Origin of the sequence: Paenibacillus glycanilyticus, from assembly GCF_030161375.1 — a bacterium.
Lineage (GTDB): Bacteria > Bacillota > Bacilli > Paenibacillales > Paenibacillaceae > Pristimantibacillus > Pristimantibacillus glycanilyticus_B.
The window spans coordinates 1-55919 of sequence record NZ_BSSQ01000026.1 but is presented as its reverse complement, the minus strand read 5'-3'; the positions used below and the strand labels follow the sequence as shown (position 1 = coordinate 55919).

Below are 55919 nucleotides of genomic sequence, written 5' to 3'. Positions count from 1 at the left end.
GTTCACGTAATTTACATTTGTAATATCAGGTCTTGCTCGCCAAGTTTGTGACAATCTTAGTCGGGGCTGTGGGAGAGCCACTAAGAAAGCACAAGTTATATTCTACTATAGATAATGGCCTAAATCAAGAAGTTATTAAATGTAAATTACGATTCCTGCGGATATTCTACCTTCATCAGCATTAGACCATGTGGCATTGCTGTAGGCCCTGCCAATGAACGTTTGCAGCCTTCCAATATGCGCGCCATATCTTCCGGCTTCCGCTTCCCTTGGCCAACCTGAAGCATTGTACCCATCACAATTCTAATCATGTTGTAGAGAAATCCGTTACCGGTCATGTACATATGGAGCATTTGTCCTTCGCGCTCGAAATAAGCCTCGTAGATAGTCCGAACATGATGCGGCTTAGTCGAGTGAATAGACGTAAATGAAGTGAAGTCATGCTCTCCCACAAGGTAATTAAGTCCCTGCTGCATAGCTTCTACATTAAGCGGTGTAGGATGATGGAACGAATAACGACGATAGAACACATCCGGGAACTTCCCCATATCGATTGTATAGCGATACGTCTTACGCTTCGCTGATCGCCTCGAATGGAACGCTTCCTCAACCTCATGCGCCTCCAGGATAACAATATCCTTCGGCAACCGAGTATTGAGCGCAATCGCCCAACGTTCTGCGGGAATTGTAGATTCCGTCAAGAAGTTGAACACTTGCCCATAAGCATGAACGCCGGCATCCGTTCTGCCAGACCCGAGAATAATAATATCCTCGCCGGTCAGTTTCTTGATCGCCAGTTCGATTTCCTGCTGGATGGTCCGTCCGTACGGCTGAGACTGAAACCCGTTAAAGTCCGTCCCGTCGTAGCTTACCGTCGCTGCTATGTTCCTCATCCTTCACCACCTCCCCATCTGCAATAACCAATGCTGTTAACCTTTAATCCCCTTAATTCAAAAGGGTGGAACCTTTTCGGCCTCTCTTTTTCTTTGCTTCTTTTCTTTTGGTAGTACTCTGGCTGTGTGAGCGGAGTAAAAGGTTTGAGCCGGAGAAGCGTAGCGCTCGCCTTTGTTTCAGAATTTCAACCGCTTAAGCGAGTTGTTAGAAGAAATTCTGAAACAACAGCGATCGGAGGTCCAAACCTTTTACGCAGCACACATATCGCCAGAGTCACTCCCAACGAAAGAGGCAATAAAAAAAGGTGGCCTCAAGGGTCCACCCTTTCTCACCGCGAAACGTAGCTCAACCGCTTAAAGCGGCGAGCTGATTACGCTTGTGTTACCCACGGTCAACCAGTTCCAGGTACACCATAGGCGCAGCGTCGCCACGGCGAGGTCCCAGTTTCAAAATCCGTGTGTATCCGCCCGCACGTTCCGAGTAACGGGTGGCCAGCTCGGAGAACAGCTTTTGGATTGCGTCTTGCTCTCCATCAACAGTTTCACGACGAACGTATGCAGCTACTTGACGACGAGCGTGCAAGTCACCTTTTTTCGCTTTCGTGATAAGTTTTTCAGCGATCGAACGAACCTCTTTCGCTTTAGCTTCTGTTGTTTGAATGCGCTCATACAGGAAAAGGTCAGTAACGAGGTCACGGAAAAGTGCTTTCCGCGCGCTAGCGTCACGGCCCAGTTTTTGATATGCCATCTTGTTTTCCCCTCCCTTGCCTATAGTCTGTTCTAGATGTTCAAGCTTCTACTCTTCCATGCGCAGGCCAAGACCCAGCTCTTCAAGCTTCTCTTGAACTTCCTCGAGGGATTTACGGCCCAAGTTACGAACCTTCATCATGTCCTCTTCGGATTTCGTAATCAGCTCTTGAACCGTGTTAATACCTGCACGTTTCAAGCAGTTGTAGGAACGAACAGACAGATCCAGTTCTTCGATAGTCATCTCCAGAACTTTCTCTTTCTTGTCCTCTTCCTTCTCGACCATGATTTCCGCGTCTTTGGCTTCATCGGTCAATCCGACGAACAGATCCAAATGCTCTGTCAAAATTTTAGCGCCAAGGCTTACAGCCTCTTCCGGTCGAATACTGCCATCGGTCCATACTTCAAGGGTGAGCTTGTCGTAGTTAGTTACTTGACCAACGCGAGTATTCTCAACGCTGTAATTGACACGGGTAATTGGTGTGTAAATCGAATCAACGGGAATAACCCCAATCGGTTGATCGTCCCGTTTGTTACGGTCCGCCTGGACGTAACCACGTCCGCGATTGGCAAAAATTCGCAAATGGAGCCGCGCGCCGGAGGCCAAGGTTGCGATGTGAAGATCAGGGTTCAAAATCTCGACATCGCTGTCAGCTCGAATGTCCCCTGCCGTAACGATTCCTTCGCCTTCAGCGTCGATTTCCAGCACCTTTTCTTCATCGGAGTGGATTTTCAACGAGAGGCCTTTCAAGTTCAGAATAATCTCGGTTACGTCCTCGATTACTCCTGGAACCGTAGAGAACTCGTGAAGCACTCCGTCGATCTGAACAGATGTTACTGCCGCGCCTGGCAGCGAAGAAAGCAAAATTCGGCGAAGCGAATTTCCAAGCGTCGTGCCATATCCACGCTCGAGCGGTTCTACTACGAAACGCCCGTATGTTCCATCCTCATTCAAATCTACGGTCTCGATTTTCGGCTTTTCGATCTCAATCACTAATAGTACCCTCCTTCAAACGTCGCTCCGTTACCATTCGTTTTGTGTAGTCAAATCTCGTAGTATGCCAAACCTTCACAACCATTATTCACAAGTTGTTGTTATTTGATACCACAGCGGATCCAACTATACGCGACGACGTTTCGGCGGACGGCATCCGTTGTGAGGAACTGGCGTTACGTCTTTAATCAGGTTAACTTCCAGACCAGCTGCTTGAAGCGAACGAATCGCTGCTTCGCGGCCTGCGCCTGGACCTTTAACCATAACCTCAACAGCTTTCATGCCATGCTCCATCGCTGCTTTAGCTGCAGCTTCAGCTGCCATTTGTGCTGCGAAAGGCGTGGATTTACGCGAACCTTTGAAGCCCAGGTTACCGGAGCTTGCCCAAGAGATCGCGTTGCCATGAGGGTCAGTGATCGTTACGATCGTGTTATTGAATGTCGAACGGATGTGTGCTACGCCCGACTCAATATTTTTCCGGTCACGACGTTTTGTACGAACGACTTTTTTAGGTTTAGCCATTGCCCTATTTCACCCCTTTATTATTTCTTCTTGTTAGCTACAGTCCGACGAGGACCTTTACGCGTACGCGCATTTGTTTTCGTACGTTGACCGCGAACAGGCAAGCCACGACGATGACGAACGCCACGGTAGCAGCCGATCTCAATCAGACGTTTAATGTTAAGCGAAATCTCACGACGAAGGTCGCCTTCCACTTTAACGGATTTGTCAATTGCTTCGCGCAATTTAGCAAGCTCGTCTTCTGTCAGATCGCGAACGCGAGTATCAGGGTTCACGCCAGTAGAAGCGATGATTTTTTGCGAAGTTGTTTTGCCAATACCGAAAATGTACGTCAGGGCGATTTCAACGCGTTTATCACGCGGAATATCTACACCAGCAATACGTGCCATAAGCCATTGTCCCTCCTTTTATCCTTGTTTTTGTTTGTGTTTCGGATTTTCACAAATTACCATAACGTTGCCTTTACGACGAATGACTTTGCATTTTTCGCAAATCGGCTTTACCGAAGGTCTAACCTTCATTGTGAATTACCTCCCGAATCCTTCGAGAGCAAACCGCGACGCGGCCTACTTCCGATAGGTGATGCGCCCTCTTGATAAATCATAAGGCGATAACTGTATAACCACTTTGTCCCCAGTCAGAATACGAATGAAATGCATTCTGAGTTTACCAGAAACATGTGCGAGAATTTGATGACCGTTCTCCAGCTCCACCTTGAACATGGCATTCGGCAGCGGTTCGATTACCGTACCTTCGACCTCAATGACGTCTTCCTTAGCCACCGTCATTCTCCTTTCGCATGTGCGTACTTCTGAATCACATAACGTAACTTGGCATTGGTCACCCTGCCCGTTTCAAGCAAGCTGCTTGTAACTTCGCTGCTTATAGCGGGTTGTAACTCGAGATGCAGAACGTTCTTTTTCTTCGGTTGATCAAACCTGCGTTTATCGCCATCGACGATCAGAACGAAGCGTTCGTCAACAATTTCAATAATAACAGCATAGCTGTTCTCATCTTTGCCCCGAAGTACCTTAACGATTTGACCGACTTGCGGATGCTTATCCATATAAGATTACACCGACTGCGGCAGTTTCGTCAAAATTTCGAATCCGTCCTCCGTAACGGCAACCGTGTGCTCAAAGTGAGCGCACCAGGAGCCGTCCTCCGTTACGACCGTCCAATTGTCTTCAAGCGTGCGAACATAACGTTCGCCGATGTTGACCATAGGCTCGATGCAAAGCACCATTCCTGGCTTAAGACGCGGCCCACGATCCGGAATGCCGTAATTCGGAATTTGCGGTTCCTCATGGAGGTCCTTGCCTATACCGTGTCCGACAAATTCCCGTACAATCGAAAAGCCCGCCGCTTCGGCAACCTGTTGAACCGCATGCGATATTGTAAATAAACGAACATCTGGGCGGATCAGATTAATCCCTGCGTACAGCGATTCTTCTGTCACCTCAAGCAACCGCTTGACTTCATCCGATACGTTGCCGACCGGATATGTCCAGGCTGAGTCGCCATGATAGCCTTTATACTGCGCTCCAATGTCGATGCTTATAATATCGCCTTCGTTCAACTTACGAGGTCCGGGAAAACCGTGTACCAGCTCGTCATTTACAGAAGCGCAAATGCTGGCAGGAAAACCATTGTAACCTTTGAAGGATGGCTCAGCGTCTTGGCTGCGGATGTACGCTTCGGCCAGCTGATCGAGCTCCAGGGTTGTAACCCCGGGCTTTACCGCATCAGCCATAATCCGATGTGTTTCCGCTACAATGCGACCGGCTTCCCTCATATATCGCAGCTCCGAATCGGATTTGCAAATGATCATTACAATGAACCTCGCAAGCAGGAAACAATCTCGGTCGTAACCGTATCGATTTCCTTCTCACCGTCGACTTCGCGAAGTAGACCTTTACCATTGTAGTAGTCAAGAAGCGGTGCGGTTTTCGAGATATACTCGTCAAGTCGCGTTCCGACTTTCTCTTCCGTGTCATCCGACCGTTGGTACAATTCGCCGCCGCACTTGTCGCAGACGCCTTCTTGTTTCGGTGGGTTGAACATTACATGGTATGTCGATCCGCAAGCTTTACAGATGCGTCTGCCAGTCAAGCGGGCAAGCAGCAAGCCGCGGTCAACTTTCAAATTTACTACATGGTCAATGCCGCGGTTCAATTCAGTCAGCATAACATCAAGCGCTTCGGCTTGCTGCAGCGTACGTGGAAAACCATCGAGCAAGAAACCTTTATTGCAATCGTCTTGAGCAAGACGTTCTTTCACAATACCGTTCGTAATCTCATCGGGAACGAGCAGCCCTTGATCGACATACTCTTTCGCTTTAAGACCGAGCGGAGTCCCCTGTTTCATTGCAAGACGGAATGCATCGCCTGTCGAGATATGCGGAATACCGAACTCGTCAACGATACGTTCTGCCTGCGTCCCTTTACCGGCCCCCGGAGGACCCATGAATAAAATGTTCATTCCGTCTTCCTCGCTTTAAGCACAATAGGCTCGTGCGGGTTCCGTCCATCGCATGCAGAGCGACGTTACGGAATCCCGGTCAGAACCTATTGTTATTTATTGATAAACCCTTTGTAATGGCGTTTTATCAACTGGCTCTCGATTTGCTTCATCGTATCAAGTGCAACACCGATGACGATAAGAAGCGAGGTACCGCCAAGTCTTACCGAAGCTGGCAGTCCGGCGATCTCGCCGAATACCACTGGCAACAAGGAGATAACGGCCAGGAAAATCGCACCCGTCAGCGTAATCCGCGACAATACGCGAGTCAAATAAGAGGACGTTGGTTTGCCAGGTCGAATGCCTGGGATGTAACCACCGTTCTTCTTCATCTGATCCGCCATTTGAACCGGATTAATCTGTACGAATGTATAGAAGAACGTGAACCCGATAATCAGCAAAACGTAAAGCAACATGCCAAGCGGCTCTGTATACGTAAGGTTATGCATGATCCAATCTGCCCAAGCGGCACCAGACCAGAATTGAGCGATTGTTGCCGGGAACATCAATAACGAGATGGCGAAAATGACCGGAATAACACCTGCACCGTTCACTTTCATAGGTATGTGAGTCGATTGACCACCATACATTTTCCGTCCAACTACGCGTTTAGCGTATTGTACCGGAATCTTGCGGATACCTTGTTGTACGAAGATAACCCCTACAATAATCAGAACAATCGCCACTGCGATCAGCACAACTTTGCCGATGCTCCAGAACAGGTTGCCGTCTTGTGCAGCAAACTCTGTTTGGTAGATCGTGCGAATATGTTGCGGAATGCTTGCTGCGATAGCGGCAAAGATCAGAACTGAGATACCGTTACCGATACCGCGTTCTGTAATTTGCTCGCCAAGCCACATCAGGAAAGATACGCCCGCTGTCAGTACGATAGCGATGAGCAAGTAATCGACAAAATTCGCATTTGGAACCATCTCATAGTTGTATTGACGATTGAAGCCGATTGCTGTTGCAAAACCTTGCAATAAACCAAGGATTACCGTGCCGTAACGTGTAATCTGCGCGAGCTTCTTTTTACCGTTCTCGCCTTCCTTCGCCCATTCCGCGAATTTAGGAATAACGTCCATCGATAACAGCTGAACGATAATCGACGCTGTAATGTAAGGAGCGATACCAATCGCGAAAATGGAGAAGTGGTACAACGCACCGCCGGAGAACGTGTTAAGTAAACCGAACAGATTTACACCGGATTGGTCAACCTGTTTGAATACATCTTTGTCAACGCCTGGCGCCGGAATAAATGCTCCGATGCGATAAACAAGCAGAATGAAAAGGGTGAAAAGGATCCGCCTGCGCAAATCCGCCACTTTCCAAATGTTGGACACGGTGTTAAACAATTAGATCACCTCGGTTTTACCGCCGGCAGCCTGGATTTTCTCTACCGCAGATTGAGAGAACTTGTTTGCTTTTACAGTCAATTGAACCTTAACTTCGCCGTTACCCAAGATCTTAATACCAGCCAAAGGATTTTTGATGATCCCTTGCTCGATAAGAACTTCTGGAGTAACTTCGGTACCTGCTGCAAATTTATTAAGCTCTTCAATGTTCACGATAGCGTACTCAGTGCGGAAACGGTTATTGAAACCGCGTTTCGGCAAACGACGGTACAATGGGTTTTGGCCACCCTCGAAACCAGGGCGTACACCGCCGCCGGAACGAGCGTTTTGACCTTTATGACCCTTACCAGAAGTTTTGCCGTTACCGGAGCCAATACCGCGACCTTTGCGCTTAGCCACTTGCGTGGAGCCTGGTGCTGGTGCGAGTTCATGCAATTTCATCGTTCTTGCACCTCCTTATTTATTTCTTATAGCAAGCAAGTTGCTTAAACTTCTTCAACTTTAATCAAGTGGCTTACAGCGTTGATCATGCCACGAACAGCTGGGCTGTCGTTCAAAACAACGGATTGGTGAATTTTCTTCAGTCCGAAGGATTCAACAGTAGCACGTTGTTTCTCGTTGCGGCCGATCACACTGCGAACGAGGGTGATTTGCAATTTTGCCATCCTATTCCCCTCCTTAACCTAACAGCTCTTCGACAGTTTTACCACGAAGCTTAGCAACATCTTCTGCACGTTTCAGGCGGGAAAGGCCTTCAAGCGTAGCGTTTACCATGTTCATGGAGTTCGAAGAACCAAGCGATTTCGTCAAGATATCGCCTACACCAGCCAGTTCGAGTACTGCACGAACCGGGCCGCCGGCGATAACACCAGTACCTTTGGAAGCCGGTTTCAGGAGAACTTCACCTGCACCGAAGTGTCCAACTACAAGGTGTGGAATTGTTGTTCCAACGAGTGGAACGTGGATCAGGTTTTTCTTAGCGTCTTCAATACCTTTGCGAATCGCATCTGGTACTTCGCCCGCTTTACCGATCCCTGCGCCTACATAGCCATTGCCGTCGCCGACAACTACGAGCGCACTAAAGCTGAAACGACGTCCGCCCTTAACAACTTTAGCAACGCGGTTGATATGGACAACTTTTTCAGTCAGTTCTAACGTATTTGGATCTACACGCAAGTCGATTAACCTCCTTATAAGTAAATTCGACTAGAATTCCAGACCAGCTTCGCGTGCTGCTTCAGCAAGCGCCTGAATTCTGCCATGATACAAGTAACCACCGCGATCGAATACGATTTGGGAAACCCCTTTTGCTTGAGCGCGTTGTGCAATCAGTTGACCAACTTGACGAGCAGCTTCAACGCTACCGCCGTTGCCGATCGCTTCTGTCAATTCTTTATCCACTGTGGATGCCGATGCAATTGTTACGCCTTGTACGTCATCGATCAATTGAGCATAGATATGCTTCGCCGAACGGAATACCGAGAGACGTGGACGAGCAACAGTTCCATTGATTTTTTTACGAACACGCAAGTGTCTTTTCAGACGAGCCTTGTTTTTATCGCCTTTCGTAATCATTCAAGGTTCACTCCTTTCCTTATGCCTTATACCGCTATTTTAAGCAGCCCAATCAGACTGCTTATTTCTTCTTACCAGCTTTACCTTCTTTGCGGATGATGCGTTCGCCTTCGTACTTGATACCTTTACCTTTGTAAGGTTCTGGTTCACGTACGGAACGGATTTGAGCAGCAACAGCGCCTACGCGCTCTTTGTCGATACCGCGAACAGTAATTTTCGTGTTCGCTGGAACTTCGAACTCAATACCGGCTTCAGGAGCGATCTCCACTGGGTGGGAATAACCAACGTTAAGAACGATCTTATCGCCAGTTTTATTTGCACGGTAACCAACGCCTACCAGCTCCAGGTTTTTCGAGAAGCCTTCAGTAACACCACTAACCATGTTAGCGATGACGCTGCGCGTTGTGCCGTGCAAAGAACGATGCAATTTATTGTCGGAAGGACGTTCGATTACGATCTCGTTCTCAGCAACGTTCACTTTCATATCCTTGTGAATTTCGCGAGTAAGGGATCCTTTAGGTCCTTTTACAGTAATAACCGTGTTATCCAAGCTAACGCTAACGCCTGCTGGCACTTGGATCGGTTTGCGACCAATACGGGACATTGTTACACCTCCAATCTTGTGACTATTTAATTACCAAACGTAGCAAACGACTTCGCCGCCTGCTTTGCCTTGGCGAGCTTCTTTATCGGTCATAACCCCTTTGGATGTGGAAATGATAGCAATTCCCAGACCACCCAAAACGCGTGGGATTTCAGTCGATTTAGTGTAAACGCGCAGACCTGGTTTAGAGATACGTTTCAGACCAGTGATGACGCGCTCTTGGTTAGGGCCGTATTTCAAGAAAATACGGATAATCCCTTGTTTGTTGTCTTCGATATATTCAGCATCGCGGATAAAGCCCTCGCGTTTAAGAATTTCTGCGATTTGCTTCTTTACTTTCGAAGCGGGCAATTCCACGGTTTCGTGACGAACGACATTCGCGTTGCGAATACGTGTCAGCATATCTGCAATCGGATCAGACATAACCATTTGTGTTAACCTCCTTCCCGAACTAAGGCTGATTACCAGCTTGCTTTTTTAACGCCAGGAATCTGGCCTTTGTATGCTAATTCGCGGAAACAAATCCGGCAAATTTTAAACTTTTGCAAAACAGAGTGCGGACGGCCGCAACGTTCACAGCGCGTATAGGCACGCACTTTAAATTTCGGTGTACGTTGTTGCTTCACTTTCATCGAAGTTTTTGCCACTTGGTATTACACCTCCTAGAAGTGGATTACTTCGCAAACGGCATGCCCATTTGGGTAAGCAGTTCACGAGATTCTTCGTCCGTATTAGCCGTCGTGACGATGACGATGTCCATACCACGAACTTTATCAACTTTATCATACTCAATCTCTGGGAAGATGAGTTGCTCTTTCAGGCCAAGCGTGTAGTTACCGCGACCGTCGAATGCTTTCGTCGATACACCGCGGAAGTCACGTACACGTGGAAGCGAGATGTTGAACAGCTTGTCAAGGAAGTAGTACATGCGCTCGCCGCGCAGTGTTACTTTAACCCCGATTGGCATGTTCTCACGAAGTTTAAAGCCCGCGATGGACTTCTTCGCACGAGTTACAACCGGTTTTTGACCGGAGATTTGACGAAGTTCGTCGACAGCGACATCAAGCACTTTGGAGTTAGCAACCGCTTCGCCAACACCCATGTTGATGACAACTTTCTCGATCTTCGGCACTTGCATTACAGTCGTATAGTTAAACTTCTGCATCAATGCAGGCGTAATTTCGTTAAGAAATTTATCTTTCAATCTTGCTGCCATTATTTATGGACCTCCTTTCCTACAGTAACGATTAGTCGATCACTTCGCCGGAACGTTTTGCGTACCGGACTTTTTTGCCGTTGTCCAGCACTTTGTATCCGATACGAGTAACTTTACCGCTCTTCGGATCAATGTGCATCACGTTGGAAACGTGAACTGGAGCTTCTTGCTCGATGATTCCGCCTTGTGGGTTCACTTGGGACGGACGAGTATGCTTTTTAACAAAGTTCACGCCTTCTACGAGTACGCGGTTTTCACGCGGATACGCAGCGATTACACGGCCTTTTTTACCTTTGTCCTTACCGGAGATAACGATAACCGTGTCGTCTTTTTTGACGTGCAACTTGTTGTTGTGCGATTCAAGAATCTTTTTCAGTCTTGGCATTGATTACACCTCCTGCTCACTTAAGCTTTCAGGCTATATCGTGTTCCCCTCAACAGGGGTACTTGTCTTAGATAACCTCTGGTGCAAGCGATACGATTTTCATGAAATCTTTATCGCGAAGCTCACGGGCAACAGGTCCAAAAATACGAGTACCGCGCGGGCTCTTGTCTTCCTTAACGATTACAGCTGCGTTCTCATCGAATGCGATGTAAGAACCGTCTTTACGACGAACTGCACGCTTCGTACGAACGATAACCGCTTTAACAACGTCACCTTTTTTGACAACGCCGCCTGGTGTTGCTTGTTTTACAGAGCATACGATCAGGTCACCGATAGCGCCTACGCGACGACCAGTACCGCCAAGAACACGGATACACATCAATTCTTTAGCGCCGGAGTTGTCGGCAACACGCAAACGAGTAAATGGTTGAATCATTTCAACGTCCTCCTTCCGGGAAAATGCTCATTCACTGATTATAACATCTTAAAGGACAACTGCCACTTCTACAACTTCTACCAGTCTGAAGCGTTTGTCTTTCGAAAGTGGACGAGTCTCCATGATTTTCACGATATCGCCAATTTTCGCTTGATTGTTCTCATCATGCGCTTTGAACTTTTTCGTGTATTTGATGCGTTTATGGTACAAATCGTGTTTTTTGTATGTTTCAACAGCAACAACGATTGTTTTATCCATTTTATCGCTAACGACTTTACCGATTTGAACTTTGCGGGCATTACGTTCGCTCATGTTCTTCCTCCTTCCTTAAACCTTGGTAACCCTTAGTCAAGGACAGCTAGATTAGCTGCTGATACCGAGTTGTCTTTCATGCAAAATGGTTTTAGCGCGAGCGATATTCTTACGCACGTCACGAATACGTGTCGGGCTTTCCAGTTGGCCAGTAGCCAGTTGGAAACGAAGGTTGAAAAGCTCTTCTTTAAAACCAGCGATTTTTACTTCAATCTCAGCAGAGGTAAGGTTGCGAAATTCACTAGCTTTCATTTGCTTCACCACCTACTTCTTCGCGTTTCACGAACTTCGTTTTGATCGGCAGTTTGTGGGACGCGAGGCGCATCGCTTCACGAGCGACTTCTTCGGAAACACCAGCCAGTTCAAACATGATCTTGCCTGGTTTCACGACTGCAACCCATTTCTCAACGTTACCTTTACCGCTACCCATCCGAACTTCGAGAGGCTTTTGAGTGATCGGTTTATGTGGGAAAATTTTGATCCACACTTTACCGCCACGCTTGATATAACGAGTCATTGCGATACGAGCCGCTTCAATTTGACGGTTCGTAATCCAAGTTGGTTCAAGAGCTTGTAAGCCGTATTCGCCGAAAGCTACTTCAGTGCCGCCTTTAGCGCGACCTCTCATATTTCCGCGTTGTTGCTTACGGTGTTTGACACGTTTAGGTACCAACATGATTAGTTGCCTCCTTCCTGGGGAGCTTTCTTCTTAGCTGGAAGGACTTCACCGCGGTAGATCCATACTTTTACGCCGATACGGCCGTAAGTAGTATGTGCTTCAGCTGTGCCGTAGTCGATGTCTGCGCGCAGTGTATGAAGCGGAACTGTACCTTCGCTGTAGCCTTCCGAACGAGCAATTTCAGCACCGCCGAGACGACCGCTGACAGCAGTCTTAATCCCTTTAGCGCCTGCGCGCATCGAACGTTGGATCGCTTGTTTCAAAGCACGACGGAAAGAAACACGACGCTCCAGTTGTTGCGCGATGCTTTCAGCTACAAGAATAGCATCCAGATCTGCTTGTTTGATTTCGGAAATGTTAATGTGAACTTTTTTGCCTTTAGTGATCTTGCCAAGCTCGGTACGAAGGCTTTCTACTTCAGAACCGCCTTTACCGATAACCATGCCTGGCTTAGCAGTGTTGATCGTCACGTTAACGCGGTTAGCCGCGCGCTCGATTTCGATGTGGGATACTGCTGCATCCTTCAGTTTGTTCTTCAGGTATTCACGAATTTTCACGTCTTCCAACAGAAGATCGCCGAAGTCTTTGCCAGCGTACCATTTGGATTCCCAATCACGGATAATCCCGATACGAAGACCGACCGGATTTACCTTTTGACCCACACGTTATCCCTCCTTATTTTTCAGATACAACCAATGTGATGTGGCTGGTTCTTTTGTTGATCCGGCTTGCGCGTCCCATTGCACGAGGGCGGAAACGTTTCATTGTCGGACCTTGGTTCACGAATGCTTGCGTGATAACCAGTTTGTTCACGTCCAATTGGTAGTTATGCTCAGCGTTAGCAATAGCAGAGTTCAGCAACTTCTCCAGGATTGGGGAAGCAGATTTCGGTGTGTGACGCAAAATCGCGATCGCTTCACCTACTTGCTTGCCACGGATCAAGTCCGCAACCAGCTGTGCTTTACGAGGAGCAATGCGTACGAAATTAGCGTGCGCTTTAGCTTCTGGCATGGATGAACCTCCTCTCATACATTAAAAAATATTCTAGGCAAATTAACGTTTGCCTGTTTTCTTATCATCGTCATGACCTTTGTAGGTACGAGTCGGTGCAAATTCACCGAACTTGTGTCCAACCATATCTTCCGTTACATAAACCGGTACATGCTTGCGGCCGTCATAGACTGCAATAGTGTGACCGATGAATTGTGGGAAAATAGTCGAGCGACGGGACCAAGTCTTGATAACGACTTTCTTGTTCGTTTCATTCAAATCCTCGACCTTTTTGAGCAGGTGGCCGTCAATAAACGGACCTTTTTTCAAACTGCGACCCATTTGGAGTCCTCCCTTCGCGGAAACGTAGCGTAACCGTCAGTCACGCTGCTTGCAAACAAGCGACTATTACTTCGTACGACGACGAATAATATATTGGCTCGATGCTTTTTTCTTCTTGCGTGTTTTGTAACCAAGAGTCGGTTTGCCCCAAGGAGACATAGGGGATTTACGACCGATTGGAGCACGGCCTTCACCACCACCGTGTGGGTGATCGTTCGGGTTCATTACTACGCCGCGAACTTCAGGACGTTTGCCCATCCAACGGGAACGGCCGGCTTTACCGATTTTCACGAGTTCGTGATCTTCGTTGCCAACAGAACCGATTGTTGCACGGCAAGTGCTCAGAATACGACGAACTTCACCGGAAGTCAAACGGATCGATACATAGTCGCCTTCTTTACCAAGAAGTTGAGCTTCTGTACCAGCCGCGCGAACCAATTGTCCGCCTTTGCCTGGTTTCAGTTCGATGTTGTGGATAACTGTACCAACAGGAATGTTGATAAGTGGCAAAGCGTTACCGATTTTGATGTCAGCATCAGGACCGGAAACAACTTGATCGCCGACTTTCAGACCTTTAGGTGCGATGATGTAAGCTTTCTCACCATCGATGTAGTGGATCAGAGCGATGTTCGAAGTACGGTTTGGATCGTATTCGACCGAAGCAACTTTACCTACAACACCATCTTTAGTACGTTTGAAGTCGATGATACGGTATTTACGTTTGTGTCCGCCGCCATGGTGACGAACTGTAATTTTACCTTGGTTATTACGACCAGCTTTTTTGAAAAGCGGAGCAAGCAAGGATTTCTCCGGTGTGCTTGTTGTGATCTCTTCAAAAGTCGAAACGGACATGTTACGACGGGCCGGGGATGTCGGTTTGTACTTTTTAATTGGCACTTTGTTTCCCTCCTTTTCTATACAGACGTTTCAAAGAATTCGAGTTCTTTGCTTTCAGCGCTCAGCTGAACAATTGCTTTTTTCCAATCAGGACGATAGCCGTTGTATTTACCATAGCGCTTAGGCTTACCAGCTACGCGCATTGTGTTAACGCTAGTTACTTTCACTTTAAAGATTTGCTCAATCGCATCTTTAATTTCGGTTTTGTTCGCACGAAGGTCAACTTCGAATACGTAACGCTTAACCGCCATGAAATCGCTAGTACGCTCAGTAATTACAGGGCGTTTGATAATATCGCGAGGATTTTTCATTACGCAAACACCTCCTGTACTTTCTCTACCGCTTCTTTTGTGATGATGAGCTTGTCATGTACCAATACATCCAGAACATTAATGCCGTCAGCAGCGACGAATTTTACGCCTGGGATATTGCGAGCAGACAATGCTACATTATCATCGTAAGTTGGCAAAACAACAAGTGCTTTGCGGTCAACTTTCAGGTTGTTCAAAATTGCTGCGAATTCCTTCGTTTTAGGAGCCGCGAATGTCAGTTGATCAAGAACGACGATTTCGTTAGCGATCACTTTGGAAGACAATGCGGATTTAATCGCCAGACGGCGAACCTTCTTAGGAAGTTTGAAGCCATAAGAGCGTGGAGTCGGTCCAAATACTGTACCGCCGCCAACCCATTGTGGCGAACGAATGCTACCTTGACGAGCACGGCCAGTACCTTTTTGTTTCCAAGGTTTACGACCGCCACCACGTACTTCGGAGCGTCCTTTTGTTTTGTGCGTTCCAGCGCGTTCAGCAGCTTGCTGAAGCACTACAGCGCTATGCAGTACATGAGCGTTAGGTTGGATACCGAATACTGTTTCAGCCAGTTCGATTTCTCCAACTTCAGAGCCACTCACGTTAAATACTGTAACTTTAGGCATTTTGTGTTCCTCCTTTCTTTAGCGATTAGTTCTTAACGGTTTGTTTTACTTTAACGAACCCGTTTTTAGGACCTGGTACGGAACCTTTTACAAGGATCACGTTACGTTCAGCGTCTACACGGATAATTTCGAGTTTTTGGATCGTAATTGTCTCATGACCCATGTGACCAGGAAGGTGTTTGCCTTTTGGTACGCGGTTCGCTTGAATCGAACCCATGGAACCAGGACCACGATGGTAACGGGAACCGTGAGCCATAGGACCCGTGCTTTGTCCCCAACGTTTGATAACGCCGGCGAAGCCTTTACCTTTCGAAATACCTGTTACGTCAACAAACTCGCCTGCTGCGAACAAATCAGCCTTCACTTCTTGGCCAACTTCATATTCGCCCAGATTAATTCCGCGAATTTCACGAACGTAGCGCTTAGGAGCTGTGTTAGCTTTTTTAGCGTGGCCGATTTCCGGCTTGATCGCTCTTGCTTCTTTCTTATCGGAGAAACCGAGTTGCACGGCTTCGTAACCATCGTTCTCTTGTTCTTTCTTCTGGAGAACTACGCAAGGTCCTGCTTCGATAACCGTTACTGGAACGACATTACCTTCAGCTGTGAACACTTGAGTCATACCAAGTTTTTTGCCTAAGATACCTTTCATGTTGACACCTCATTTCCTTTCAATAATCAAATATGCTTATTACAGTTTGATTTCGATATCTACACCGGATGGTAAATCCAGGCGCATCAACGCATCAACCGTTTGCGGCGTTGGGTTAACAATATCGATCAAGCGTTTATGAGTACGCATTTCGAATTGCTCCCGGGAATCCTTGTACTTGTGCACCGCACGGAGAATAGTGATGATTTGCTTTTCCGTAGGAAGCGGAATCGGCCCGGATACGCCTGCACCGGAACGTTTTGCTGTTTCCACGATTTTCTCAGCGGATTGATCAAGAATTCTATGATCGTATGCTTTCAAGCGAATACGAATCTTTTGCTTTGCCATATAAGTCCCTCCTTCTATCGCCCAATTTCTTATCGGACATACTCCGTGAGAAAACCCGGCACATGCCCCATGGCAAAGGGGCCGGGTGTGTCGGCAACCTCTCACATCATCGCAACGTCACAGACCAACAGTCAATATTATACCGAAACAGCTGGGCAAATGCAAGGGAAAGTTATTTCTTTTCCTATTTTCACTCAGCTTGGTGTAACAACGATTTATGTTCGACTTTCCCGTGTCCGCCACAAGGACGAACCGTGTTTTCCACTCGACCTATAATACACGATTGGAACGAAACTCTCAAATCCATTTTTGACCTATAACTATATATATAGAAGAAACGCAATAGCGGATGATCGCCATTGCGCTTCTATAATGTAGTTTATCCAAGTACAACACGGTCGTCGGCCATCTTTTTGCCGCTGATCTGCTCGAATTCGCCAAGCAAACGTTCCACGGTCAGATCCTTTTTGCGATCTTCATTTACTTCGAGAATGATTTTCCCTTTATCCATCATAATGAGACGGTTACCAAGGCGAATAGCTTGTTCCATGTTATGCGTCACCATTAATGTTGTTAGGTTCATCTCCCGGACAAGCGTTTCGGTCAAAGTCGTAATGAGCTCTGCGCGAGCTGGATCAAGTGCCGCTGTATGTTCGTCGAGCAGCAAGATTTGCGGTTTCGTGAATGTAGCCATCAATAAGCTAAGTGCTTGGCGTTCCCCACCGGATAACAACCCCACTTTAGCGCTCAACCGATTCTCGAGTCCAATGCCAAGTCGCGATAACTGCTCACGGAATATTTTGCGTCTCGTACTGTTGATGCTAAGCGAGAATCCGCGTTGCTTACCGCGGGTATAGGCCATCGCCAGATTTTCCTCAATAGACATTCTTGGCGCGGTCCCCGCCATCGGATCCTGGAATACCCGACCGATCCATTTGCTTCTGCGGTACTCCGGCAAGCTGCTAATGTTTTTCCCGTCAATCCGAACTTCGCCGATATCCGGCTTCATGACGCCAGAGATGATATTCATCAAAGTTGATTTGCCTGCTCCGTTACTTCCGATAACGGTAATAAAATCGCCAGGCTTCATCGCTAAGTTCGTATTCACTAGGGCAGTCTTTTCATCTAATGTCCCCGGGTTAAAAAGCTTTGATACTTTGGATATTTCCAGCATCAGCGTCCGCCCCCTTTTTGTTCTACGCTATTCAAAAGAGCTGCCGTCCGTTTTTGGGCCATTCTCTTTTGTTTCCACGATTTCTGCAGAGACGGGAAGACAAGCGCAATAATAACAATAACGGCCGTGATCAGTTTAAGATCGGATGCCTCGAAGAAGTCGCTTTGATAAGCAAGACCAATGATAACTCGATAAACGATAGAACCGAGCACGACTGCAAGCGTAGCCCGGAATACGGTTTTTGCTCCGAAGAGAGCCTCACCGATAATAACCGAAGCCAGACCGATAACGATCATGCCTACACCCATCGTGATATCTGCAAATCCGCTTTGTTGAGCGACAAAGGAACCCGACAGAGCAACCAGACCATTCGATAAAGCAATACCCAAGATCTTTGTCGTGTCTGTATTTGTGCCAAAGCTGCGGATCATTCGTTCATTGTCGCCCGTTGCGCGTAGACTCAAACCAAGATCCGTCTTAAAGAACAAATCAAGCAGAATCTTGATAACAACAACGACAATCGGCATTAGCACAAGAACCTTAACGCCGGAGAAAACAGTCGATATATCCGATCCCATAAGTCCGATATTCGGCTTGCCCATAATCCGCATATTAACGGAATAGAGTGCGATCATCATCAAAATACCGGATAACAATCCGTTGATTTTACCTTTCGTGTGCAGCAAGCCTGTAATTGCACCTGCGGCAGCACCGGCGCCAAATGCCGCAAGACATGCGAGCCATGGCGAAGTGCCGTTCGTAATTAGAACTGCTGCTACCCCTGCTCCGGTTGTAAAGCTTGCATCAACCGTGAGATCGGGAAAATCAAGGATGCGAAATGTAATATAGACGCCTAGAGCCATTAAAGAATAAAGCAAACCTAGCTCAAAAGCACCATTTAACCATACTGGCACCGGGGCACCTCCTCCACATAATAAGAGAACGGGATGAACGCGATGGAGCGTTTACCCCGTTCTCAACTTGTTGTTATTGAATGATGTTGTTATCCGGATCTTTAACGCCGGCTTTCATGTCATCCGTTACGGTAATACCTTCATCAGCAGCTGCCTTCAGGTTCAAGATCAGATCAAGCTTGTCCGGTTTTGTTACTTTCATCTCGCCCGGATTTTTACCCTTCAAAATTTCAGCAGCCATTTGGCCTACTTGGTAACCATGATCATAATATTTGAAACCTACAGTTGCAAATGCGCCTTTCTCTACTGTATCGCGGTCACTGGAGAAGAACGGGATATGGTTTTGCTTCGCCAATTGCAGAAGTGCGTCTACACCGGATACAACAACGTTATCAAGCGTGATGTACATAGCATCTACTTTACCGATAAGCGACTCACCGGCTTGTTTTACTTCGGAAGTGTTTGTAACCGGTGCTTCAATCAATTCGATATTGTGTTTAGCAAGTGCTTCTTTAGCAGTAGCAGCCATGACAACCGCATTGCTCTCGCCTTTGTTAATAACCAAACCAACTTTCTTTACGTTCGGGAAGTTAGCTGCGATAAAATCCATCAGTTGAACGGCTGCTTCAGGATTCGTATCGGAAGCGCCTGTTACGTTGCCGCCCGGAGCATCAAGGTTGGTAACCAGATCAGCAGAAAGAGGATCCGTTACGGCAGCGAACAATACAGGACTTTTGTTACCAGCGTTCGTATATGCTTGAACAAGTGCTTGTGCCGACGGAGTTGCGATACCAAGAGCCAGATCGGCTTTTGCTCCAGCGATTTTTTGAGCGATCGACAGATTATTCGTTTGATCACCTTGCGCTGTATTGAAATCTACAGTTAAGTTTTCCCCTTCTACAAACCCGGCATCCTTCAATGCTGCAAGAAAACCGTCTTTTGTTGCGTCAAGCGATGGATGCTCAACGATTTGGGAAATCGAAATTTTGTATTTCTTTGCATCTGTGTTAGCCGCATTTCCAGAAGCATTGCCGGTAGTGCTGTCTTCATTGTTTTTACCGCTGTTACCGCATGCTGCTGTAATGAGCAAAAGTACTAAAGCAAGTGGTGCTAACCATTTCTGTTTCAATTCCATTTACCCCTCTCAATAATTATATTGTCTAAATAATTCGAATAACGTCGAAAGACGCTTATCATTTAATTCTAATAGCATGTAAAGTTATACGTCAATGGTGGGTTTTATCTGGTAATTGAGGAGTTCAGATAATTGTAGAATAAAAAAACCCTCTGCCGAAGGCAGAGGGTTTAACAAAGCGCGGCTACTGCCGCACTTTATTATTTTTGGATAGTTGCAACAGCGCCAGCGCCTACAGTACGGCCGCCTTCACGGATGGAGAAACGAGTTCCTTCTTCAACCGCGATTGGAGCGATCAGTTCTACAGTTACTGTGATGTTGTCGCCAGGCATTACCATTTCAGTACCTTCAGGCAGGTTGATGATACCTGTTACGTCAGTTGTACGGAAATAGAATTGTGGACGGTAACCAGTGAAGAAAGGCTTGTGACGGCCACCCTCTTCTTTAGTCAGAACGTAGATTTGAGCTGTGAAGTTAGTGTGTGGCTTAACGGAAGCTGGTTTAGCCAGTACTTGACCACGCTCGATGTCTTTACGGTCTACACCACGAAGCAGTGCGCCGATGTTGTCGCCCGCTTGAGCGGAGTCCATCAGTTTACGGAACATTTCTACGCCCGTAACAACGGATTTGCGAGTTTCTTCAGCCAGACCAACGATTTCGATCTCGTCGCCAACTTTAACCACACCACGGTCGATACGGCCAGTAGCAACTGTACCGCGACCAGTGATTGTGAATACGTCCTCGACAGGCATCAGGAAAGGCTTAGCTGTGTCGCGCTCAGGAGTTGGGATGTAAGTGTCAACTTGTTCGAACAGTTCAACGATTTTGTCAGCCCAAGGACCATCTGGGTTTTGCAGAGCTTCACGAGCTGCACCACGGATGATTGGAGTGTCGTCGCCTGGGAACTCATACTCGTTAAGAAGGTCGCGAACTTCCATCTCAACCAGTTCAAGAAGCTCTTCGTCTTCAACCATGTCGCATTTGTTCAGGAATACAACGATGTAAGGTACGCCTACTTGGCGGGACAGAAGGATGTGCTCGCGAGTTTGCGGCATAGGGCCGTCAGCTGCGGATACAACCAGGATAGCGCCGTCCATTTGAGCAGCACCAGTGATCATGTTTTTAACGTAGTCGGCGTGACCTGGGCAGTCAACGTGAGCGTAGTGACGGTTAGGAGTCTCATACTCAACGTGAGCTGTCGAGATCGTGATACCGCGCTCGCGCTCTTCTGGAGCTTTGTCGATTTGGTCGAAAGCGATTGCCGCGCCACCGTATTTTTTGGAAAGTACAGTAGTGATAGCAGCTGTCAAAGTAGTTTTACCATGGTCGACGTGACCGATAGTACCGATATTTACGTGCGGTTTATTACGTTCAAATTTAGCCTTTGCCATTGAACTTAATCCTCCTTAATATAACTGAAGTTTTATGTGTGGGCTTGGTACAATCACCGCTTGGCAATTGTACCAGCCAATGCATACCGAAGGTATGGTTTAAAGGGCTTAATAATTAAGCGCCTTTGTTTTTCGAGATAATCTCTTCCGAGATCGAACGTGGTACTTCTTCATAGTGCGAGAGCTCCATGGAGAATACGCCACGGCCTTGTGTACCGGAACGAAGAGTTGTGGAGTAACCGAACATCTCTGCGAGAGGTACCTTAGCACGGATGATTTGTGCGCCTGCACGAGTATCCATACCTTCGATACGACCACGACGGGAGTTCAGCATACCCATAACGTCGCCCATGTACTCTTCTGGTACTGTAACTTCAACCTTCATGATTGGCTCAAGAAGAACTGGGTTACATTTATCCTTAGCAGCTTTAAGCGCCATGGAACCAGCGATTTTGAACGCCATCTCCGAGGAGTCAACGTCATGGTACGATCCGTCAACAACAGTTGCTTTAACGTCAACGAGCGGGAAGCCAGCGATAACGCCGTTCTTCATCGACTCTTCGATACCCGCTTGGATAGGACCAATGAATTCACGAGGAATAGATCCGCCCACAACTTTGTTTTCGAATACGAAGCCTTGACCTGGCTCTTGCGGAGTGAATTCCACCCAACAATGGCCATATTGACCTTTACCGCCGGACTGACGAACGAACTTACCTTCGACTTTAGCCGCAGTACGGAAAGTCTCACGGTAAGCTACCTGAGGTTTACCAACGTTAGTCTCAACTTTGAATTCGCGAAGCATACGGTCAACCAGGATTTCAAGGTGAAGCTCACCCATACCCGAGATAATCGTTTGATTCGTTTCTTCGTCTGTATGAGCACGGAACGTTGGATCTTCTTCAGCCAGTTTGGAGATTGCGATACCCAATTTGTCTTGGTCAGCTTTCGTTTTTGGTTCGATAGCAACCGAGATAACCGGATCAGGGAAGTTCATCGATTCAAGAATGATCGGATCCTTCTCATCGCACAGCGTGTCGCCCGTAATCGTGTCTTTCAGACCGACTGCAGCGGCGATATCACCGGAGTACACTTCGGAAATTTCTTGACGGCTGTTCGCATGCATCTGCAGGATACGGCCGATACGTTCACGTTTGTTCTTAGTTGCATTAAGAACATACGATCCGGATTTCAGGACACCCGAGTATACACGGAAGAACGTCAATTTACCAACATAAGGGTCAGTCATGATTTTGAATGCAAGTGCCGCGAACGGCTCTTCATCGGAAGAATGACGAACCGACTCTTCACCGTCTTCGAGTGTACCTTTGATAGCAGGTACGTCGAGCGGGGATGGCAGGTAGTCAACAACTGCATCCAACATCATTTGAACACCTTTGTTACGGTAAGAAGAACCTGCGATTACTGGGAAGATCTTAACTTCACAAACGCCTTTACGAAGCGCTGCTTTAATTTCTGGAATCGTAATTTCTTCGCCTTCCAGATATTTCATAGTCAATTCTTCATCCAGCTCAGCTACCTTCTCGATAAGCTCCGTGCGAAGCTCTTCTACTTGGTCAGCATACTCAGCAGGAATCTCAACTTGCTCAGGATCTTTCCCGAGGTCGTCTTTGTACTTGTAAGCTACGCGCTCAACAATGTCGATTACGCCGAGGAAATCACTCTCAGCACCAATCGGCAGTTGAATCGCAACGGCATTCGCTTGCAGACGCTCACGCATGTCTTTAATAACATTCAGGAAGTCTGCACCGATGATGTCCATTTTGTTAATGTAAGCGATCCGAGGAACGCCATAACGGTCAGCTTGACGCCATACCGTTTCAGACTGTGGCTCAACGCCTTCTTTAGCGCTGAATACGCCAACGGCCCCATCCAATACGCGCAGGGAACGTTCAACTTCTACTGTGAAGTCAACGTGCCCCGGGGTGTCGATAATATTGATGCGGTTGCCTTTCCATTGAGCAGTAGTCGCGGCAGACGTAATTGTAATACCGCGCTCTTGCTCTTGCTCCATCCAGTCCATCGTTGCAGCGCCTTCGTGCACTTCACCGATTTTATGAGTACGGCCTGTATAGAACAAGATACGCTCAGTGGTAGTTGTTTTACCAGCATCGATATGTGCCATGATCCCGATGTTACGCGTATTATTCAAGGAGAACTCTCTAGACATGAATTTGTCTCCTCTCGTGTTTTGAGTTAAACTCAAACATTTTGGTTAGAATCCTACCAACGGTAGTGAGCAAACGCTTTGTTCGCTTCTGCCATTTTGTGTGTGTCTTCGCGTTTCTTCACGGATGCACCAGTGTTGTTCGATGCGTCCATGATTTCAGCAGCCAGACGCTCTTCCATCGTTTTTTCACCGCGGTTGCGCGAATAGTTCACGAGCCAACGGAGACCAAGCGATGTACGACGCTCTGGTTTAACCTCAACTGGTACTTGGTAGTTAGAACCGCCGACACGGCGAGCTTTAACCTCGAGTACAGGCATGATGTTTTTCAATGCTTCTTCGAACACTTCCATTGGATCTTTACCCGTGCGTTCTTGGATCAGCTTGAAAGCATCATACAACAGCGTTTGTGCAACGCCGCGTTTGCCGTCGATCATGATGCGGTTGATAAGGCGGGTTACCAGTTTGCTATTGTAAACCGGATCCGGCAATACGTCGCGTTTTGTTACAGGACCTTTGCGTGGCATGAGAAAGTCCCCCTTTCTTAGTTAGTCGCAATATCCGGATATTTATCCGGAAATCTTGCTATTATTATTTTTTAACTTTAGGACGTTTAGTACCGTATTTCGAACGAGATTGGTTACGGTTGTTAACACCCGCAGTATCCAATGCGCCGCGAACGATATGGTAACGTACACCTGGAAGGTCTTTTACCCGTCCACCACGGATCAATACAACGCTGTGCTCTTGAAGGTTATGACCGATACCCGGAATGTACGCTGTTACTTCTACACGGTTCGTCAAACGTACACGTGCGTATTTACGAAGTGCGGAGTTCGGTTTTTTCGGAGTCATAGTACCTACACGAGTGCACACACCGCGTTTTTGCGGAGCGCTGATGTTCGTTGCTTCACGTTTCAAGGCGTTGAAACCTCTTTGCAAAGCAGGCGATTTCGATTTTACGACTTTAGCTTGGCGGCCTTTACGGACCAGCTGGTTAATTGTTGGCATGTTGCCACCCCCTTCCCATGATTATGTCTTATTAATGGCAAGACATTTTACCCAATTAATTAAGCCCACAGATCCAGGCGGTTCATAAAAGAACAAATAAAAATTTCTGTCAGTCCATCATCTTGCAATTCTGCACCAACAAAAATTGAGTCTACTTTATTCTTCATCAGGTATGAGCGCTGCCATAGCGGCTCCGACATCAATCCCGCAGGTTTCCCCGAGTTCTTGCATCGTATCTATCCACTTGACCGGAACACTCAACCGCTCGCACAGATGAACGATCTTCTCTCTCATCCGCGGATCTGCATCACGAGCCACATAGACTTCGATAGCTTTACTCTGTTCAAGCATCTTGGTCGTCTGTTTCGCGCCAACCTTAAACTGCATGATATCACCTTTCCTATTGCAGTAGAGCGATCACACAATTAGGCACACTTCGATATAGTACCACCTACATCTACAAGTGTCAAGCTGTAAAACACCCTGTCCAATTGCAAAGTTTTGGTTATTTCATTCTTACGGTTAAAGGTAAGGCCCATCAACTATTATACATGTAAAAGAGCGGGCATCAACAGGGAAGACCATCCATCCCTACTGAATGCCGCGCTCTCCTCATTTATTACATCAATATGCTATTTCTAATCGACCGTTACTACTTCGGATTCCAATTCGCCTTCTTCAGTTGTTTCAGGCTCATCTTCAAGGCCTACCAGCTTGATGCTGCGGTAACGGTTCATACCTGTACCAGCTGGGATCAGCTTACCGATAATAACGTTCTCTTTCAGACCTAGCAATTGGTCTACTTTGCCTTTGATAGCAGCGTCGGTCAAGACGCGCGTCGTTTCCTGGAACGATGCCGCGGACAAGAACGAATCTGTTTCAAGGGATGCTTTCGTGATACCGAGCAATACCGGCTTCGCAACCGCAGGCTCAAGACCTGCAAGGATCGCTTCACGGTTTGCTGCTTCGTATTCGTGGATGTCAACAAACGCGCCTGGAAGGAGCGTAGTGTCGCCAGCGTCAACAATACGGATTTTGCGAAGCATCTGCTTAACCATAACCTCAACGTGCTTGTCGTTGATTTCTACACCTTGGTTACGGTATACGCGTTGTACTTCTTGCAAAATGTAGTTTTGGACGCCACGGATACCTTTAATACGCAGCATATCTTTAGGGTCGATCGAACCGTCTGTCAGCTCGTCGCCTGCTTCGATTTGCTGGCCTTCGGTTACACGGATACGCGAGCCATACGTAATCGCATAGACTTTTGTTTCCGCTTCGCCTTGGACTTCAACTTCGCGGCGGTCTTTCGCTTCGCGAATCTCCTTCACGACACCGTCGAGCTCTGTAATGATCGCTTGACCTTTCGGATTACGCGCCTCGAAGAGCTCTTGGATACGCGGAAGACCTTGCGTGATATCGTCGCCGGCTACACCGCCGGTATGGAACGTACGCATCGTCAACTGTGTTCCCGGTTCGCCGATCGATTGAGCAGCGATGATACCTACTGCTTCGCCGATCTCAACGTGTTTGCCTGTAGCCAGGTTACGGCCGTAACAAACCTTACATACGCCATGACGAGCACGGCAGCTAAGCACGGAACGGATCTGAAGTTTCTCGATGCCAGCATCGATAATCGCGTCTGCTTTACCGGAGTCGATCAGCTCGCTCTTCTTCACAATAACCTCACCCGTTTTTGGATGACGGATTGTTTCGAATGCGTAACGTCCTTCGATACGGTCATACAGATCCTCGATAACTTCTTTGCCGTCTTGGATCTTGCTAACTGCAAAGCCTTTATCTGTACCACAATCGTCTTCACGTACGATTACGTCCTGAGCAACGTCAACAAGGCGTCGAGTCAAGTAACCCGAGTCAGCTGTACGAAGCGCCGTATCGGCGAGACCTTTACGAGCACCATGCGTCGAGATGAAGTACTCGAGGACGGTAAGGCCTTCACGGAAGTTCGATTTGATAGGCAACTCGATGATACGGCCGGATGGGTTCGCCATCAGACCACGCATGCCGCCGAGCTGAGCGATCTGCGATTTGTTACCCCGTGCTTTGGAGTCCACCATGAGCATGATGGAATTGTAACGGTCCATCGACTTCATGAGGATATCGGTAATTTGATCTTTGGATTTACTCCAAATTTCGATTACACGGTCATAGCGCTCTTCGTTCGTAATCAGACCGCGACGGTACTGATTCATAACGACTGCTACTTTTGCATCGGATTCTTTCAGAATCTCGACTTTCTCTTCCGGAACAACAACGTCCGCTACCGCTACAGTAATACCTGCGCGCGTGGAATACGTAAAGCCGAGTTGTTTGATGCGGTCAAGAATAATCGATGTCAACGTAGTATGGTAAATACGGAAGCATTCGCCGATGATGTTGCCGAGATACTCTTTGCCGACACCGCCGGCAATTGGCAACTCATCCATGATTTTGTTCAAGTCGCTGCCTTTTTCGTATACGAAATACTTATCCGGCGTACCTTGCAGCAAGTTTGCTTTGGTAGCTTCGTTGATGTAAGGGAAATCTTCCGGGAAGATTTCGTTGAAAATAACTTTACCGACTGTCGTACTAATCAGCGAGTTCTGTTGCTGCTCCGTGAAGATGGTTTTCTTCAACACTTTAGCAGGCACGAATACACGCGCATGAAGCGATACAATGCCGCGTTGGTAAGCGGAGATTGCTTCATTGACCGTTGCAAACACCGAACCGGAACCTTTAGCTTCTTTGTTATCCATAGTCAGGTAATAAGATCCGAGAACCATATCCTGGGATGGAGTAACAACCGGCTTGCCGTCCTTAGGGTTCAAGATGTTGCCCGATGCAAGCATCAGGAGACGTGCTTCAGCTTGTGCTTCAGCCGACAATGGTACGTGAACCGCCATTTGGTCACCGTCAAAGTCCGCGTTATAAGCGGTACATACGAGCGGATGAAGTTTGATGGCGCGGCCTTCAACCAGAATAGGTTCGAATGCCTGGATACCAAGACGGTGAAGCGTAGGGGCACGGTTGAGAAGAACCGGATGCTCCTTGATTACTTCTTCAAGAACGTCCCAAACTTCTGGGCTTACGCGTTCTACTTTGCGTTTTGCGCTCTTGATGTTATGAGCCAGACCTTTGTTCACGAGCTCTTTCATTACGAAAGGCTTGAACAGCTCCAGTGCCATCTCTTTTGGAAGACCGCATTGGAACATCTTAAGGTTAGGACCTACGACGATAACGGAACGACCGGAATAGTCAACCCGTTTACCGAGCAAGTTCTGGCGGAAGCGGCCTTGTTTACCTTTCAGCATGTGGCTGAGGGATTTCAAAGGACGGTTACCAGGACCTGTTACCGGACGGCCGCGACGACCGTTATCGATCAGTGCGTCTACCGCTTCTTGCAGCATGCGCTTCTCGTTCTGAACGATAATATCCGGTGCGCCTAGGTCAAGCAGGCGCTTCAGACGGTTATTACGGTTAATAACACGGCGATACAAGTCATTCAAGTCAGACGTAGCAAAACGTCCGCCGTCCAGCTGTACCATTGGACGAAGTTCTGGCGGGATTACCGGAAGCACATCGAGAATCATCCATTCCGGCTCATTGCCGGAGTTGCGGAAAGCTTCGATAACTTCAAGACGCTTAATAGCACGGTTACGGCGTTGCCCTTGAGCAGTCCGCAACTCTTCTTTCAGCTGTTCCAGTTCCTTCTCTACATCGATGTCTTGAAGCAATTTCTTAACTGCTTCTGCACCCATGCTTGCTTGGAAGCCATAACCGTATTTTTCACGGTAGCTGCGGTATTCTTTCTCCGACAGCAGTTGTTTTTTCTCAAGCGGCGTATCACCAGGATCGGTTGTAACATAGGATGCAAAATAAATGATCTCCTCAAGTGAACGAGGCGACATGTCAAGCGCAAGGCCCATACGGCTTGGGATACCTTTAAAGTACCAGATATGCGATACAGGGGCAGCAAGCTCGATATGGCCCATACGCTCGCGACGAACTTTCGCGCGCGTAACTTCAACGCCACAACGGTCACAGACTACGCCTTTGTAACGAACGCGTTTGTATTTGCCGCAATGGCATTCCCAGTCTTTTGTAGGCCCGAAGATCTTTTCGCAGAAAAGACCCTCTTTCTCCGGTTTTAACGTCCTATAGTTGATCGTCTCCGGTTTTTTGACTTCTCCGCGGGACCAAGAGCGAATTTTATCCGGCGAGGCAAGCCCGATTTTCATATACTCGAAGTTGTTCACGTCCAACAAGGAGCAACCCTCCTTCGTCATGTATGGCTATGTCGTACAAATTGGCGGCTGCACGCCCTCCGGTTACGAAGGACGAGCAGCCTTTTATTCAAAGCTTATTCAGCGCCAGCTTCGGCACCTTCTAAGTTGAGGTTAAGCTTATCGCTTGTTCCGTCATCTTCATCATCGATTTCTTTCATCTCGATCTCTTCTTCATTCTCGGTGAGGATCTTAACGTCCATACCAAGGGACTGAAGCTCTTTGATCAATACTTTGAACGACTCTGGAACGCCAGGTTCCGGAACGTTCTCGCCTTTCACGATCGATTCGTACGTCTTCACCCGGCCGACAACGTCATCGGATTTGACTGTAAGAATCTCTTGAAGCGTGTAGGCTGCACCATAGGCCTCGAGTGCCCATACCTCCATCTCGCCGAAGCGCTGGCCGCCGAACTGGGCTTTACCGCCGAGTGGCTGCTGCGTAACGAGAGAGTAAGGACCCGTCGAACGGGCATGGATTTTATCGTCAACCATGTGCGCCAGTTTGATCATGTACATGACGCCAACGGTAACTTCGCGTTCGAACGATTCGCCTGTGCGGCCATCGTACAGAATCGTTTTACCGTTACGTTGCATGCCTGCTTCTTCCATCGTGTCGAATACGTCATACTCGCGCGCGCCGTCGAATACAGGCGTAGCTGCATGAAGACCGAGACGTTTACAAGCCATACCCAGATGGACTTCCAGTACCTGACCGATGTTCATCCGCGATGGTACGCCGAGTGGATTCAGCACGACTTCAACTGGTGTGCCGTCTGGCAAGAACGGCATATCTTCCTCCGGCATAATGCGGGCGATAACCCCTTTATTACCGTGGCGTCCTGCCATTTTGTCGCCTTCGGAAATTTTACGTTTTTGAGCAATATATACACGAACCAGCTGATTCACGCCTGGTGGCAGTTCATCGCCGTTCTCGCGAGTAAATACTTTAACGTCAACGACAATACCGTCAGTACCATGCGGTACGCGAAGGGAAGTATCGCGGACTTCACGAGCTTTCTCGCCGAAGATCGCGTGAAGGAGACGTTCTTCCGCTGTCAGCTCCGTTACGCCTTTAGGCGTTACTTTACCAACGAGAATATCGCCTGCGCCGATCTCTGCGCCGACACGGATAATACCGCGTTCGTCGAGGTTCTTCAGCGCTTCTTCGCCGACATTCGGAATGTCGCGCGTAATTTCTTCAGGTCCAAGCTTCGTGTCACGTGCTTCGGATTCGTATTCTTCAATGTGAATGGATGTATATACATCCTCTTTCACCAGCTTCTCGCTAAGAAGAATCGCATCCTCGTAGTTGTAGCCTTCCCAAGTCATGAACGCAACAACAACGTTGCGGCCAAGCGCCAATTCGCCTTGTTCTGTCGAAGGACCGTCAGCGAGAATATCGCCTTTCTTGATCACTTCGCCTTTGCGGACAAGCGGACGTTGGTTAATACATGTTCCTTGGTTGGAACGCATAAACTTATGCAGTTTATGTTTCACGAGATCGCCGACAACTTGTTTGCCGTCAAGCATCTCTGTACGACGCAGCCAAATTTCATTGGCCGAGACGCGTTCAATAACACCGTCAAACTTGGATACAATACATACACCGGAGTCTTTCGCCGATTTGTGCTCCATTCCCGTACCAACGAGTGGCGCTTTAGGAATAAGAAGCGGAACGGCCTGACGTTGCATGTTGGATCCCATGAGGGCACGGTTGGAGTCGTCATTCTCGAGGAACGGAATGAGCGCCGTTGCAACCGATACAACCTGCTTCGGCGATACGTCCATGTAGTCAACGCGCTCGCTTGGCATAGTCAAGATGTTATCTGCTTGCTTATTGTAACGAACGATGACACTGTCATCGACAAATCTGCCTTCTTCACTCAACTTCGCGTTCGCTTGCGCGACTACGTAGTTATCTTCTTCGTCAGCCGTCAAATACGCGATTTGCTCGGTAACGACACCCGTCTTCGGATCTACCCAACGGTAAGGCGCCTCAATGAAGCCATACTCGTTAATGCGGGCAAATGTTGACAAGGAGTTGATCAGACCGATGTTCGGACCCTCCGGCGTTTCGATTGGACACATACGCCCGTAATGGGAGTGATGGACGTCACGTACTTCGAAGCCAGCGCGCTCACGCGTCAAACCGCCCGGACCGAGTGCGGACAAACGACGCTTATGCGTCAGTTCAGCAAGCGGATTCGTTTGGTCCATGAACTGCGACAGCTGCGAGGAACCGAAGAACTCTTTAATCGATGCAATAACCGGACGGATGTTGATCAGAGCTTGCGGCGTAATGGCGTTAGCGTCCTGAATCGACATTCTCTCGCGAACAACACGTTCCATACGGGAAAGACCGATACGGAATTGGTTCTGGAGCAATTCGCCAACCGAACGCAAACGACGGTTGCCAAGATGGTCAATATCGTCTGTATTGCCTACTCCGTGAAGGAGATTGATGAAATAGTTAATGGACGAAATAATGTCCGCCGGCGTAATATGCTTAACGGACTTATCAATAACGCCATTCGAAATGACCTTAATGACTTTCGCATCATCCAAAGGCGAATATACGTTGATCGTTTGAAGCGGAATGCTATCCGCATCCAGAACGCCGTTCGCCACATGGTACGTTTTGAAACCTACGTTTTTCTCCAACTTGTCGAGAATCTCATCAAGCAGACGGCGGTCAATAATTTGACCTGCTTCCGCAATGATCTCGCCTGTAGCCGGATCAACCAATGTCTCAGCAAGACGTTGATTGAACAAACGGTTCTTAATGTGAAGCTTTTTGTTTATTTTGTAACGACCGACGTTAGCCAGGTCGTAACGTTTTGGATCGAAGAAGCGAGCAACCAAAAGGCTTTTCGCGTTGTCCAAAGTAGGCGGTTCGCCCGGACGAAGGCGTTCATAAATCTCGATCAACGCTTTCTCGGTCGAATCTGTGTTGTCTTTATCCAGCGTGTTGCGAATATACTCGTCGTGTCCGAGCAATTCTAAGATTTCAGCATCGGTTCCAAATCCAAGAGCGCGCAAAAGCACCGTCACCGGTATTTTCCGGGTCCGGTCAATACGAACGTAAATGATGTCTTTAGCATCCGTCTCAAGCTCTAGCCAAGCTCCGCGATTCGGAATTACCGTTGCCGTGTATGTTTTCTTCCCGTTCTTATCAACCTTCGTGCTGAAGTACACACTTGGGGATCGAACCAACTGGCTGACAATAACACGTTCCGCCCCGTTAATAATGAACGTACCGGTCTCTGTCATCAGCGGGAAGTCGCCCATGAACACTTCTTGTTCTTTCACTTCGCCGGTTTCTTTGTTGAAGAGCCGTACCTTAACACGCAGTGGAGCAGCGTACGTCACATCGCGTTCCTTTGATTCATCGACCGAATATTTCGGTTCGCCCAAGCTATAGTCGATAAACTCAAGCGATAGATTGCCCGTAAAGTCCTGAATCGGCGAAATATCTTGGAATAACTCAAGCAAGTCATTATCCAAGAATTTTTCGTACGATTTTTGTTGGATTTCAATCAGGTTCGGGACTTCCAGCACCTCGTTGATCCGGGCGTAACTTCTCCGCGTGCGCCGACCATACTGAACAAGTTGTCCTGCCAACTTAACCTCACCCCTCATGTCTGTCTCACAGCATCGATATCTACTGCGTCCTACTTTAAATAAAGAAAAGCCCTTATCGAATAGTTCGAAAAAAGAGCGTGTTCCGGCAGCTAACCAAACGCAGCGCGGCGCGATGGTTCCATATCAAGTAATTTTGCCCAAAATGTAAACATTATACGTCAAATGTGCAATAAATATGCATTCCGCGCCAAAATTCGCACTTGACATTTTAGTTAGCTAAAGAGATTGAGCCCAATTTAATGCTGACATTTTATAATATTACCATATCTAAAAAGTCAAGTCAAGAAAATCAGTCACTAGATTTTGTTGCCAAAAATATCCGGTATCCCTTGTCCTTCGTAACCTCTTCCACATCGCCAAATAACGATTCCAGCTTGGCCTCTGCCGATGGTGCGCCTTGCTTCTTCTGAATAACAACCCACATCTTACCGCCGGGATTTAATAGATTGTACCCTTCTTCAAAAATGGTATGAACAACCTGTTTGCCTGCACGGATTGGAGGATTGGTCAAAATAACATCATAACGGTTAGCTTTCACCGACTCATAGATATCGCTTTGCGTAACCGTTACATTAGTAATGCCGTTTAGCTTCGCGTTTTCTCTCGACAGTTCAACCGCACGTTCATTAATGTCGATCATGGTTACATGCCCCTCCGGCGCAAGCTTCGCCGCAGTTAATCCGATGGGCCCGTAACCGCACCCGACATCAAGCACCTCTGCAGATGGCGCAAGAACAAGCGCATCGAGCAGCACGCGGCTCCCGTAATCGACACCGGATTTTGAGAATACGCCGGCATCCGTCATAAACTTTAGCGAGAATCCGCGAAGCTTCGCTTCATGGACTTGTCTATCATGTTTCACTCCCGGCTTCTGAGAGTAATAGTGGTCCGACATTCATTTGGCCTCCTGCCTCTTGTCCTTAACCTCTCGAACATGCAACGAACCCCTTGAAACGTGACGTTTCAAGGGGCCCGTTATTATGGCTTGAAGAGAAATTACTTCACTTCTACAGCTGCGCCAGCTTCTTCAAGCTTAGCTTTAACTGCTTCTGCTTCTTCTTTGCCAACTTTTTCTTTGATTGGTTTTGGAGCGCCGTCAACCAGGTCTTTAGCTTCTTTCAGACCAAGACCAGTGATTTCGCGAACCACTTTGATTACGTTGATTTTGGAAGCGCCAGCGTTGTTAAGGATAACGTCGAATTCAGTTTGCTCAGCAACTTCTGCTGCGCCGCCTGCTACTACTGCAACTGGAGCTGCAGCTGTAACGCCGAATTCTTCTTCGATTGCTTTAACAAGATCGTTCAGTTCAAGAACAGTCATAACTTTGATTGCTTCTAGGATTTGCTCTTTAGACATGGTTATACCTCCGAGAATGGTTAGTTTTTTTGGTTTTATGCCGCCTTACGAGTAAGGTCGGCGGATCGTTCGTATAAACGACGATTTAACTTAAGCTTGTGCTTCTTTTTGCTCGCCGACTGCTTTAACCGCAAGCGCGAAGTTGCGCATTGGAGCTTGCAGGACGGAAAGGAGCATGGAGAGCAAGCCTTCGCGGGACGGAAGTTCCGCCAGTGCTTTAATCTCAACTGCACCTACTACTTTACCTTCAACAACGCCGCCTTTAAGTTTCAGAGCGTCGTTTTTCTTAGCGAAATCGTTCAAGATTTTCGCTGGCGCTACAGCATCGTTCACGCTGAAAGCAATGGCTGTAGGACCAACCAGAATGCTGTTCAGCTCGGACAATTCCGCAGCTTCAGTCGCACGGCGAACGAGCGAGTTTTTCAGAACTTGGAACTCAACACCTGCTTCGCGCAGTTGTTTACGAAGTTCAGTTACTTGCGCAACGTTCAATCCGCGGTAGTCAGCAACAACAGTGCTGGAGCTCTCACGAAGCTTCGCTGTGATTTCTTCAACCGCTTGTTGTTTCTCTTGGATGATATTAACGTTAGCCAAACTGTACACCTCCTGTAATAGTTGTACATCCCGTTTATGACGAGCTTCCTAAAGCCTAGGGTGCATGAGAAAGGCCTCCACAGCGACTGCGAAGGCCATGATATATCGCTGCCGTGATCTCAATCACGCGCAGCTGTATTTATCATAACACCTCGGTAGGAAATTAAGCCTTGCGGCACCTACTGTCTACGGTATGCGTATTCGAATTTAATTTCCGTTCTCTTAAATCTTAACGGTAAGAAGCTGCGTTAAGACGAGCGCCAGGGCCCATTGTCGAGGAAACGGAGATGTTTTTCAGGTAAACCCCTTTAGCTGCTGCCGGTTTAGCACGGTTCAGAGCGTCAATGAGAGCCTTAAGGTTGTCATTAAGTTTCTCAGCGTCGAAGGAAACCTTGCCGATTGGAGCATGGATTTGACCTGCTTTGTCAAGACGGTATTCGATTTTACCAGCTTTGATTTCTTGAACAGCTTTAGTAACGTCGAATGTTACCGTACCCGCTTTAGGGTTAGGCATAAGGCCTTTACCACCGAGGATACGACCCAGTTTACCAACTTCAGCCATCATGTCCGGCGTTGCTACGCAAACGTCGAATTCGAACCAGCCTTGTTGGATTTTGTTGATCATGTCGGAATCGCCAACGAAATCAGCGCCAGCAGCTTCTGCTTCTTTTGCTTTATCGCCTTTCGCGAATACCAGAACACGTTTAGTTTTACCAGTACCATGCGGAAGTACAACAACGCCACGAACCGCTTGGTCTTGTTTACGAGGGTCAACGCCCAGACGTACAGCTACTTCAACGGACTCGTCGAATTTTGCTGTAGCGGCTTTCTTCACAAGCTCAATTGCTTCCAAAGACTCGTAAGTTGCTTCGCTGTTAATCAGCTTAGCAGCTTCTGCATACTTTTTGCCGTGTTTAGCCATTTGAGTTTTCCTCCTTTGTGGTTGTAGCGGAAAATTCCCCTTATGGGACTCCTCCCACTGACGAAGCTTACACTTCGCTTGGGCTATGCCGAATCGGCTGCCCTTGTGCTAACCGACCGCGGGGCGGCCAGTCACACAATTAGTCAACGATAGTAACACCCATGCTGCGTGCAGTACCTTCAATCATAAGCATTGCTGCTTCAACGGAAGCTGCATTCAGGTCAGGCATTTTTTGCTCAGCGATTTCACGAACTTTGTCGCGTTTAACTGTAGCAACTTTCTTTTTGTTTGGCTCGCCGGAACCTTTTTCGATACCTGCTGCAACGCGGAGCAATACTGCTGCCGGAGGAGTTTTAGTTTCGAAAGTGAAGGAACGGTCCTCAAACACTGTGATAACAACTGGGATAATCAAACCTGCTTGATCTGCTGTACGGGCATTGAATTCTTTACAGAACGCCATAATGTTAACGCCTGCTTGACCAAGTGCCGGACCAATCGGCGGAGCCGGATTAGCTTTACCTGCAGGAACTTGCAGTTTGACCATTTTGATAACCTTTTTAGCCATGACTTACACCTCCTTACCGTGGTAATCCCAAACTACGGAAACCGGATATTAAATCTTCTCCACTTGAGTGTAATCCAGCTCAAGAGGGGTTTCCCTGCCAAACATGTTGACATGTACCTTAAGCTTCGATTTGTCGAGCAGAATTTCTTCTACTGTACCAACAAAATCCGCAAAAGGGCCTACTTTTACGCGCACGGTTTCCTTCAGGTCGAATTCAATCTTCGGCTTAGGCTCTTCCATACCCATATGCTTGAGAATTTGTTCCACTTCGTCAGGCATAAGTGCAATCGGCTTCGATCCGGATCCAGTTGACCCTACAAATCCTGTGACGCCCGGCGTATTGCGAACAACATACCATGAATCGTCAGTTTGAACCATCTCCACGAGGACGTAGCCGGGGTAGACTTTACGCTGAACGGTCTTTTTCTTACCATCCTTCTCTACCACTTCTTCTTCCATCGGAACCAGAACGCGAAAGATTTTATCTTCCATGCCCATCGATTCGAGGCGACGCTCCAAATTGGCTTTCACTTTGTTCTCATAACCGGCGTAAGTGTGTACGACATACCATCTTTTTTCCATTCCAATCCACCTTTGGACCCTTCTTAAACAATCAGTTCAACTAGAGACGAGATCCCGATGTCAAGAAGCCAAAAGTAAATCGTCACAAACGCGATCGTTAGAAGTACGACGATCGAATAGCTTGTCAACTCTTTACGGTTTGGCCAGCGAACCTTCTTAAGTTCTGCCCAGCTGTCGGCAAAGAAACTAAACGTTGTTCCGAAGCTTTGCTTCAGTTTAGCCAAAAATGCCACGTCAACACCTCCAATGACTATCTCGTCTCGCGATGAGGAGTCTGCTCGTTACAGAACTTGCAAAACTTCTTCAACTCGATGCGGTCGGGGTGATTGCGTTTGTTCTTGCTGCTCGCATAGTTTCTCTGTTTGCAGTTTGTGCATGCCAACGTGATAATTACCCGCATTGAATTACACCTCCCGAACTGCTAAATAACTGACATTACAACACCACATATTCTATGGTATCGCAACTTCGGCCCCAATACAAAACAAAGCCTTGTTCAAGGCCTACCTAAAACAATTTATCACACGGCATAATCCAATGTCAATGAAAACATACACCGGGCCGTAGCGAATATTATGGAAATATGGCGACTCCAGAACCTCGTCCCTACCATTATCGTCACAATTCCCGCTTTTAAACTAAAAGAGGCTGTTCTTCGCCACCGGATTTACGCCGGACGGACGAACGAACAGCCCTATCAACTCTCTCATTAGTCAACAAATAAATGATCTAACTGCTTAGATCCCGTACTTCCAAATAACGCTCAAGCTTGCGCTTTACTCGCTGCAATGCATTGTCAATGGACTTCACATGCCTGTCGAGGTCAACCGCAATCTCCTGATACGATCTGCCATCCAAATAAAGCATGAGCACCTTGCGTTCCAGGTCGCTCAAGATCTCGGACATCTTGTCTTCAAGACCAACAAATTCCTCTTGATTAATAATCAGCTCTTCCGGATCGGAAACCCGGGTGCCGCAAATGACGTCAAGAAGAGTACGGTCAGAGTCTTCGTCATAAATCGGCTTATCCAAAGAAACATACGAATTAAGCGGAATATGTTTCTGCCTGGTAGCCGTTTTGATGGCCGTAATGATCTGCCGTGTAATACATAACTCCGCAAAAGCTTTAAAGCTCGCAAGCTTGTCCCCTTTAAAGTCGCGGATAGATTTATAGAGTCCGATCATGCCTTCTTGCACGATATCTTCCCGATCGGCACCGATTAGGAAGTAAGAACGGGCCTTCGCACGGACAAAGTTCTTATATTTGTTGATCAAATATTCTAGAGCCAGACTATCGCCGTTACGAACCGCTTCTACGATATCCTCGTCAGAGCTGCAGTCATATTCAAGCGTACTCCATTTTTTGAGGTCGATGCTCACAAACTATCCCTCCGGCCTGCAAGGCGTACGCCGCTAGATTCATATGCAACCTATCTCCATGGCTTCCTGCCACAACGATTTAAACAAGACAAAATAGCGATAAAACTGCCGTTCTCATCACTAAATATAGAGTCAGTATACATTATGTAATCTTACACCGTCAACCGATTTGCCATTTTGAGAGAGTCGTTTTAATAGAAATTCTGTAATTATATGGGCGATCATGCTTGCTATTTGTCTCCGCGCCGAAGTCGTTCAAGCTTCGTTCGCACCTCGAGACTAAGATTGCCATCAAGCGTATTGCGCTTTGCAGGTATATCTTCCCGCAAAGTCAACTCGATTGCCTTCCGGTTTTGCTGGATATTGATGAGCAGTTCGCGGGCTGACAGCCGGAGAGCCCCGATGCCAAACGCCACATGCTGCTCGACAAGATCCGAGGTGGCCACAAATACATTACGGCGTCTGGCCATTAATTCGGACACCAGCCGCTCAATACATTCATCCGCCGTTTCTTTCTCTTTCGTATACACGATCGTAAGCTTATGATGCCTGTATGTCGCGCCAAGTCCCGGAACCTGATGGGCATCAAAAACAACGTATACCGTCATTCCCGAGAAGCCCTGGTAATCGGCCAGCATGTCTAGCAGCTTGTCCCGCGCTTCTTCCAGATCGATTTCCTTCAGCTTCTCGAGCATAGGCCAGGCGCCGATCATATTATAGCCGTCTACCAGCAAAATATCATTGCGCCGGTTCATCGGCTAAACACTCCGGCGCTGCCTGACCACTTCGTACATCAGAACGCCCGCTGCTACGGACGCATTCAAGGAGTTTAAGCGGCCGTGCATCGGAAGCTTAACAAGGAAATCGCATTTTTCCTTGATCAAACGTCCCATGCCTTTGCCTTCATTCCCGATTACAATCGCGAGCGGAAGATCAAATTTTGTCTTATACACATCCTGCGGCGCGCTTACGTCTGTACCCGCCACCCATACGCCTTCCTCTTTCAAACGGTCGATCGTCTGAGCAAGGTTCGTAACGCGTGCTACCGGTACATGTTCTGCCGCGCCAGCGGAGGTCTTCAATACCGTTGCGGTCAATCCAACCGAACGGCGCTTAGGAATGATAACCCCGTGAACCCCGGTACATTCCGCCGTACGGAGAATGGAGCCCAAGTTGTGCGGGTCCTCAATTTCGTCGAGAATAAGCAGGAACGGCGTTTCGTTCAGCTCGCGCGCTTTGGCCAGCAAATCTTCGACCTCCGCATAAGCAAAAGCCGCCGCCTGGGCAACAACGCCTTGATGCTGTACGCCCTCCACCATAGTATCCAGCTTGCGCTTGTCCACAAACTGCACGATAACGCCATGTTGCTTGGCTTCCGCTACAATCGGTTGAGTCAGGCTTTTCTGGGCGCCCTCGGCGATCCAAATCTTGTTAATATCGCGTCCGGAGCGAAGCGCCTCCATAACAGGATGCTTTCCGGCAATCATTTCTTCTTGGTTGTAACGTTCGGTCACGCTTCTTCCTCCCTCTCTTCTTGCTGCTCATTTGCTTGCGGCGCTATTGCAGCCGCAAACAATTCATTCAGACGGTCAATCCGATCTTCATAATACAAATAACCGACCAAGCATTCCAATGCGGTTGCCTGCCGATAATCGGCAGGATCGGCGTTTTTCGGCGGTGCACCCGACTTGGTATTGCGTCCTCGCCTTACAATATCCGCCTCTTCTTCGGTAAGCAGCGGCTGCCATTTCTCCAGCAGCTTGCGCTGGGCTTTGGCCGATACAATCTTGGTCGCTTCACGATGCAAATGATGCGATTTATGATTGGGGAGCGACACCAAATACTGTCTGACGAGCAGTTCAAACACGCTGTCTCCGACATAAGCCAGCACCACCGGATTGATTAGCTGCGTCCTCTTGGCCGGGCGATGGAACAGGAGACTAGCTCCTGCCATCCCTTCGATTCCCGCTTCCCCTGTTATATCCAATTTCTGTTCATTACTGTTCAACTTGTACGCTTCCTCCATTCGATTCGCGGTTTAAACCTATAGGCGCCGCCAGCGAATCCCTTGCGGAGTGTCCTCTAGCGCAATGCCTTTTTCCGTAAGCAGGTTGCGGATCTCGTCCGCGCGTGCCCAGTTTTTCGCTTTGCGTACTTCCGTCCGCTCTACAATCAGCGCTTCGATCTCTTCATCGAGAAGTTCAACTGAGGCGTCTGCTTCAGGCAAGAGTCCAAGCACGGCATTCATCTGCTCCAGCGTTTCAAGCAGGGCAGCCATTCCTTCCGCCGTTGCGTCCGCGCGGTTCATGTATTGATTGGCTTCCGTTACGAGCTCGAATACGGCAGTAATAGCATCCGGCGTATTGAAGTCATCGCCCATTTTCGCTTCGAATTGGGCTTTGATCTGCGCCAAACGATCGCTTAATTCCGATCCCGCTTCCGTGGAAGCAGCAGGCGTGCCAAATGCCGATAGGCGGTGCTTTAAGTTCGCGGAACAGTTCGCAATCCGCTCCACGCTGTTCTCCGCTTGGGCGATCGTCTCGTCCGTGAAGTTAAGCGGGCTGCGGTAATGGGTCGACAAAATAAAGTAACGGATAGCCGCCGGCTTCACCCGCTTCACCAGCTCGTTAACGGTAATCCCGTTGCCAAGCGACTTGGACATTTTCTCATTGTTGATATGAATGTAGCCGTTATGCATCCAGTAGTTCGCAAGCGGCTTACCGGTAAACGCTTCGGACTGGGCAACCTCGCACTCGTGGTGCGGGAATTGCAGATCATGGCCGCCGCCATGGATATCAAGCGTATCGCCGAGATACTCGCGCGCCATTGCGGAGCACTCGATATGCCAGCCCGGACGCCCCGCTCCCCAAGGGCTCTCCCAGTTGATCTCGCCCGGCTTCACGCCTTTCCACAATACAAAGTCCTGCGGATTTTCTTTGCGCTCGCCGATTTCGATCCGAATGCCGAATTGCAGCTCCTCCAGATTCTGATGCGACAGCTTGCCGTATTCCTCAAACTTTGTCGTCCGGAAGTATACATCGCCTTCGCTTGCATAAGCATAGCCTTTGTCGACAAGCCCCTGAATAAACGCGATGATTGATGGGATATGCTCGGTAACACGCGGATTCATCGAAGCCTTATGCACGCCAAGCGACGCAATGTCCTCATTGAAAGCTTGAATGAATTTATCGGCAACTTCCGGCACGGTCAGTCCCGACTGTTCCGCTTTCTTGATCAGCTTATCGTCCACATCCGTAAAGTTCACGATGTAGTTCACGTCATAACCTGCATATTCCAAGTAACGGCGCACCACATCAAAGAAAATAACCGGACGCGCGTTGCCGATATGAATATAGTCGTATACCGTTGGTCCGCAGACATACATTTTGACCTTGCCTTGCTCCTGCGGTACGAACGCTTCCTTTGTACGGGTCAGCGTATTGTAAATTTGTACATTCATGATCTCGTTTCTCCTCCAGCTACAGGCTCGCGAAGTTTCTCGACTTCGGCCCTTAAACTTTCTATTTCTTTGTGCATTTCGCGGAACATCTCAATAACGGGATCCGGAAGCTGCTTATGGTCAAGCCTGTCTCCGACCCGCTCGCCGTTTCGTTTGACCACCCTGCCTGGATTACCGACAACGGTGCAATTATCCGGTACTTCCCGCAGCACGACAGCATTAGATCCGATATTTGAATTATCGCCAACGCTGAATGAACCTAATACTTTTGCCCCCGAACCGATGACAACATTATTGCCGATGGTGGGATGCCTTTTGCCCTTTTCTTTGCCGGTCCCGCCAAGCGTAACGCCTTGATAAATAACGACATCGTCGCCGATTTCGCATGTTTCCCCAATCACAATTCCCATTCCGTGGTCGATGAAAAGCCGCTCTCCGATAGTCGCGCCGGGATGAATCTCAATGCCCGTCATAAAACGGCTGAACTGCGAGATGATCCGCGCGAACGTAAACCATCCTTTTCGAAAAAGCTTATTTGCAATCCGGTGCGCCCATATGGCATGCAACCCCGAATACGTAAAGATGACTTCGAACCGGCTATGTGCCGCCGGGTCGTTCTCAAATACTGCATTAATGTCTGATCGAATATGGCGAAACATGCGTGTTCTCCTCTCCCATGTGCAGCAACCCCCGCAAAAAGAAAACAAAACAATCTCTGAAACATAAAAAAAGCCCCCGCAGCATCGAAATGCTGCAGAGGCGGGCGTGTAACGTCGCGGTTCCACTCTGCTTGAACAAACCTGATCGCATGCTGACCAAAAGCATCTTAATGAGCTTCGGGCCATGCCTCTCGGGCTGTCCGTCTTAATGCCTGTAACGTTGGCTGATACGTTGTTGCCTACCCCGCTCCGCCAGCTTCGGTATGCGAAGTGGAAGGACTACGGATCGGAACAAAGCTCCCAGGTGCATTTTCCGCTCCCCGAATTAGACAACTTGCAGCCCGCATCCCTAAATGCCAAACGACAAGCTTGGCTGTAGGCGATTGCTGATTGTCCTCTCTGTAAATCCGGTAAAACGTACTTTTCCTGTTCATGGCTTTTTTCAAGTCATCGAATTGTAATTAGTAACAGTATAACGAATCCCTATGAGGGTGACAAGGAATTTATCCCATAGCTTGTCAGCCTTGTTCGGGTTAGCCCAGACGGTTCTTAAGGCGGTTAACGACTTTGTCTCGGCCCAGCAAAGCAATCGATTGGTTCAAATCAGAACCATGCGTCTGGCCAGTGAGCGCGGCGCGGATCGGCATAAACAGCTGTTTGCCTTTAAAGCCCGTTTCCTTTTGTACCGCTTTGATCCAGTCTTTAATGCCGTCAACCGTAAAGGCAGCCGCATCGTTTTCTTCGATTTTAGCAAGGAATGCCGCCAGAACGGCAGGAACCTGCTCTTCCGCAAGCACGTCTGCAGCTTCTTCTTCATCTTCCACGGTATCTTGGAAGAACAATTCCGTCAGCGGCACGATGTCCGATGCTGCGCGGAGCTTCTCTTGATACAGAGCGACAAGTGCCGTTACCCACTCGCGTCCCGCTTCATCCAGTTGCTCGGCTACGTGGCCTGCTTTTTGCAGATGCGGCAAACAAAGATCCACGAGACGCTGCAAGTCGATCTTTTTCAAATATTCGCCGTTCATCCAGCTCAGCTTCTGCGTGTCGAATACGGCAGGGCTCTTGCTCAGTCGTTCAGCCGTAAATACGTTAACAAGCTCGTCATGGGAGAAAATCTCCTGCTCGCCTTCTGGAGACCAGCCAAGAAGGGCAATAAAGTTAAACATAGCTTCAGGCAGGTATCCCAGATCGTCGTATTGTTCGATAAATTGAATGATCGACTCGTCGCGTTTGCTGAGCTTCTTGCGGCTTTCGTTCACGATCAGCGTCATATGAGCAAACTTCGGAGCTTCCCAACCGAGCGCTTCGTAGATCATAAGCTGGCGCGGCGTGTTGGAAATATGGTCTTCGCCGCGCAGCACGTGGCTGATCTTCATCAGGTAGTCATCGATAACAACCGCGAAGTTATAAGTTGGAATACCGTCCTTCTTCACGATTACCCAATCGCCCATCTCAGCGGTATCGAAGTTGATCGAACCTTTGACCATGTCGTCCCAAGCATAGCTTTTGCCTTCGGGCACACGGAACCGCACGCTCGCAACGCGGCCTTCCGCTTCAAACGCCTGACGTTGTTCCTCCGTTAAGTTGCGATGGCGTCCGGAATAGCGAGGCGTCTCGCCGCGGGCCGTCTGCTCTTCCCGCTCCTGCTCCAGTTCTTCTTCCGTGCAGTAGCAACGGTAAGCAAGACCTCGGTCGAGCAGATCCTGCCAGTATTCTTTATAGATATCCAAACGTTCGGTTTGACGGTAAGGACCGTAACCGCCGCCGATATCAATGCTTTCATCCCAGTCAACGCCAAGCCATTTCAAATATTTCAGCTGGCTTTCTTCTCCGCCCGCCACGTTGCGCTTCACGTCCGTATCTTCAATCCGGATAATGAACTTGCCGCCTAAGCTGCGTGCATACAAATAATTAAATAAGGCCGTTCTGGCATTACCGATATGTAAATGACCCGTCGGGGACGGTGCATAACGGACTCTCACTTCTTGTGTCATCGTGAATGACCCCTCTCGTATAACTTAAACCATTATTTGATTATACCATCCTTAATCAAGCAGACAACCGACTGGGACGCAATTCCTTCTCCTCTTCCGGTAAATCCGAGCTGTTCCGTCGTTGTCGCCTTCACGTTAACCTGTTCGATCTCCGCATCCAGCGCACGGGCGATGATTTCCGCCATTTGCGGAATATAAGGCGCCATCTTCGGACGTTGCGCAATGATCGTTGAATCGCAGTTGCCCAGCTTGTATCCCCGCTCCTTAGCCAGCGACCATACATGCTCCAGCAGCTTCAAGCTGTCCGCATCCTTGAAATCTTCGGATGTGTCCGGAAAATGCTTGCCGATATCGCCTAGCCCAAGCGCCCCTAGAATAGCGTCTGAAATGGCATGCAGCAATACATCCGCGTCAGAATGGCCCAGAAGCCCCTTCTCATAAGGAATTGTCACGCCCCCAATAATACACGGACGGCCCTCCACCAGCTGATGCACATCAAATCCTTGTCCTACTCGAATCATTGTTTATTCTCCTCTCTCCATGCGTTTCTCCAGCAAAAACTCGGCCCAAGGCAAATCCTCCGGCGTCGTAATCTTAATATTCGTATAATCGCCTTCCGCGATCGCGACAGGCGCGCCTGTCCGCTCCACTACCATAGCATCGTCCGTGCCGAGAAAATGTTCCGCCACCGCTCTCTCATGCGCCGAAGTCAGCAAATCACGACGAAAAGCTTGCGGCGTTTGTATCGCCCACAAGCTTCGGCGGTCCGGTGTTGCAACGATCAGACCCGAGTCGTCTACCTGTTTAATTGTATCCTTGACCGGAACGGCAAGAACTGCTGCACCGCTGTGCTCGGCTTTCTCACAGCAGGCACGTATAGCCTTCTTCGTGATAAGCGGCCGCACGCCGTCATGCACCATCACCCATTCGGCAGCCGGCGACAACGACTTGATCCCGGCATATACGGAATGCTGCCGCTCGCTTCCTCCTGCCACTACAGCCGTAACCTTGCTCAGCTTGTACTCCATGACTAGCCCCTTGCAACGCTCAACATCGCTTTCGCCAACAACTAGCGCGATATCGGCAATCTCGTCCATTGCCTGGAATAGTTCCAGCGTGTGAACGAGAATGGGCTTGCCATGAAGCGGCAAATACTGTTTGCTTTCTGCGGTTCCCATCCGCGAGCCGCGTCCGGCCGCAACGACAACCGCTCCCCAATGTGCATTCATCGCCTAATCTCCCTCGTACGTATCGAACAACTACTCCCTACTATACAAGGTTACAGCGCTTTTTCCAACAATTTAGGTTTTGCGAATATCATTCGGCCTGCCGAGGTTTGCAGAACGCTAGTTACGAGCACTTCCATCGTTGTGCCGATATAATCGCGTCCGCCCTCTACAACAATCATTGTGCCGTCATCCAGGTAAGCGACACCTTGTCCGTGTTCTTTGCCGTCCTTAATAACTTGTACGATAATTTCTTCACCGGGAAGGACGACGGGCTTCACTGCATTTGCCAGATCGTTGATATTGAGAACCGATACGCCTTGCAGCTCACATACCTTATTCAGGTTGAAGTCATTCGTTACGACTTTGCCTTTCAGCACTTTTGCCAGCTTAACCAACTTGCTGTCCACTTCGCTTATTTCTTCAAAGTCTCCTTCGTAGATTAGCACCCGGACATCCAGTTCTTTTTGAATCTTGTTCAGAATATCGAGCCCGCGGCGTCCGCGGTTGCGCTTCAAAAGATCCGAGGAGTCCGCAATATGCTGCAGCTCTTCCAGTACAAACTCGGGAATAACCAACGTGCCTTCAATAAACCCGGTTTTGCAAATATCCGCGATCCGGCCATCGATAATGACGCTGGTGTCCAAAATTTTATGCTCTTCGAATCCGCTTGTTTCTTCAACCACCGGCTGAGCTTTGCGCTGCTCTAGAATAGCCGATAATGCTGCCGCCAGTTCATCCTTCTTGTTAAGGCCGATCCGAAGACCCAAATACCCGCAGAAGAGCGACATGATTGCCGGAATCAGAAGACCCGGGCCGCCAATCTTGGCTACAGCAGGATACAACAAAGCGGATAAAAACAATCCCGCAAGAAGTCCGCCGCCACCCGCAAGAAGATCCTTCATCGGCATTGCGGCCGTTTGTTCGATTCCGCGCTGCATGTTCTTGATAATCCGTCCTGCAGCCATGCTCGCAACAAGAAGTCCAAAAAGTGCCCCAATCGCGAAATAATACAAGCTAGTTCCTTCCCAAATACCAAGCGACGATTGCGTCCAGCCTTCTATGCCATTCGTTCTTCCTTCTACTTCCAGTCCCGCCAATCCGCCAAATAATAGACCGGCCATTTGAATAATACGTCTCATCATAAATACCACCTCCATTACAATTATGTTCCAATAATGGACGTGCTAAACCGTAGGTTCGTGAATGATTTTTCATTTTGAATTGCAGGCAAGGTATGCTTATAATGGAAGTAGCAGTTAAAGCAGATGAAGCTGATGAAAGAGGTGGAATCGATGAGCGCTCCAACACTGGAGGAATTCCAGCAGCAAGTGTCCGAACTATTGCTTAGGCATCGTAGCCTGCTTGATGTCATGTCCAAATTAGGTCAATCGAATGCATCCGTTAACCGCGCGGTAACGAAAGCCGTAACGGATTGCGGCTGTATCGAGCTCAACGCTCGCAAGCAAGAGTATGCGGATGAACTGAATCTCGAGAGTGCCAAATCTACGCTCCAAAGCCATCTTTCCGGCCATGTATGCGAATCTTGCCGCGATGTTCTCAAAACCGAGCTAGGACGTAATTTGTTCTACATGACGGCGATGTGCAATCTGCTTGATATCCAGCTGGACGAAGTTGTCGCCAATGAATACGACAAATGCTCCACGCTTGGATTGTTTAACTTAACGTAATACGAATCATGTACGCAAAAAAGGAGCTGCCCCATCAGGGGCCAGCTCCTTCTTTATGTTTAAGCTATACTATTTTTTGTTTTCCACACCGGGGTCCCCGCAAAGTAATCGGCATAAGCTACAAAGCTTTGCTTCACTTTGTGGGGGGGTTATGCCGTTGTTTCCGATTGTACATTCTCATCCTGTACCTCTTGGGCACGGCGTTTGCGGGCGCGTTTTTTCACGCGACGACCATCAACGTTTTTTTTTAGACCATAAAGCGCATATAGCAACATAGGAACAAAGATAATTTTGGATAACTGATTAGGAAATTGGATCCCCAGAAAAATAGCCAGCGCAATCACAAACGGGATTGCCCAGATGGCTTTTTTGGAAATGCCGATTTTTTTGAAGTTTGGATATTTAATCGTGCTGACCATTAACAGAGACAACACAAGCGTACTCGCTAACAATACCGACACGGCGATATCATCCTGAAACAGCGCAAGGGTACAAAGCACGCCTCCGGCAGCAGGAATAGGAAGACCGATAAAGTAACCCGGTTTCCCGGCTACTACATTAAATCTGGCCAGCCTTAAAGCACCGCAAATCGGGAATAACGCTGTAATAATCCAAGCAATGGTCGGATTAAGTTCTTGAAAGGCTACGACATACATAATAAAAGCCGGCGCTACGCCGAACGAGATCACATCGGATAACGAATCGAGTTCTTTGCCGAACTCGCTTTGCGCATTCAGCGCACGTGCTACACGGCCGTCCACGCCGTCAAGCAGCATTGCAATAATAACCATCATTGCGGCTGTCTCCGGCTTTTCATTAAACACGAGAATAATGGCGGCTATTCCAAGGAATAAGTTCCCGACCGTGAGAAGGCTCGGTATCGACTTAGTGATCATCTATTCCACCTCTTCTCTACTATGCCCTAAAACTGTTTACTAATGTATGATTGGAATACGGTCCACATTCCATCCATTGTATGAGATTTAAATTTGTCTGTCAATGAACATCTGCTCTTGGATCCGCTTCAAACCGTCCTTGATTGCGCGTGCCCGAACCTCTCCGATACCGTCCACTTCGTCAAGCTCATCAATGGTTGCCATTAGTATGTGAGGAAGTCGTCCAAACCGTTCAATCAGGTTATTCATAATAATTAATGGCAGCCGAGGTATTTTGTTCAGCAGCCTGAAACCGCGCGGTGATACCGCTTCTTCCACCATTGCAGCCGTATGGGTATAACCTAAGAGGCGAATAATAGGCGGAGCGTCAAGCAGATCCTCCGCACTAAGCTTCTTGAGTGCAGCACGAATTTCCCGGATTTTGTCATCGGTATTATCCTTGGCATAGTCCTTAAGCAAATACCAGGCATCCTCGTCTACACCGTTAACAAGCTCCTCCATCTGCATCGCAATGAGGCGACCTTCCGTGCCGAGCTCCGTCACATACCGCTTGATTTCCATTTTGACGCGCAGAACCATCTCCACGCGTTGTACAACATGGGCGACTTCCTGCAGAGTTACCAACTCTTCGAACTCAAGGGCCGACAGGTTGGTGAGCGATTGGCTAAGTACAACCTTATATTTCTCAAGCGTTTGAATCGCCTGATTGGCCTTGGTCAAGATTACGCCCATTTCTTTGAGCGAATAACGCAAATTGCCCTGATATAACGTAATAATATTACGCCGCTGGGATATCGACACGACCAATTTACCGGTCTGCTTCGCTACCCGCTCCGCCGTGCGGTGACGAATGCCGGTCTCGATCGAAGGAATGGAGTTGTTTGGGATCAACTGCGTATTGGCATACAGAATCCGCTTCATATCCTCGCTAAGGATAATCGCTCCATCCATCTTGGCCAGCTCATACAAATAGTTTGGCGAGAAATCGCAATTAATGGAGAAACCTCCATCCACGACTTCCATCACTTCCGGACTATAACCGACTACTAGCAGCGCACCCGTTTTGGCCCGAAGCACGTTATCGAGCCCATCACGGAACGGGGTGCCTGGCGCGACTAATTGCAATAGTTGATTCATGATTTCTTGCTGACTTTGTTCTTTCATATTTGCCCCCTATCCAAGTGCTGCGGACAGCGCTTCTGCTACCGTACTCACGCCGATGATCTCGATGCCTTCCGGAGCCTTCCAGCCCTTCAAGCTTTTCTCCGGCATAATGACTCGCTTGAAGCCCAGCTTCTCCGCTTCTTTCACCCGTTGCTCCGCGCGGGACACCGCCCGCACTTCGCCCGTCAAGCCGACTTCGCCGAAGATCACGTCATAGGGGCGAGTAGGTGCATCCCGAAAGCTTGATGCCAGCGAGACTGCAGCAGCCAAATCCACTGCCGGCTCATCTAGCTTCACGCCGCCCGCTACATTCAAATAGGCATCCTGCGTTTGCAAAAACATACCGATCCGCTTTTCTAATACCGCAATAATTAAAGCCATCCGGTGATGGTCGATCCCTGTAGACATTCGCCGCGGCGACGGGAAATTCGTTGCTGCGACAAGAGCCTGAAGCTCGACTAGTACCGGACGCGTTCCTTCCATGCTAGCCACAACCGTAGAACCCGATACGCCAAGCGGGCGTTCCGACAGGAATAGCTCCGACGGATTGGCTACTTCCCGAAGGCCTTCTTCACCCATTTCAAAAATGCCAATTTCGTTTGTTGAACCAAACCGATTCTTCACTGCCCGAAGAAGTCGGTATGTATGATGCCGCTCCCCTTCGAAATACAGCACGCAGTCAACCATATGCTCGAGAAGGCGAGGCCCGGCGATTGCGCCTTCTTTCGTCACATGCCCGACAAGAACGGTTGCAATCCCGTTAATCTTCGCAACGCGCATGAAATGAGCGGTACATTCTCTTACCTGGGCAACACTGCCCGGCGCGGATTGAACGGAAGGATCGTACACCGTCTGTATGGAGTCAATAACGAGAAAGTCCGGCTGAACCGTTTCAATCGCATCATTGATTTGCTCCATATTTGTCTCGCATAGGACAAACAACGATTCCGTAAGAGCACCAAGACGGTCTGCGCGGAGGCGGGTCTGCTTTACGGATTCCTCCCCCGATATATACAGAACCTTTAGCCCTTTGGATGCCAAAGCATGCGAGGTTTGCAGAAGCAGCGTCGATTTCCCAATGCCAGGATCACCGCCGACCAGAATAAGCGAGCCTGGCACAACACCCCCGCCGAGTACGCGGTTAAGCTCCAGCAACCTTGTTTCAATACGCGGTTCCTGCCCGCTTTCTATATGTATGATGGATTTCGGCTTTTCTTTCGTCTGAGCCATGCGAAGACCGACACCTTGTGTCTTAATGACCGTCTCCTTCTCTTCCACCATCGTGTTCCAAGACTGGCAGCCCGGACATTTCCCCAGCCATTTCGGCGATTCCGTCCCGCATTCAGTACATACAAACTTCAACTTTATCTTTGCCATACAAGGCTCCTTTTAACAAGCGTTTCCATTCAAAGTTTACCATTTTATGAGGAGGGTATAAACCCCTTCTTGCGAACTAATGTACGGACATGCTGCTTGGCGCAAATACAAAAAGCTTTCTCTACTCCATAACGGAATAAAGAAAGCTTTTGTTGTACGTCATTTTTTATGCAAAAAAGATCAAACATGTGCCGCTTCACGGGAAACGAGAATGCGATGCGTAGTCAGGTGGGAGCCTAGCATGATGCGTTCTCCTTCGTTCTCCTGTCCTTTTCCGCTCTCCGCCGGCTTGCTTCCCCGGTGCGCATGCGCCTGCCGGAAGGAGTCACTATTCACCCAGCCCTCAAAGGAGGCTTTGTCTTCCCATGTCGTGCTCACTTTCAGCTCATCGTAATCCGTCAGCCCCTCGGTGAGCATAACCTCCATCCGCACAAAACCGATTGTCTGCTCAATCCCTTTTGTTTTCTGGAAACGTTCTGCTACTTCCTCTCCATGGCCTTTTCTAACTTTTATCGTATTCGTAACAACGATCATTATAATTCCTCCATCCCTGCACCTTTCACCATTAAAAGAAAATGATTATATCAATCAGCATATACGATAATGATTATCATTGTCAAATAGAATGAAAAAGCAAAGGCTGCCTCGTGGTTCGCACTAGGCAGCCTTGCTGTAAGTCATTTATTTCGCAGCAGGTTCTTCCGACACCGCTACGGTTTTGTTTACGGTCAACTCGCCATCCTTCTCGTCAATGACGAAGGTATCGCCTTTGCGGATCTTGCCGAGCAAGAGATCCTCGGACAGACGGTCTTCGATATGCTTCTGGATTGCGCGGCGCAACGGACGAGCGCCATATTGCGGATCGAAGCCTTCTTTGGCCAGAAATGCTTTCGCGGTATCCGTAAGCGTGAAGTCAACTTCTTGCTCACGCAGCCGTTTGCGAAGCTCGTCGGACATGAGCGTAACGATTTGAGCGATATGCTCTTGCTCCAGCGAGTGGAACACAATCGTTTCGTCGATCCGGTTCAGGAACTCCGGACGGAAGCTTTTTTTCAGCTCCGCCATTACTTTATCCCTCATTTGGTTGAATTCGCGGCCCGAATCATGCACGGCTGTAAAGCCAAGCGAAGAATTACGTTTGATTTGATCCGCACCAACGTTGGAAGTCATGATAATTAGCGTATTTCGGAAATCGACCACTCTGCCTTTGGAATCGGTCAGGCGGCCGTCTTCCAACACTTGCAGCAAGATGTTGAACACTTCCGGATGGGCCTTCTCGATTTCGTCCAGAAGGACAACCGAATATGGTTTGCGGCGTACTTTCTCTGTCAGTTGACCGCCTTCTTCGTAGCCTACATATCCCGGAGGAGCCCCGACGAGACGGGACGTGGAGTGTTTCTCCATGTACTCCGACATGTCGATGCGGATAACCGCATTCTCGTCGCCGAACATCGCTTCCGCAAGCGCGCGGGCCAGCTCGGTTTTACCAACCCCGGTAGGACCAAGGAAGATAAAGGAACCAATTGGACGTTTCGGGTCCTTAAGACCTGCACGAGCTCTGCGAATCGCTCTCGATACCGCTTTAACCGCATCTTCTTGGCCGATTACGCGGTCGTGCAGAATGTCTTCCATCTTAAGCAGGCGTTCGGTTTCTTCTTCCGCCAGCTTGCTAACCGGAATACCGGTCCAGCTTGCGACAACTTGTGCGATATCTTCAGGCGTTACTTCAGAATCCGTGCGGCCTTGTTTTTCTTTCCATTGGTTTTTCGTTACGTCGAGCTCTTCGCGGATCTTTTGCTCCGTATCGCGAAGCGCTGCCGCTTTCTCAAACTCTTGGCTTTGAACCGCCGCGTCTTTTTCCTTGCGGATATCCTCAAGACGGTTCTCCAATTGCTTAAGATTAGGCGGTACGGTGTATGAGTTAAGTCTTACTTTGGAGCTTGCTTCGTCGATCAGGTCGATTGCTTTATCCGGCAGGAAGCGGTCCGTAATGTAACGGTCGGACAACTTCACGGCCTGCACGATCGCGTCATCGGTAATTTTCACGCGATGGTGAGCTTCATAACGGTCTCGCAATCCGTGCAAAATTTGAACCGCTTCTTCCGGCGATGGCTGGTCGACCGTAATCGGTTGGAAACGACGCTCAAGCGCAGCATCCTTCTCGATATATTTGCGGTATTCATCCAGCGTTGTTGCCCCGATGCACTGCAGCTCGCCGCGGGCCAGCGCAGGCTTCAGAATATTGGAAGCGTCGATCGCGCCTTCTGCGCCGCCTGCCCCGATCAGCGTATGAAGCTCATCGATGAACAGGATGATATTGCCGGCTTGACGGATCTCATCCATAATTTTTTTCAAACGGTCTTCGAATTCGCCGCGGTACTTCGTACCGGCTACAACGGAACCCATATCCAGCGTCATAACGCGTTTGTCGCGTAGCGTCTCCGGAATTTCGTTGGCGATAATTTTCTGTGCAAGACCTTCGGCAATCGCGGTTTTACCTACGCCCGGCTCACCGATGAGAACAGGGTTGTTCTTCGTACGGCGGCTGAGCACTTGGATGACACGCTCAATTTCCTTGCTGCGGCCAATAACCGGATCTAGATTGCCTTCGCGTGCATACGCGGTAAGATCACGGGCCAAGCCGTCCAGCGTAGGCGTGCTCACGTTGGAAGGTGAGCCGTGGCTGCTCGATACGGCTTCGCTGCTGCCAAGCAGCTGCAGTACTTGCTGACGCGCTTTGTTGAGGCTGATGCCAAGGTTGTTCAGAACCCGTGCCGCTACGCCTTCTCCTTCGCGAATCAAGCCAAGCAGAATATGTTCGGTACCTACGTACGTATGACCAAGCTTTCTTGCTTCATCCATGGATAACTCGATTACTTTTTTCGCACGTGGCGTATAAGCAATATTCGTTGGCTGCTCTTGACCGCGACCGATCAAAGCTTCCACTTCATCCTGAATTTTCTCAAGTCCAAGGCCTAGCCCAATTAAAGCTTTCGCTGCAATGCCTTCCCCTTCGCGAATCAAGCCAAGCAAAATATGCTCCGTACCAATATTATTGTGACCAAGACGAACCGCTTCCTCCTGCGCCAAGGCAAGAACCTTTTGCGCGCGCTCAGTAAATCGTCCAAACATCATGTTTCATGCACCCCCATGCTCGGTTTGACCCCGCAATTGTTTGCGGATTAATTCGGCCCTGCGGTAATCCCGCTGGTCAGCGCTCATCTTCTCGTTGAACGTCTGTTGCAGGAACCCGGGCTGTGTCATTACAATTAATTCGTTTAAAGATTGGCTCGTAACATGATCCAGCAGGCCAAGATCAACGCCTAGCCTTACGTCGGACAGTCTTTGCGCGGATTCTTTGGAATCCATGACCGCCGCATAAGACAAGATGCCGTAAGACCGTCGTACCCGATCCTCGATCCGAAGCCGGGATTCGGACATCAGCCTTTGGCGGGCTGCTCTTTCATGTTCGATAATCTGCTTGGCTACCCCATGCAAATTATCAATGATTTCGCCTTCAGTCTGCCCTAGCGTAATCTGATTCGAAATTTGAAACAGATTGCCAAGAGCTTCGCTGCCTTCCCCATACATTCCACGGACAGCGAGACCAACCTGTGTAACGGCCGACAAAATGCGATTAATCTGCTGAGTCAGCACCAGCGCCGGCAAATGCATCATCACCGAGGCGCGTATGCCAGTCCCTACATTTGTTGGGCAAGTCGTCAAATAACCTCTCTGCTCATCAAATGCATAATTGGTTTCTTCCTCGAAAATATCGTCGATCTGATTGGCTAGTGTCCAAGCCTCCTTGACCTGAAAGCCCGGATACAGACATTGGATACGAAGATGATCCTCTTCGTTAATCATAATGCTGACCGATTCGTTTTCACTGAGGATAACGGCTCCTCCACGGGATTCGTTAGCTAGGTTAGGACTGATTAAATGTTTTTCCACAAGTACCCGACGTTCTAATTCGCTAAGCTCCGATAAAATGATCGTTTCAAAATGTCCCACCGGATCAAGCTTGTCGGATTGCCCTATGGCAGTAAGCTGATTCATAACTTCAACCGACTGCTGGTTAGTGGCAAGCATCGGGAATGGATATTGCCTCAAGTTTCGCGCAATGCGTACTCGGCTGCTAATGACGATTTCGGAGTCAGGTCCAACTCCCTTCATCCAATCGCTTAACGCTTGTTCAGAGAAACGATGACTCGCCAAGAGTAAACCTCCTTCGTGCGCCTTACAGATCTACTATTTTACGCTCCAGCTCACGGATTCGATCACGAATATGAGCCGCGCTTTCAAATTCTTCTCGTTCGATACGGCTTTGCAAATCTCGCCGCAGTTGTTCAATCTCTCGCTTGTACTGAATTTGGCCGCCGGAACGCTTCGGTATTTTACCGACATGGACCGCATTGCCATGTACCCGTTTCAGCAATGGATCTAACTTATCGGAGAATTGGCGATAGCAATTGCTGCAGCCGAATCTGCCGATCTTGCTGAATTGCGAATACGTCAATCCGCAGTTGTCACAACGGATCATCTGCTGTTGCTTGGCGCTGTTTGCGCCATTAGTGCTGCTCGGATCGAAATCGAGAAGGCCCGACAGCAGGCTGTGAATGGAGAACCCGTTCGGAGCGCCGGGGATGCCTTCTCCCCGTTCTCTTGCACAGGATTCACAGATGTGAAATTCGGTTTTTTCACCGTTCACGATTTTCGTAAAATGAAGCGTTGCCGGCTTCTTGCCGCATTCTTGGCAATTCAAGCCGAATCCCCTCCCTTCCGGTGTAACCTTCTCAGGCGCTATTTGGCTAATAAAGATATCAGCATGGAGCGCAATAGCCTGGCTCTGATCTCATCACGAAGCGGCAGCTTTACAGCGATGGTGTCGCGGTCAACCGCGGCCCGAAGCAGGTTCGCTTCCCGTTTCGTAATTAGTCTTGCCTCCTCCAGCTGATAAATCAGCCCCTCCGCCACACTTTGTTCGACGCAATCCCCAATCGTCTGATGAATGTGGAATTGAATCGTCTTTAGTGCCGGCAAGTCGACCCGTTGAATCCGGATATACCCGCCGCCGCCGCGCTTGCTTTCAACCATGTATCCCTTCTCTAGAGTGAACCGGGTACTAATGACATAATTGATCTGCGACGGAACGCAGGAAAACCTGTCAGCCAGTTCATTGCGTTGAATTTCAACAGCGCCTTCCGGGCTTTCCTGCAACATCTGCTTCAAGTACTGCTCGATGAGATCGGAAATGTTACGCAAATTTACCAACCTCCTGGCGACATGAGCTGTGGATGCATTTGTGGAAATGCTGCCTCAACTGACTTTGACTTTCTTTGACTTTAATTTTATTATACGCAAAAATCAGGAAAGGTCAATACATGGAATTTCAATTTTCAGATAATTTAACAGTCATACCATCGCCATTATCTATCATGGGGCGGATGGAGGCGATTTATACACAGTCCATCCCTATAACACACAGCTGTTGCTTTAATTGAAGCCACAAATCCAATAGCTACTCACACATGTGCATAAAAGGTGCATGAAAGCATAAGCAAAGAAAAGGTTCTATTCTGTAATTACACATAAGTTTGGAGGTTATAAACAGATGAGGAGAAATAATCGGCGACTATCCACGGGGTTATTCAGTTATCCAGGTCAAAAAGGCGCGAAAAATAGGAGGATTCCACGAATTATTCACAACTTCATCACAATCTAAGGATAAGTTGCAATTGCGAGACTATTCACATGTGGATATAAAAACAAAAAAGCAGCTTGATCCCAGTGTGGATCAGCTGTTCAGGTTGTGGATGAACCGTTGATAACTATGCGGAAACAAAAAACCTGCCGCATGTTGCGACAGGCTCTTCATTGCTTGGCGACGTCCTACTCTCCCAGGACCCTGC

Annotated in this window: 70 protein-coding genes and 1 other annotated feature; of the genes, 2 read left to right on the top strand and 68 right to left on the bottom strand. The window is 48.5% G+C overall.

The genetic code is table 11. The features are described from left to right. Positions 1-146 precede the first annotated feature (146 nt). The 56 genes from truA to cysE all read right to left on the bottom strand — a co-directional run bounded on the left by truA (position 147) and on the right by cysE (position 41656). Positions 147-893 (bottom strand): tRNA pseudouridine(38-40) synthase TruA, encoded by a 747-nt coding sequence (gene truA / locus QQK89_RS27320; RefSeq protein WP_284241930.1) that lies wholly within the window; start codon positions 891-893, stop codon positions 147-149. A gap of 382 nt (positions 894-1275) precedes the next feature. After that, entirely contained in the window at positions 1276-1641 is a 366-nt protein-coding gene (gene rplQ / locus QQK89_RS27315) for a 50S ribosomal protein L17 (protein WP_284241929.1), read from the bottom strand. Positions 1642-1689: 48 nt separating this feature from the next. Then, a complete protein-coding gene (locus QQK89_RS27310; protein WP_015847197.1) occupies positions 1690-2634 on the bottom strand; it encodes a DNA-directed RNA polymerase subunit alpha in 945 nt (314 codons plus the stop codon). A 126-nt stretch (positions 2635-2760) separates the two neighbouring features. Beyond that, positions 2761-3156, bottom strand: coding sequence for a 30S ribosomal protein S11 (rpsK, locus tag QQK89_RS27305; RefSeq protein WP_015847198.1), 396 nt, complete (start codon positions 3154-3156; stop codon positions 2761-2763). Between the two features lie 20 nt (positions 3157-3176). Beyond that, positions 3177-3545 carry a 30S ribosomal protein S13 gene (rpsM, locus tag QQK89_RS27300; RefSeq protein ID WP_284241928.1) on the bottom strand — a complete coding sequence of 123 codons (369 nt, stop codon included), beginning with the start codon at positions 3543-3545 and terminating at the stop codon, positions 3177-3179. An 18-nt stretch (positions 3546-3563) separates the two neighbouring features. Beyond that, complete coding sequence (gene rpmJ / locus QQK89_RS27295) at positions 3564-3677, bottom strand: 50S ribosomal protein L36 (RefSeq protein WP_003333770.1); 114 nt, start codon at positions 3675-3677, stop codon at positions 3564-3566. A 45-nt stretch (positions 3678-3722) separates the two neighbouring features. Then, entirely contained in the window at positions 3723-3938 is a 216-nt protein-coding gene (gene infA, locus QQK89_RS27290; protein ID WP_015847200.1) for a translation initiation factor IF-1, read from the bottom strand. Positions 3939-3940: 2 nt separating this feature from the next. Continuing rightward, positions 3941-4222 (bottom strand): KOW domain-containing RNA-binding protein, encoded by a 282-nt coding sequence (locus QQK89_RS27285; RefSeq protein WP_284241924.1) that lies wholly within the window; start codon positions 4220-4222, stop codon positions 3941-3943. A gap of 6 nt (positions 4223-4228) precedes the next feature. Then, positions 4229-4987, bottom strand: coding sequence for a type I methionyl aminopeptidase (gene map / locus QQK89_RS27280; protein ID WP_284241923.1), 759 nt, complete (start codon positions 4985-4987; stop codon positions 4229-4231). Next, positions 4987-5637, bottom strand: coding sequence for an adenylate kinase (locus QQK89_RS27275; protein ID WP_284241922.1), 651 nt, complete (start codon positions 5635-5637; stop codon positions 4987-4989). Before QQK89_RS27275 ends, map begins: the two co-directional genes overlap by 1 nt. 92 nt (positions 5638-5729) lie before the next feature. Beyond that, positions 5730-7031, bottom strand: coding sequence for a preprotein translocase subunit SecY (gene secY / locus QQK89_RS27270; RefSeq protein WP_284241921.1), 1302 nt, complete (start codon positions 7029-7031; stop codon positions 5730-5732). After that, a complete protein-coding gene (rplO, locus tag QQK89_RS27265; protein ID WP_284241920.1) occupies positions 7032-7472 on the bottom strand; it encodes a 50S ribosomal protein L15 in 441 nt (146 codons plus the stop codon). A 44-nt stretch (positions 7473-7516) separates the two neighbouring features. Then, positions 7517-7696, bottom strand: a complete 180-nt coding sequence (gene rpmD, locus QQK89_RS27260; protein WP_015847206.1) for a 50S ribosomal protein L30 — start codon at positions 7694-7696, stop codon at positions 7517-7519. A 13-nt stretch (positions 7697-7709) separates the two neighbouring features. Then, entirely contained in the window at positions 7710-8207 is a 498-nt protein-coding gene (rpsE, locus tag QQK89_RS27255; RefSeq protein WP_091190731.1) for a 30S ribosomal protein S5, read from the bottom strand. A gap of 30 nt (positions 8208-8237) precedes the next feature. Then, complete coding sequence (rplR, locus tag QQK89_RS27250) at positions 8238-8606, bottom strand: 50S ribosomal protein L18 (RefSeq protein ID WP_284241919.1); 369 nt, start codon at positions 8604-8606, stop codon at positions 8238-8240. 61 nt (positions 8607-8667) lie between these two features. Beyond that, positions 8668-9210: a 50S ribosomal protein L6 gene (gene rplF, locus QQK89_RS27245; RefSeq protein WP_284241918.1), complete on the bottom strand. Its 543-nt coding sequence runs from the start codon at positions 9208-9210 to the stop codon at positions 8668-8670. Positions 9211-9240: 30 nt separating this feature from the next. Continuing rightward, positions 9241-9639, bottom strand: coding sequence for a 30S ribosomal protein S8 (gene rpsH, locus QQK89_RS27240; RefSeq protein WP_015847210.1), 399 nt, complete (start codon positions 9637-9639; stop codon positions 9241-9243). Positions 9640-9671: 32 nt separating this feature from the next. Beyond that, positions 9672-9857, bottom strand: a complete 186-nt coding sequence (locus tag QQK89_RS27235; protein ID WP_013312154.1) for a type Z 30S ribosomal protein S14 — start codon at positions 9855-9857, stop codon at positions 9672-9674. Between the two features lie 26 nt (positions 9858-9883). Then, positions 9884-10426 carry a 50S ribosomal protein L5 gene (gene rplE, locus QQK89_RS27230; protein WP_284241915.1) on the bottom strand — a complete coding sequence of 181 codons (543 nt, stop codon included), beginning with the start codon at positions 10424-10426 and terminating at the stop codon, positions 9884-9886. A gap of 31 nt (positions 10427-10457) precedes the next feature. Beyond that, positions 10458-10811, bottom strand: coding sequence for a 50S ribosomal protein L24 (gene rplX / locus QQK89_RS27225; RefSeq protein ID WP_015847213.1), 354 nt, complete (start codon positions 10809-10811; stop codon positions 10458-10460). A gap of 67 nt (positions 10812-10878) precedes the next feature. Continuing rightward, positions 10879-11247 carry a 50S ribosomal protein L14 gene (gene rplN, locus QQK89_RS27220; protein ID WP_015847214.1) on the bottom strand — a complete coding sequence of 123 codons (369 nt, stop codon included), beginning with the start codon at positions 11245-11247 and terminating at the stop codon, positions 10879-10881. 48 nt (positions 11248-11295) lie between these two features. Continuing rightward, positions 11296-11559, bottom strand: coding sequence for a 30S ribosomal protein S17 (gene rpsQ, locus QQK89_RS27215; protein ID WP_015847215.1), 264 nt, complete (start codon positions 11557-11559; stop codon positions 11296-11298). Positions 11560-11610: 51 nt separating this feature from the next. Next, positions 11611-11811 carry a 50S ribosomal protein L29 gene (gene rpmC, locus QQK89_RS27210; RefSeq protein WP_015847216.1) on the bottom strand — a complete coding sequence of 67 codons (201 nt, stop codon included), beginning with the start codon at positions 11809-11811 and terminating at the stop codon, positions 11611-11613. After that, positions 11801-12235 (bottom strand): 50S ribosomal protein L16, encoded by a 435-nt coding sequence (gene rplP, locus QQK89_RS27205; protein ID WP_015847217.1) that lies wholly within the window; start codon positions 12233-12235, stop codon positions 11801-11803. The genes rpmC and rplP overlap by 11 nt, the downstream gene beginning before the upstream one ends. Positions 12236-12237: 2 nt before the next feature. Then, entirely contained in the window at positions 12238-12900 is a 663-nt protein-coding gene (rpsC, locus tag QQK89_RS27200) for a 30S ribosomal protein S3 (RefSeq protein ID WP_015847218.1), read from the bottom strand. 13 nt (positions 12901-12913) lie between these two features. Then, entirely contained in the window at positions 12914-13249 is a 336-nt protein-coding gene (gene rplV, locus QQK89_RS27195) for a 50S ribosomal protein L22 (protein WP_015847219.1), read from the bottom strand. A gap of 42 nt (positions 13250-13291) precedes the next feature. Further along, positions 13292-13570, bottom strand: a complete 279-nt coding sequence (rpsS, locus tag QQK89_RS27190) for a 30S ribosomal protein S19 (protein WP_284241914.1) — start codon at positions 13568-13570, stop codon at positions 13292-13294. A gap of 66 nt (positions 13571-13636) precedes the next feature. Then, positions 13637-14467, bottom strand: coding sequence for a 50S ribosomal protein L2 (rplB, locus tag QQK89_RS27185; RefSeq protein ID WP_284241913.1), 831 nt, complete (start codon positions 14465-14467; stop codon positions 13637-13639). A gap of 17 nt (positions 14468-14484) precedes the next feature. Next, complete coding sequence (gene rplW, locus QQK89_RS27180) at positions 14485-14778, bottom strand: 50S ribosomal protein L23 (RefSeq protein ID WP_091190709.1); 294 nt, start codon at positions 14776-14778, stop codon at positions 14485-14487. Then, entirely contained in the window at positions 14778-15401 is a 624-nt protein-coding gene (rplD, locus tag QQK89_RS27175) for a 50S ribosomal protein L4 (protein ID WP_284241912.1), read from the bottom strand. Before rplD ends, rplW begins: the two co-directional genes overlap by 1 nt. A gap of 25 nt (positions 15402-15426) precedes the next feature. Next, a complete protein-coding gene (rplC, locus tag QQK89_RS27170; RefSeq protein ID WP_284241911.1) occupies positions 15427-16050 on the bottom strand; it encodes a 50S ribosomal protein L3 in 624 nt (207 codons plus the stop codon). Positions 16051-16089: 39 nt separating this feature from the next. Then, positions 16090-16398 carry a 30S ribosomal protein S10 gene (gene rpsJ, locus QQK89_RS27165; protein WP_005544556.1) on the bottom strand — a complete coding sequence of 103 codons (309 nt, stop codon included), beginning with the start codon at positions 16396-16398 and terminating at the stop codon, positions 16090-16092. Between the two features lie 379 nt (positions 16399-16777). Next, on the bottom strand, positions 16778-17572 hold the full coding sequence (locus tag QQK89_RS27160; protein ID WP_284241906.1) for an ABC transporter ATP-binding protein: 795 nt from the start codon (positions 17570-17572) through the stop codon (positions 16778-16780). Then, positions 17572-18486 (bottom strand): ABC transporter permease, encoded by a 915-nt coding sequence (locus QQK89_RS27155; protein ID WP_284241905.1) that lies wholly within the window; start codon positions 18484-18486, stop codon positions 17572-17574. Before QQK89_RS27155 ends, QQK89_RS27160 begins: the two co-directional genes overlap by 1 nt. A gap of 73 nt (positions 18487-18559) precedes the next feature. After that, on the bottom strand, positions 18560-19615 hold the full coding sequence (locus QQK89_RS27150; RefSeq protein ID WP_434481788.1) for an ABC transporter substrate-binding protein: 1056 nt from the start codon (positions 19613-19615) through the stop codon (positions 18560-18562). A 206-nt stretch (positions 19616-19821) separates the two neighbouring features. Further along, positions 19822-21012, bottom strand: a complete 1191-nt coding sequence (gene tuf, locus QQK89_RS27145; RefSeq protein WP_015847228.1) for an elongation factor Tu — start codon at positions 21010-21012, stop codon at positions 19822-19824. A 115-nt stretch (positions 21013-21127) separates the two neighbouring features. Further along, positions 21128-23203: an elongation factor G gene (gene fusA, locus QQK89_RS27140; protein ID WP_284241903.1), complete on the bottom strand. Its 2076-nt coding sequence runs from the start codon at positions 23201-23203 to the stop codon at positions 21128-21130. Between the two features lie 53 nt (positions 23204-23256). Next, entirely contained in the window at positions 23257-23727 is a 471-nt protein-coding gene (gene rpsG, locus QQK89_RS27135; protein WP_284241902.1) for a 30S ribosomal protein S7, read from the bottom strand. 64 nt (positions 23728-23791) lie between these two features. Next, entirely contained in the window at positions 23792-24211 is a 420-nt protein-coding gene (rpsL, locus tag QQK89_RS27130) for a 30S ribosomal protein S12 (RefSeq protein ID WP_015847231.1), read from the bottom strand. Positions 24212-24367: 156 nt separating this feature from the next. Continuing rightward, complete coding sequence (locus QQK89_RS27125; RefSeq protein WP_284241901.1) at positions 24368-24598, bottom strand: ribosomal L7Ae/L30e/S12e/Gadd45 family protein; 231 nt, start codon at positions 24596-24598, stop codon at positions 24368-24370. A 251-nt stretch (positions 24599-24849) separates the two neighbouring features. Beyond that, on the bottom strand, positions 24850-28476 hold the full coding sequence (gene rpoC, locus QQK89_RS27120) for a DNA-directed RNA polymerase subunit beta' (RefSeq protein WP_284241900.1): 3627 nt from the start codon (positions 28474-28476) through the stop codon (positions 24850-24852). Between the two features lie 95 nt (positions 28477-28571). Then, a complete protein-coding gene (gene rpoB, locus QQK89_RS27115; protein ID WP_284241899.1) occupies positions 28572-32135 on the bottom strand; it encodes a DNA-directed RNA polymerase subunit beta in 3564 nt (1187 codons plus the stop codon). Between the two features lie 292 nt (positions 32136-32427). After that, positions 32428-33033: a class I SAM-dependent methyltransferase gene (locus QQK89_RS27110; protein ID WP_284241898.1), complete on the bottom strand. Its 606-nt coding sequence runs from the start codon at positions 33031-33033 to the stop codon at positions 32428-32430. A 101-nt stretch (positions 33034-33134) separates the two neighbouring features. Beyond that, positions 33135-33494, bottom strand: coding sequence for a 50S ribosomal protein L7/L12 (rplL, locus tag QQK89_RS27105; RefSeq protein ID WP_127497473.1), 360 nt, complete (start codon positions 33492-33494; stop codon positions 33135-33137). 90 nt (positions 33495-33584) lie between these two features. Then, a complete protein-coding gene (rplJ, locus tag QQK89_RS27100; protein WP_284241897.1) occupies positions 33585-34088 on the bottom strand; it encodes a 50S ribosomal protein L10 in 504 nt (167 codons plus the stop codon). Between the two features lie 58 nt (positions 34089-34146). Next, positions 34147-34298 (bottom strand) — a sequence feature (ribosomal protein L10 leader region). A gap of 19 nt (positions 34299-34317) precedes the next feature. After that, positions 34318-35010 (bottom strand): 50S ribosomal protein L1, encoded by a 693-nt coding sequence (gene rplA, locus QQK89_RS27095; protein ID WP_284241896.1) that lies wholly within the window; start codon positions 35008-35010, stop codon positions 34318-34320. 139 nt (positions 35011-35149) lie between these two features. Next, a complete protein-coding gene (gene rplK / locus QQK89_RS27090; protein ID WP_284241895.1) occupies positions 35150-35575 on the bottom strand; it encodes a 50S ribosomal protein L11 in 426 nt (141 codons plus the stop codon). A gap of 48 nt (positions 35576-35623) precedes the next feature. After that, a complete protein-coding gene (nusG, locus tag QQK89_RS27085; RefSeq protein WP_015847240.1) occupies positions 35624-36157 on the bottom strand; it encodes a transcription termination/antitermination protein NusG in 534 nt (177 codons plus the stop codon). Between the two features lie 23 nt (positions 36158-36180). Then, the gene (gene secE, locus QQK89_RS27080) at positions 36181-36390 is read right to left on the bottom strand and encodes a preprotein translocase subunit SecE (protein ID WP_091190672.1); all 210 of its coding nucleotides are present in this window, start codon (positions 36388-36390) and stop codon (positions 36181-36183) included. Positions 36391-36407: 17 nt separating this feature from the next. Next, the gene (rpmG, locus tag QQK89_RS27075; RefSeq protein WP_015847242.1) at positions 36408-36557 is read right to left on the bottom strand and encodes a 50S ribosomal protein L33; all 150 of its coding nucleotides are present in this window, start codon (positions 36555-36557) and stop codon (positions 36408-36410) included. A 329-nt stretch (positions 36558-36886) separates the two neighbouring features. Then, positions 36887-37537 (bottom strand): RNA polymerase sporulation sigma factor SigH, encoded by a 651-nt coding sequence (gene sigH / locus QQK89_RS27070; RefSeq protein WP_091190671.1) that lies wholly within the window; start codon positions 37535-37537, stop codon positions 36887-36889. 230 nt (positions 37538-37767) lie between these two features. Beyond that, positions 37768-38292 carry an NYN domain-containing protein gene (locus QQK89_RS27065; RefSeq protein WP_284241894.1) on the bottom strand — a complete coding sequence of 175 codons (525 nt, stop codon included), beginning with the start codon at positions 38290-38292 and terminating at the stop codon, positions 37768-37770. A gap of 3 nt (positions 38293-38295) precedes the next feature. Beyond that, the gene (gene rlmB, locus QQK89_RS27060) at positions 38296-39024 is read right to left on the bottom strand and encodes a 23S rRNA (guanosine(2251)-2'-O)-methyltransferase RlmB (RefSeq protein ID WP_284241942.1); all 729 of its coding nucleotides are present in this window, start codon (positions 39022-39024) and stop codon (positions 38296-38298) included. Positions 39025-39047: 23 nt separating this feature from the next. Then, positions 39048-39491, bottom strand: a complete 444-nt coding sequence (locus QQK89_RS27055; protein WP_284241941.1) for a Mini-ribonuclease 3 — start codon at positions 39489-39491, stop codon at positions 39048-39050. A gap of 90 nt (positions 39492-39581) precedes the next feature. Further along, entirely contained in the window at positions 39582-40997 is a 1416-nt protein-coding gene (gene cysS / locus QQK89_RS27050; protein WP_284241893.1) for a cysteine--tRNA ligase, read from the bottom strand. Next, entirely contained in the window at positions 40994-41656 is a 663-nt protein-coding gene (gene cysE / locus QQK89_RS27045; protein ID WP_284241892.1) for a serine O-acetyltransferase, read from the bottom strand. Before cysE ends, cysS begins: the two co-directional genes overlap by 4 nt. A gap of 208 nt (positions 41657-41864) precedes the next feature. Between cysE and QQK89_RS27040 the strand changes: the two genes are divergently transcribed. After that, positions 41865-42035: a hypothetical protein gene (locus QQK89_RS27040; protein WP_284241891.1), complete on the top strand. Its 171-nt coding sequence runs from the start codon at positions 41865-41867 to the stop codon at positions 42033-42035. A gap of 154 nt (positions 42036-42189) precedes the next feature. Here the strand turns inward: QQK89_RS27040 and gltX are convergent, their stop codons facing one another. Genes gltX through QQK89_RS27020 form a run of 4 tightly spaced genes read right to left on the bottom strand, consistent with a single transcriptional unit; the run spans position 42190 to position 46024 of the window. After that, on the bottom strand, positions 42190-43653 hold the full coding sequence (gene gltX / locus QQK89_RS27035; protein WP_284241890.1) for a glutamate--tRNA ligase: 1464 nt from the start codon (positions 43651-43653) through the stop codon (positions 42190-42192). A gap of 32 nt (positions 43654-43685) precedes the next feature. Continuing rightward, entirely contained in the window at positions 43686-44174 is a 489-nt protein-coding gene (ispF, locus tag QQK89_RS27030) for a 2-C-methyl-D-erythritol 2,4-cyclodiphosphate synthase (protein WP_284241889.1), read from the bottom strand. A 3-nt stretch (positions 44175-44177) separates the two neighbouring features. Next, the gene (ispD, locus tag QQK89_RS27025; protein WP_284241888.1) at positions 44178-44882 is read right to left on the bottom strand and encodes a 2-C-methyl-D-erythritol 4-phosphate cytidylyltransferase; all 705 of its coding nucleotides are present in this window, start codon (positions 44880-44882) and stop codon (positions 44178-44180) included. Between the two features lie 50 nt (positions 44883-44932). After that, positions 44933-46024 carry a PIN/TRAM domain-containing protein gene (locus tag QQK89_RS27020; RefSeq protein WP_284241887.1) on the bottom strand — a complete coding sequence of 364 codons (1092 nt, stop codon included), beginning with the start codon at positions 46022-46024 and terminating at the stop codon, positions 44933-44935. 150 nt (positions 46025-46174) lie between these two features. On the opposite strand from QQK89_RS27020, the gene QQK89_RS27015 reads away from it, so the two are divergent. Next, positions 46175-46570 carry a DUF1573 domain-containing protein gene (locus tag QQK89_RS27015; protein ID WP_284241940.1) on the top strand — a complete coding sequence of 132 codons (396 nt, stop codon included), beginning with the start codon at positions 46175-46177 and terminating at the stop codon, positions 46568-46570. Between the two features lie 149 nt (positions 46571-46719). Here QQK89_RS27015 and pssA read toward each other — a convergent pair whose 3' ends face one another. The 8 genes from pssA to QQK89_RS26975 all read right to left on the bottom strand — a co-directional run bounded on the left by pssA (position 46720) and on the right by QQK89_RS26975 (position 55272). Continuing rightward, on the bottom strand, positions 46720-47466 hold the full coding sequence (gene pssA / locus QQK89_RS27010) for a CDP-diacylglycerol--serine O-phosphatidyltransferase (protein WP_284241886.1): 747 nt from the start codon (positions 47464-47466) through the stop codon (positions 46720-46722). Between the two features lie 87 nt (positions 47467-47553). Next, a complete protein-coding gene (gene disA, locus QQK89_RS27005; protein WP_284241885.1) occupies positions 47554-48630 on the bottom strand; it encodes a DNA integrity scanning diadenylate cyclase DisA in 1077 nt (358 codons plus the stop codon). Between the two features lie 9 nt (positions 48631-48639). Continuing rightward, positions 48640-50007, bottom strand: coding sequence for a DNA repair protein RadA (gene radA / locus QQK89_RS27000; protein WP_284241884.1), 1368 nt, complete (start codon positions 50005-50007; stop codon positions 48640-48642). Between the two features lie 180 nt (positions 50008-50187). Then, entirely contained in the window at positions 50188-50541 is a 354-nt protein-coding gene (locus QQK89_RS26995) for an antibiotic biosynthesis monooxygenase (RefSeq protein WP_284241883.1), read from the bottom strand. Positions 50542-50688: 147 nt separating this feature from the next. Then, the gene (gene clpC / locus QQK89_RS26990) at positions 50689-53142 is read right to left on the bottom strand and encodes an ATP-dependent protease ATP-binding subunit ClpC (protein WP_284241882.1); all 2454 of its coding nucleotides are present in this window, start codon (positions 53140-53142) and stop codon (positions 50689-50691) included. Positions 53143-53145: 3 nt separating this feature from the next. Beyond that, complete coding sequence (locus QQK89_RS26985; protein ID WP_434481792.1) at positions 53146-54183, bottom strand: protein arginine kinase; 1038 nt, start codon at positions 54181-54183, stop codon at positions 53146-53148. 64 nt (positions 54184-54247) lie between these two features. Beyond that, positions 54248-54772 (bottom strand): UvrB/UvrC motif-containing protein, encoded by a 525-nt coding sequence (locus QQK89_RS26980; protein WP_284241880.1) that lies wholly within the window; start codon positions 54770-54772, stop codon positions 54248-54250. A gap of 38 nt (positions 54773-54810) precedes the next feature. Then, the gene (locus tag QQK89_RS26975) at positions 54811-55272 is read right to left on the bottom strand and encodes a CtsR family transcriptional regulator (RefSeq protein WP_284241879.1); all 462 of its coding nucleotides are present in this window, start codon (positions 55270-55272) and stop codon (positions 54811-54813) included. Positions 55273-55919: the final 647 nt, after the last annotated feature.

Bases quoted from the DNA above. Each gene is read 5' to 3' on its own strand.
- truA (WP_284241930.1), bottom strand. From the start codon at position 893: ATGAGGAACATAGCAGCGACGGTAAGCTACGACGGGACGGACTTTAAC.
- rplQ (WP_284241929.1), bottom strand. From the start codon at position 1,641: ATGGCATATCAAAAACTGGGCCGTGACGCTAGCGCGCGGAAAGCACTT.
- rpsK (WP_015847198.1), bottom strand. From the start codon at position 3,156: ATGGCTAAACCTAAAAAAGTCGTTCGTACAAAACGTCGTGACCGGAAA.
- rpsM (WP_284241928.1), bottom strand. From the start codon at position 3,545: ATGGCACGTATTGCTGGTGTAGATATTCCGCGTGATAAACGCGTTGAA.
- rpmJ (WP_003333770.1), bottom strand. From the start codon at position 3,677: ATGAAGGTTAGACCTTCGGTAAAGCCGATTTGCGAAAAATGCAAAGTC.
- QQK89_RS27285 (WP_284241924.1), bottom strand. From the start codon at position 4,222: ATGGATAAGCATCCGCAAGTCGGTCAAATCGTTAAGGTACTTCGGGGC.
- map (WP_284241923.1), bottom strand. From the start codon at position 4,987: ATGATCATTTGCAAATCCGATTCGGAGCTGCGATATATGAGGGAAGCC.
- QQK89_RS27275 (WP_284241922.1), bottom strand. From the start codon at position 5,637: ATGAACATTTTATTCATGGGTCCTCCGGGGGCCGGTAAAGGGACGCAG.
- rplO (WP_284241920.1), bottom strand. From the start codon at position 7,472: ATGAAATTGCATGAACTCGCACCAGCACCAGGCTCCACGCAAGTGGCT.
- rpmD (WP_015847206.1), bottom strand. From the start codon at position 7,696: ATGGCAAAATTGCAAATCACCCTCGTTCGCAGTGTGATCGGCCGCAAC.
- rplR (WP_284241919.1), bottom strand. From the start codon at position 8,606: ATGATTACGAAAGGCGATAAAAACAAGGCTCGTCTGAAAAGACACTTG.
- rplF (WP_284241918.1), bottom strand. From the start codon at position 9,210: ATGTCCCGTATTGGTCGCAAACCGATCCAAGTGCCAGCAGGCGTTAGC.
- rpsH (WP_015847210.1), bottom strand. From the start codon at position 9,639: ATGGTTATGTCTGATCCGATTGCAGATATGCTGACACGTATTCGCAAC.
- rplE (WP_284241915.1), bottom strand. From the start codon at position 10,426: ATGGCAGCAAGATTGAAAGATAAATTTCTTAACGAAATTACGCCTGCA.
- rplX (WP_015847213.1), bottom strand. From the start codon at position 10,811: ATGCCAAGACTGAAAAAGATTCTTGAATCGCACAACAACAAGTTGCAC.
- rplN (WP_015847214.1), bottom strand. From the start codon at position 11,247: ATGATTCAACCATTTACTCGTTTGCGTGTTGCCGACAACTCCGGCGCT.
- rpsQ (WP_015847215.1), bottom strand. From the start codon at position 11,559: ATGAGCGAACGTAATGCCCGCAAAGTTCAAATCGGTAAAGTCGTTAGC.
- rpmC (WP_015847216.1), bottom strand. From the start codon at position 11,811: ATGAAAGCTAGTGAATTTCGCAACCTTACCTCTGCTGAGATTGAAGTA.
- rplP (WP_015847217.1), bottom strand. From the start codon at position 12,235: ATGTTGGTACCTAAACGTGTCAAACACCGTAAGCAACAACGCGGAAAT.
- rplV (WP_015847219.1), bottom strand. From the start codon at position 13,249: ATGCCAGAAGCTAAAGCGCACGCTAATTTCGTACGCATTGCTCCTCGT.
- rpsS (WP_284241914.1), bottom strand. From the start codon at position 13,570: ATGGGTCGCAGTTTGAAAAAAGGTCCGTTTATTGACGGCCACCTGCTC.
- rplW (WP_091190709.1), bottom strand. From the start codon at position 14,778: ATGAAAAATCCTCGCGATATTATCAAACGCCCTGTAATTACTGAGCGT.
- rplD (WP_284241912.1), bottom strand. From the start codon at position 15,401: ATGCCTAAAGTTACAGTATTTAACGTGAGTGGCTCTGAAGTTGGAGAA.
- rplC (WP_284241911.1), bottom strand. From the start codon at position 16,050: ATGAAAGGTATCTTAGGCAAAAAACTTGGTATGACTCAAGTGTTCACA.
- rpsJ (WP_005544556.1), bottom strand. From the start codon at position 16,398: ATGGCAAAGCAAAAGATTCGTATTCGCTTGAAAGCATACGATCATAGA.
- QQK89_RS27160 (WP_284241906.1), bottom strand. From the start codon at position 17,572: ATGCTGGAAATATCCAAAGTATCAAAGCTTTTTAACCCGGGGACATTA.
- tuf (WP_015847228.1), bottom strand. From the start codon at position 21,012: ATGGCAAAGGCTAAATTTGAACGTAATAAACCGCACGTAAATATCGGT.
- fusA (WP_284241903.1), bottom strand. From the start codon at position 23,203: ATGTCTAGAGAGTTCTCCTTGAATAATACGCGTAACATCGGGATCATG.
- rpsG (WP_284241902.1), bottom strand. From the start codon at position 23,727: ATGCCACGCAAAGGTCCTGTAACAAAACGCGACGTATTGCCGGATCCG.
- rpsL (WP_015847231.1), bottom strand. From the start codon at position 24,211: ATGCCAACAATTAACCAGCTGGTCCGTAAAGGCCGCCAAGCTAAAGTC.
- QQK89_RS27125 (WP_284241901.1), bottom strand. From the start codon at position 24,598: ATGCAGTTTAAGGTTGGCGCGAAACAGACGACCAAGATGCTTGAACAG.
- rpoB (WP_284241899.1), bottom strand. From the start codon at position 32,135: ATGAGGGGTGAGGTTAAGTTGGCAGGACAACTTGTTCAGTATGGTCGG.
- QQK89_RS27110 (WP_284241898.1), bottom strand. From the start codon at position 33,033: ATGTCGGACCACTATTACTCTCAGAAGCCGGGAGTGAAACATGATAGA.
- rplL (WP_127497473.1), bottom strand. From the start codon at position 33,494: ATGTCTAAAGAGCAAATCCTAGAAGCAATCAAAGTTATGACTGTTCTT.
- rplA (WP_284241896.1), bottom strand. From the start codon at position 35,010: ATGGCTAAACACGGCAAAAAGTATGCAGAAGCTGCTAAGCTGATTAAC.
- rplK (WP_284241895.1), bottom strand. From the start codon at position 35,575: ATGGCTAAAAAGGTTATCAAAATGGTCAAACTGCAAGTTCCTGCAGGT.
- nusG (WP_015847240.1), bottom strand. From the start codon at position 36,157: ATGGAAAAAAGATGGTATGTCGTACACACTTACGCCGGTTATGAGAAC.
- rpmG (WP_015847242.1), bottom strand. From the start codon at position 36,557: ATGCGGGTAATTATCACGTTGGCATGCACAAACTGCAAACAGAGAAAC.
- QQK89_RS27065 (WP_284241894.1), bottom strand. From the start codon at position 38,292: ATGAACCGGCGCAATGATATTTTGCTGGTAGACGGCTATAATATGATC.
- rlmB (WP_284241942.1), bottom strand. From the start codon at position 39,024: ATGATTGCCGGAAAGCATCCTGTTATGGAGGCGCTTCGCTCCGGACGC.
- QQK89_RS27055 (WP_284241941.1), bottom strand. From the start codon at position 39,491: ATGGCAGGAGCTAGTCTCCTGTTCCATCGCCCGGCCAAGAGGACGCAG.
- cysS (WP_284241893.1), bottom strand. From the start codon at position 40,997: ATGAATGTACAAATTTACAATACGCTGACCCGTACAAAGGAAGCGTTC.
- cysE (WP_284241892.1), bottom strand. From the start codon at position 41,656: ATGTTTCGCCATATTCGATCAGACATTAATGCAGTATTTGAGAACGAC.
- QQK89_RS27040 (WP_284241891.1), top strand. From the start codon at position 41,865: ATGCCTGTAACGTTGGCTGATACGTTGTTGCCTACCCCGCTCCGCCAG.
- gltX (WP_284241890.1), bottom strand. From the start codon at position 43,653: ATGACACAAGAAGTGAGAGTCCGTTATGCACCGTCCCCGACGGGTCAT.
- ispF (WP_284241889.1), bottom strand. From the start codon at position 44,174: ATGATTCGAGTAGGACAAGGATTTGATGTGCATCAGCTGGTGGAGGGC.
- ispD (WP_284241888.1), bottom strand. From the start codon at position 44,882: ATGAATGCACATTGGGGAGCGGTTGTCGTTGCGGCCGGACGCGGCTCG.
- QQK89_RS27020 (WP_284241887.1), bottom strand. From the start codon at position 46,024: ATGATGAGACGTATTATTCAAATGGCCGGTCTATTATTTGGCGGATTG.
- QQK89_RS27015 (WP_284241940.1), top strand. From the start codon at position 46,175: ATGAGCGCTCCAACACTGGAGGAATTCCAGCAGCAAGTGTCCGAACTA.
- pssA (WP_284241886.1), bottom strand. From the start codon at position 47,466: ATGATCACTAAGTCGATACCGAGCCTTCTCACGGTCGGGAACTTATTC.
- disA (WP_284241885.1), bottom strand. From the start codon at position 48,630: ATGAAAGAACAAAGTCAGCAAGAAATCATGAATCAACTATTGCAATTA.
- radA (WP_284241884.1), bottom strand. From the start codon at position 50,007: ATGGCAAAGATAAAGTTGAAGTTTGTATGTACTGAATGCGGGACGGAA.
- QQK89_RS26995 (WP_284241883.1), bottom strand. From the start codon at position 50,541: ATGATCGTTGTTACGAATACGATAAAAGTTAGAAAAGGCCATGGAGAG.
- clpC (WP_284241882.1), bottom strand. From the start codon at position 53,142: ATGATGTTTGGACGATTTACTGAGCGCGCGCAAAAGGTTCTTGCCTTG.
- QQK89_RS26985 (WP_434481792.1), bottom strand. From the start codon at position 54,183: ATGAAGGGAGTTGGACCTGACTCCGAAATCGTCATTAGCAGCCGAGTA.